Origin of the sequence: Pedobacter hiemivivus (assembly GCF_004331685.1) — a bacterium.
GTDB lineage: Bacteria > Bacteroidota > Bacteroidia > Sphingobacteriales > Sphingobacteriaceae > Pedobacter > Pedobacter hiemivivus.
Genome location: NZ_SJSM01000012.1, coordinates 115,344 through 164,891 on the forward strand (window position 1 = coordinate 115,344; position 49,548 = coordinate 164,891).

The following is a 49,548-nucleotide window of genomic DNA, read 5'->3' on the forward strand; positions in this document are numbered from 1 at the left end:
ACCTTTACAGGGTTTAACGATCATAAAGTGACCAAATTGAGTGGGTCGCTTGCTTATTACACTGTTTTTTCGATGGCACCGCTGCTGGTGGTGGTCATATCTTTATGCGGATTGTTCCTGGGTAAGGAAGCCGCACAAGGAGAAATTTATGGCCAGTTAGCAGGATTTATGGGGAAAGAAACGGCATTGCAGCTCCAGGAGATTGTTTCAAAAGCAGCGGTCGGCGACAAGGACATGGTCGCTTTTATCATAGGAATTGTCACCTTACTCATTGGAGCAACGACTGTATTCGCAGATATCCAGGATTCTATCAATCATATTTGGGGGCTGAAGCCAAAACCGAAACGGGGTTGGTTAAAAATCCTGCTGGACAGGTTTCTTTCTTTTTCGGTAATTATTAGTCTAGGTTTCATTTTATTGGTTTCATTGGCCATCACAGCTGTCCTGGATGCTTTCAGCAGTAGGCTTCAAGCCAGATATTCTGATGTCTCGGTAATCTTGTTCTATATACTGAACCAGTTGCTGACCCTGGCGGTGATATCGCTCATTTTTGGGGTGATCTTTAAAGTACTGCCAGATGCAATCATCAAGTGGCGAGATGTTTTATTTGGCGCTGTAGTTACTGCTATTTTGTTTATGCTGGGTAAATTTGGGATTTCCATTTACATCGGGCAAAGTGATGTTGGCAGTACCTATGGAGCTACGGGGTCGCTAGTGATTTTATTGTTATGGACTTATTATTCGTCGATTATTTTGTATGTGGGCGCAGAGTTTACTAAAGCCTATGCTGTTGCTTATGGTTCGGAGATTAGACCTGCTCATTATGCGGTAACGACTAAAGAAATTGAAGTGGAAACGGGTAATGCTACTATTCAACAGAATGCTTTCTGAGCAGATTTAGGTGCTGTCACTTTATTCCAACTCATCGTCATCTATATTCAAACTGAGATCATCATCCTGATCATGATTGAGGTCGTAATCATCATCTTCCAAGCCTTCTTCTTCCGGGAAGTCATTCTCCTCATCTTCCTCCTCAGGATCTACAGGAGGATCTTGCTGCCGAAAGGCAAGATCCAGTTCATCGGTCTCTGCGGTAATGGCAGGATCTATCAGAACAATCTGGTCTTCTCCGTCAACTTGAGGCTGGTGGTAATTTCCTGTTTTAATATTTTTTTTGGTTTTCATGGTCGTGTTTCTTAGTACGTATGCAAGTCAATTCATTGGTTTATCTCTTTTTTTCTTTTCGCGGTTTGTCAGCGGTCATTTTTTTATTGCCGATTTGTTTAGAAAGAAAATTAGCTTCTTCCAGGTTCCTTCTGAATACCACAAGCTGTTTGTTTGCAAAAGATACAATGGGGGTATCGCCGAACATGGCTCCCTTTTCTAAAAGAGAAATTGTCTGGTTATGATCTTCAATGGTAATGGATAGATATTGCCTGTCGAAGTTATTGTGGTTAGCCTTTTTTAAATCGGAAATGAGCTGGTCGGGGACGAAGGTTGTTGAATCGGCAAGCGTAATATTCCTGGGTTCTGCAAAGGGTTTCAGATCTGAATAAACAATAATGTTGGCGTCCATTGCTTTTACAGCATACTCCCTTACTTTCGAATTTTTTGATTTCTTTTTGGCCAGTTTTGACAGATTGATTTCTTTGGCACTGTAAGTCGATAATTGTTTGATGAATTGCTCGGTGCTGAGCGTATCCCTTTGTTGGCTGACAAGGATGTTTAAATCCTTTTCTACGGTTTGAGCATTGTTGCCGGTACTGTTTACTGCTATTGCGTAGGCTGCTAACGTTGCGATAGTATAGTTTCTAAAATTTTCCATAACATTTTATAATTCATTACTACTTTATAGAGCGACTAAAACACCTCTGGGTTTATTTTGTTTATTTTTTCTGAACCAATCTGAATTTGGATTGTTTTTTAGACATCTGGTTAAGCTCCTGAATTGACAGCATAAAAATAAAGGAGAAAATCATGGAAACATTTTCTGTAAACAAAACGCCTACGATAAACGAAATGTTGGTACTCACTGATTTTTCTAAGGAGGCAGCAAATGCTGCCGCGTATGCCACTGCACTTGCCCATCAGCTGAACACAAGACGTTTGATTTTGTACCATTCTTATGAATCTATTGCAATACCGCCTACAGCGTTTGCTCCTTATACAGGAGGGTTTGCCGAATCTCATAAGCTCAGTCTGCAAAAAATCACAGAATTGAAGGACGAACTTAAGGATTGGCTTCCCGAAAAAGCCGAAATTGATATCCGATGTGATGAAAGGAACTTGGTGAATGCTGTAATTTCTATTGCTGGAGAAGAACATATTGACCTTGTTGTTATGGGGATTTCCGGTAAAAGTGGGTTTGAAAGGACACTTATGGGCAGTAATACGATTAATATGGCTCATGATACTCCGGCGCCTTTACTCATTGTACCGCCCGGTGCTTCCTTTCAACCCATAAAGACTGTTGTTTTTGCTTGTGATTTAAAGCGGGTAACGGAATCTACGCCAGTGCATGCCATGAAGAATTTTATAGCTGCGCTAGGGGCGCGGTTAATTATTTTAAATGTTGATCATGATGGTGCCCATTTTAATCCTGATACGATTAAGGAAATGAAATACCTTCACCAGCTTTGGGATGAGCAGCAGCCCGAATATCATTATATTGATCACGAAGATATGGCCAAAGGGATTATGGAATTTGCCGGACAAGAACGCGCCGAGCTGGTCATTACAGTTCCGAAACAATATGGTTTTTTTGAAAGTATCTTTCATCGTAGCATGACAAAAAAACTGGCTTATCATACACATCTACCTTTATTACTTTTTAAAGAGGATGTTTAGCACTGGAAAATACAAACTTTTCGAAGACAGAAGAGATGCTGGGGAGCGCCTCGGTGAGCAGCTGAAAGCAAAATACGAGGGACAAAATCCATTGATTATTGGTATACCTCGAGGAGGCGTGGAGGTTGGCTATTATGTTGCTGCGGCACTGAAAGCTGAGTTTTCGCTGGTTGTTTCCAGGAAATTGCCTTTCCCAGGAAATCAGGAACTGGGTTTTGGGGCGGTCACAGAACAATCAGGAGTTTATGTTTCTGGATTTGGGCGGGAAATGCTGGATGAGGGGACTATTGAGGATATTATTGAAGAGCAATTTGTTGAAGTGAAACGCAGAGTTGATCTGTATCGAAATGGCCTGCCATTGCCCGAGATGAAAGGTCGGATAGTGATTCTTGTAGACGACGGCATTGCCATGGGAGTAACATTGGTTCCGGTAATTGCCCTCTGCCGCAACAATGGGGCATCAGAAGTGATTATTGCTGTACCTGTATCAGGTCTGAGCTATGACATTCATCTCAGTCGGGCTGATGCCATAGAGGTATTGTTTCAGCCGGAGGACTTTCAAGGGGTGGGACAGGCATATCGCCATTTTGGAGAGTTTACTGATAACCAGGTATTAAGTTTATTAAGGCCGGGCTTCAAATAATGATTTGTCATAAATAAGTTTATGACAAATCGTTTGGATTAAAGACTGTTAATTGATTTCGGTTACTAAAAGAATGAAAATTATAAAGCATAAACATATGAGTACTTCTAATCAAACCCATAATCATCAGACCATCAAGGAATGGGCTGAAAAACGTGGTGGTGTGCCTGCAAGGGTCATTGGGACAGAAATAAATGGTGATGAAGGGGTTCTTCGAATCCATTTCCCAGAATTTAGTAAAAGCGAAGACCCGGAAGAGATCAGTTGGGAAGATTTTTTCAATGATTTTGAAAAGGATCGGCTGGATTTGCTCTACCAGGATCACAAAGTAAATGGCGAGCAGAGTACTTTTTATAAAGTTGTAACTAGACTTGGGTAATTGTTTTTAGAGTTGACTTTTCCATTTTTCATGTAGCTGAATTTCGTCCCTGATGGCATTAAGTAGGGGTATGTCCAATTCGCAACCGACGCTTTCGCAATGTGCGTGGTTTTTCTCATCCAGTTGGATCGTTCCTATAGTTTCATCTTCGATGTAGATTTGGTAGCGGGCATTACCTAAGGGTTTGATGTTGAAAAATCTGCCCTGTCCGTTATCTTCCACTGTTATTCCGAATTGTTCCATGTTTTAGGTACTTATGGGTTTTAACAAGAGTCCCCTTAGCGCTTAGCTAAGGGGGCCAGAATTATGAACCTTGTTATTCGGCTGCTGCCAGCTCGTTGATAGAATTAACTGCAATTTCGGTCAGGGCCACGTCAGTTGCTTTTTCATTATCCAGCGTAAATTTTAGTAGTTCGGCTACATCGTTATGGCCCATATTCTGTGCAAATACAACTAGCGTACCATAGGTTGCAATTTCGTAATGTTCAACTTTTTGGGCAGCGAGGATTAGTCCCGCATCGCGAATCATAGTATCCGCCTCAGTATCCTCAATCACGCCTTCGGCTTCTTTTACCAGCCCTTCCATAGCATCGCATTTTTTGGCCTGGGCTTTTTCTTCCAATAGCTGAAATACCTGTTCAAGGGTAGCAATGTGTTCATTCGTTTCTTCTGTATGTTTTTCGAAAGCTGCAGCCAATTCTGGACTGGTCGCTGCTTTTTTCATTTTAGGTAGGGCCTTTGAAAGGTGTTTTTCTGCCCAATAGATGTCTTTGAGTTCATCTACAAAGAATTCATGAAATTCTGAATTTTCCATTTTTCCGGTTTTTCTTGTAGTTGCCATAATTTTAGTTTTTCGTTAGATAATTGTTCTTAACTTCCCAAGTTTTCATTTAACATTGGTAAAATGCGATTGTTTTATTTTTTTTTCTCAAGCTTTTTTTCCTCAAGATTTTTTTTAGTAGGATTTAAAACTTTTTGATACCAAGGGTGTTAAAATTATCTATCTACAAAAGGTCTATTATGAAAACAAGAAATTATGGGAAAAATAGAGGAAGAATGGGAGCCTTTTGAGATACAGGTAACCATTGAAGGTGAGACTAAGTCATTATTGGTGGTTCCTGATAGGGAAGACCCTAAATATGAAATTTTTGACGAGTACACTTCCTTAGGAACGATCTGGCAGGATACTGATAAAACCGGGAAAATCTGGTGTGGCGAAGGTCTGGTTGTTAATGAGCTATTGACACAACTAGGTACGCAGGTGGAAGATTATTTAAACAATAAACCAGTATAAACAATATGGATCCTTTTAATATTATTATCCGGGTTGACGGACAGCAAATTGACCTCAATATTCATCCGCAAGAAGCAGGTACTTACAAAATTATATATCACGGTGCTTTGTTGGGTGAAATTTTCATGGGTAAGGGTGCTGGAAATTGGGAAGCTATGACTGCCGATGATTTGGAACCAGGCGGATTTCCTGTATATGAATATGATGAAACTTCTGGCCATCAGGATATCCTGCTTGATTATAACCTAGTACAAGAAATAGGCAGGGAAATTGCCGCGGATACTGGTTTCCGCTAAGCTCTTCGGATGACACCAAGAATGACCGCTATAATGGCGATAATAATCAGGATGTGAATGATTCCGCCGGTATAAAAACCGCCTAAAAAACTAATGGCCCAAATGATGACTAAAAGGACTGCGATGGTATAAAGTAGATTGTTCATGATATTTTATTTTATTGGTTAAGATGTTTTTATAACTGAATTGGGAGGCTTTTGTTTTATTTGTTTCTCAACTTGGTGTATTTGAAGTGGCCTTTAATGAAGTGATTAAAATATCTTCCCTTTGATTCCGCTGCGTTTAACTTATTGGCAATATCAATTGGAACGGATTTGTAGGCATAAGTTATGCCTGATACAAAAGTAATGTACAGGATACGTTTTGTAGATTCGTAACTATAATGCTGGATGACAGAGGAAGGCATTTTAGTAGGGGTTTATAATCAATTATGATCCGTAATAATAAGGTTACCTATTTGCACTTTTCCATTCTTTGTATTGTTCTTTTCTACAACGGCCGCAAGGACGATACCCGTTTTGAAGTGCTTCTTTTTCAGAAATGAAGAAAACCCTGTTTTCTTTTTTTATTTTTTTGCCGGAGGCACATGATAAGGTTCCATAAATTTTTAGTTTACAGTTTCCTCCAAAGCGTATGGTTTGATTTTTGATTCTATTTCGCAAATCTCGGCTCGATATTTCGTTGTGCCGTATCATTCTAGCTTAAAGCATCATGGAATATAATGCCCAGTGTGTAACGCTCTCCCGCCTGTATTTCACTTACACCGTGTTTCATATTTACCCGATAATATCCCTTTGTGCCTTTTACAGGTTTAAAGTTAGTGGTAAAGATCAGCATATCTCCTTTGCCAGGTTTCAATACTATGGCTTTGGATTGCGCCCTGGGAGTTTGTTGGGTTAATATAAATTCTCCGCCTGAAAAGTCTTTGTCGGCTTCGCTTAAAAACAATACGGTTTGGATCGGAAAATAAATATCTCCATATAAATCCTGATGCAGCGTATTGTATCCACCTTTCCCATATTTCAATATCAAAACCGTGGCTTTTCGCTGATCATTTTCATAGCATTGCTGCAATAGGTCTGTATGATGTAATGGAAATTGTTTGTTAATATTTAATGCTTTAAACCATAAATTGGCAATTGGCACCAGCTTAGGATAGATGTTTGTTCGGATTTGCTGAATAATGTCCGGCAGCGGGTAGTTGAAATATTTATATTCGCCAATGCCAAAACGATAGCGTTCCATTACTACTGTTTTTCTGAAAGCTTGCGGGTTGTCATAGTCTTTAATTAACTCATTGCATTGCTTATCCATTAAGAATTTAGGGATGATTGCAAAACCCTTTTCGTGCATTTCATCACTAATGAGACTCCAATCGACTTGCTGAGTCAAGGCAATACCTATTTCATGTGTTTCGTCCATTTTTTTTAAAATTTCTATAGCAAAGGTGGAAATGTTTGAAGCGACAGAAAACCCGAAACTTGCTTAAAAACTTCTGCCTTTATGGGAATTAGCCTTTTGTAAATGTTAATCAAGGCAGTCTATGAAAAGGAAGGATTGTGTACTCTTGATTTTTAAGATGTAGAGGTTTCCCGAAATATAGCCAGCCTTTGCTGAAGAGTCCTCTGCATCCTGGTTCTGTTCATGGGTTTTAGGCAGGTTACGGCCCCCATGGAGTTGTTCTCTGTTGGTGAATTCTTCTGCTGGTAACTGCTTCTTGTTTTTCATAGTCTTATATTTTAGGTAGTTATAACATAATGTTTGGTGTTATGTTTCATGAATTTTGCAGTGGGGGCCTTTTATTGTTAACATAGTTCTTTGGAACAATTTGAACTGCTAGTTGTTAAAGTTTTTAAGATTTGAGGTTATGAAAGGAAAAAAAAATGTACAGGAAAAAGTAAAGCAGGTAATTAAAACTGGTGTCATTCCAAATGAGCAGCTCAAAGGAAGTGATGCGGATAAAGCATATGACGCTGAAGGGAACTTTTCTCCAAAGCAAAAACCTGAAAATGACAGTCCTCAGAGACTTGATTGTCAGGAAGGATCAGATGCAGATACGGATAATGCTTGATAGAGAGAGGGAGACAATTTTAATATGAATTTTTTATTTGGTAAAATATTTTTATCATTGCTTAAAACCAAAGCTATTGAATGTCTAATCAAAATCAGGAGAAATGCGAAAATGATGTTGAATTATTACACTTGTTAAAACAAGGAGATAATGTAGCTTTTGATAAGATATATAACCTTTATAGTCAGAAAATTTATCACAATATTTTACGAGTTGTTAAACAAAGTGATTTAGCTGAAGAAATTTTGCAGGAAGTTTTTTTAAAAATATGGGACAAGAGATTAAGCATTAATATAGAATCTTCTTTCAAATCTTATATTTTTAAAATAGCGCACAACCTGGTTATGGATTTATTTAGAAGAGCGGCCTTCGATCGGAATTTAATTAATCGGCTGGCCATAGAATCGAACTCGTCATTTGACAACAGTACCGAAGATATTATTGATTTTAAGGATACCCAGAAATTAATAGATGAGGCCATTGAGCTGCTTCCTCCTCAAAGAAAGAATGTGTATTTATTGTGCAAAATAGAGGGTAAAACCTATCAAGAGGTGAGTGAGTTGTTAAACATATCCACCTCAACAGTTAGCGATCATATTGTAAAAGCTACTAAATTAATAAAGCATCATATTAAGGATATCCATTATTCAATCTTCATCGCCGCTATCATTTCTAAAATTAATTAGAAAAATATTTTCATACCGAGCAGAGGAAAGTATTTTCCCATGCGTCTTAGATGAAAAACCAATATAAATTGAGCAGGCTACCGTATAAAGAAATACTTCAAAAATATTTGAATAATTCTTCCTCCGCCCAGGAATTAGAATTGTTGATGCTTTATTTTCAGATCGATGATCAAAAGGAATTAGAAAATCTGGTTTTTGACGAAATAAATAAAGAGGTTTCAGTTGATCAGATTACTGAACAAGAAATCATATCGGTTAAAAAAGTTCATCAGAATTTAAAACAGATTTTATCGAATGATCATTTAAATAAAACCGCAATTGTTAAAAGGCTTTGGTTTAAAGCAATTGCAGCAGCCGTAGTTTTAATTGTTTGTTTTATTGGCCTCCGTCACTATTTAAATAAAGCGGATAAGGAAAGCAAATTTGCTACGCATAAAACAATTCCTCCAGGAACAAGATCGGCAACATTAACATTGTCGAACGGACAGCGTATAACTCTTTCTGATGCGATTAATGGCAAGATTGCCCAGGATAACGGGGTCGAAATTATTAAGGACAGTGAAGGGAAATTGATTTATAAAATAAATGATCATAATGCCGATAGTAAAGGCTTTAATATTTTATCAACCCAAAGAGGTGAAACTTACGATGTGATTCTCCCGGATGGTTCTAAAGTATTCCTAAATGCGGAAAGTTCAATAAAATACGCAGCCAATTTTAATCATAAACAGAAACGTACCGTAGAACTGACTGGTGAAGCTTATTTTGAAGTTTATAAGAATATTCAAAAGCCTTTTGTTTTGAAATCTAAAACTCAGGAAATAGAGGTTTTGGGAACACATTTTAATGTAAGTGCTTATAACAATGAAGCTGTAAAAACGACACTACTGGAAGGTTCGGTTAAAGTATCGACAGCTTATACCGGTACAGCAAATAAAACAGCGATTTTAAAACCTGGACAACTACTCTTCAACCACAAGAACGATTTTACAATTAAACAGTTGACAAACCCTGATGATGAAATAGCATGGAAGCTTGGGTACTTTGCCTTTGACCATAAAAGTATTCAGGAAGCCATGAATGAAATTGCAAGATGGTATGATGTGGAAATCGAATACGTTGGCGACTTTGACGATGTAGAATTTGGCGGCACAATGTTAAGAGCCAGCAGCATCAGGAAACTATTGAATAAAATAGAATTAACCGGTACCGTGAAATTTAAAGTTGAGGGAAGGAGGGTAATGGTGATCAGATAATTTTACGCTTACAAAGTTATTAACCCAGGAGCGTTCGTACCGCCCCTAGGTATCAGCTAATTGCTGAGTCAGATAACTAAAATTAATTGTTACAACAACCAAATATTTATTAACCTAACGAACCAAATGTATAAAAAAAATACTGTAATCAAATGCAGCGCATATTACTTTATTCCATCTAGTTTTTTTCTAAAAATGAAGTTACTTATTGCTATTTGGATGGTTGCTTTAATGCAAGTTTCAGCGGCGAGCATCGCACAAAATGTGAGTTTAAATGTGAAAAATGCGCATATAGAACATGTCTTTCATGAATTAACCAGGCAAACTGGCTTTCACTTTTTTTATGATGTAAAGATCATAAAAGAGGCAAAGCTTTTAACTTTAAAAGCCCGTGATTTACCACTGACTGATGTGCTGTCTATCTGTTTTTTAAATCAACCTTTCACTTATCATTTTGATGGAAAGGATATTATTATCAAATCAAAAATTAAGAATCCATCGACGAATGCCGAGATTAAAATTACGGGAAAAGTAAGCGATGAAACTTCCAAACCATTAATTGGAGCTATAGTTCGGGTAAAGGATTCAAAAATTACAACTATAACGGATAAGAATGGAAATTATAGCATAGCTGTCCCCAACGAAGATGCCGTATTAGAATTCGTTTTTATTGGGTACATTAAACAGGAACTAAAAGTTGGAAACAGGAAAACGCTAAATGTAAATTTAAAGCTTAGCGATACCGGTTTAGATGAAGTAGTGGTAATTGGATATGGCACACAAAACAAATCTGATTTAACAGGTTCCATCGCCTCTATAAAAGCCAAAGATCTGGAAAAATCAAAAGCCGTTTCTTTTGCCGAAGCACTGCAGGGACGGGTTTCTGGAATTCAGATTACTTCAAACTCTGGTGAACCTGGAGCCGGTGTTGATATGAACATCCGAGGGGCAAACTCTTTCTCATCCGGAGTACAACCGCTATATGTTATTGATGGGGTGCAAATAGATATCAATAATGGGGAGGTGTCGGGATCAGGCTATGGAAATACCTCTTCACTTAATCCCTTAGCGAATATAAACCCTGCTGACATTGCATCTATAGAGGTTTTAAAGGACGCTTCGGCTACTGCAATTTTTGGTTCCCGTGGCGCCAATGGAGTCATTATTGTAACCACTAAAGAAGGGGTAGCAAATACTTCCGTTTTAGAGTTGAATACCTATTGGCTGTCCTCAAAGGCCACAAAGAAAATAGATTTATTGGGCGCTGCAGATTATACCGCTTACAGGTATGCCATTACACCTCAGGATCCTTTGTGGGCTGATGATATAGATGGGGATGGTATCTATGATAAGATGAAAGACAATACAGGTCTAAAATCATACGATTGGCAGGATTTACTTTTAAGAAGCGGCTTGTCTCAGAATTATAATTTAAACTATAGTGGGGGAACTCAAAAGACAACTTTTTCTAGCTCATTCGGTTACTTAAACCAGCAGGGTTTAGTTAAAAATAACTCCTATGACCGATATAGCTTAAATCTAAAAGTCAATCATAATGCGACACCTAGATTAAAGATTGGTACAACGATAAATGCATCCTATTCAGAAAGCGAAGGTACGGCTACTAATGGTGGCGATGGCCCTAGGAATTACAATGGTTTAATACAGAATTTATTACTTTATAAACCCGTAAATGTACCTGAAGAGGGCGATGTTAGTTCTGATCCGGATAACAGTGGACTGGGAAGTCCAGCTGATTTTGTCAACTATTCTGTTAAAAATGTTCCGACCTTAAGGTTGATCGCGAGTGTAAATGCGACGTATAAAATATTTGATAATTTAAGTTTAAACTCAAATACCGGAACTGTACTGACGGACTCAAAAAATAAGGAATGGTATCCTTCTACCACATCATGGGGCTACAATACAAACGGACTGGGGATGTTAAATACAAGTAGTTCTGCAAATTGGTACCATACCAGCACCTTAACTTTCAAACATAAATTCAGTAAAGATCTCAATTTAACGGTTTTGGGTGGTTTTGAACTTAATTCCTATACCTACGAGAGTTTTAGAATGCGTGGAGAGAATTTCGATATTCAGACTATAAATGCGGTGGACAATATTGGTACAGCAAAAATACTAGCTTTCCCGCCTACCACAGATAAGTACAAATACAATCGTTTATCACAATTTGGGAGGCTGAATTTTAATATAGCCAACAAATACTTGTTTACCGCAACATTAAGGAATGATGGCTCTTCAAAATTTGGAGCGGAGAATAAGTATGCATTATTTCCATCGGGTGCTTTCGCCTGGAAATTGTCTAATGAGAACTTTCTTAAGAACGTAAAAGAAATATCAGAAATAAAAATCAGGACCAGTTACGGTATAACCGGTAACGATCGGATTGCGGCTTACCAATCTTTGTCTGGTACTGTGAATGCTTATTATTCAGGAAACGATGGGAATGCGGTTTTAGGAATTGCACCCGCTGTATTGGCCAATAAGAATTTAAGATGGGAGGCTACGCATCAGTATGATTTGGGTTTGGATTTAGGGCTATTTAACAACAGAATTGCTTTAACGGTTGACGCTTACTATAAGCAAACTAAAGACTTATTAATCAATACTGATATTGCTGGTCATTCTGGCTTTATTAAGCAATGGCAAAATATAGGTCGGGTCGATAATAAAGGGCTGGAATTTGCCTTAAATACCGTTAATGTAAAAACTAAAAACTTTAACTGGTCGAGTAATTTTAATATATCTTTTAATAGAAACAAGGTTGTTTCCTTAGGCGACGTAGAATACCTTCCTGTAACGGTAAGTGGTAGTTTGATTCGGAATGTGGGTAGAGTGATTGTTGGCCAGCCAATAGGGGCGGCTTATGGCTATGTATTTGACGGTATTTATCAAACTGAGGATTTTATACAATCGGGTTCTACATTAACCTTAAAACCTGGTGTTGCAGCGATGAGCAGCAGAGCGGCTAAGCCAGGCGATTTTAAGTATAAGGATTTAAATGGAGATGGTGTTGTTGATGATGTAAACGACAGGACGATTATCAGTAATAGCAATGCTAAGCATTTTGGAGGCTTTACAAATTCATTTACGTATAAGAATTTCGATTTATCGGTACTGTTTCAATGGTCATACGGGAATGATATTTTAAATTCAGGGAAATACAGATATGAGGCTGGCCAGAATTATTATGCAAATGTAACTACCGAGTACTGGAACAATCGCTGGACAAGTACTAATCCCAGTAATACTTATGCCGCATTAACAGGCCTGGGAAAAATAGAAACCTCAAGTTATTATGTTGAAGATGGATCTTATTTAAGATTAAAAAACATCAATCTGGGTTACAATTTTGAGGAGAGCAAGTTAAAGAATTACAAAATAAGAGGGATCCGGTTTTATGTTACAGCGGAGAATTTAGTTACCTGGACCAAATACACGGGTTTTGACCCTGAAATAGCCTCTTATACTTCGTTACTGCCGGGTATTGATAACATATCCTATCCACGCGCCAGAACATTCACATTTGGTCTTAATTTAAAATTTTAAGCATATGAAATTAAAATATTTACTATCGTGCAGCATTATTTTGTTGTCAATATTTAATGTAGGTTGCAAAAAGTTTTTAGAAGAAACCCCTTATTCATTTGTAGCTACTGATAACTTTTATAAAACGGCAACCGATGCTGAATTGGCTTTAACGGGTGTATACGATGTGCTGAATGCAAGTACGATACAAGGTGAAGGTGGTTCGAGTACCTGGGGAAGAGGTATGCAATTTTTAACTTCGATGGGTTGCGATGAATTAATTACGGACGCTACAAAAATTACCAGTGATAATAATTTTGTAACGATTGCAAATTATACCTACACCTCCGAAAATACCATACTAAGAAGCAGCTGGTTCTTCCTTTATGCTGGGATTACCCGGGCAAATTTCATCATTGAAAGAGTGCCTGATATAGCCATGAATGAAACCCGGAAGAAGCAGATCTTAGCTGAAGCCCATTTTTTAAGAGGAATGTATTATGCTTATTTGGGTTGGTTGTTTGGTGGGGTACCTGTTGTAAATTCGACTAATGTGAACTTGAATCAGGAAAGGTCTACGCTTAAAGAGGTGATGTTACAAGCGGAATCTGATTTTAAAGTAGCTTATCAGGATTTACCAAATCGCAATCCTAAATTAGGAAGGGTAAACAAATATACTGCAGCAGGTTTTTTGGTTAAATTGTATGTCTATTTAGCCAGCTGTAAAGAAAATAATGTCGGCGAAGCATTAAACTTTCCATTAAATAGTTTTAGCTGGGTGGATAAAGATAAATTTTATGCTGAGGCCTTAACCATTTGCCAGGATATTTATACCCAAAGTGGTTATTCGCTGATTCCTTCATTTAATTATTTGTTCTTATCTGCCACAGAAGAAACCGCTAGAAACGAACAAATGATGTTGGTGCAGGCTGGTGCTGGTGGGAACAACGAATATATTTATTATTTCAATTTAGCCGGACCTACAGGGAACTATTTGACTGTAGGCGGCACAGCAGGATGGATGCGTCCAATGCGTGAAGCTTATACGCGTTTTAATGTTAATGACAGTCGAAGAAACCTTAGTTTTAGCGGTAATATAGCTGCAGCAGCGACTTCCCAGGTCATCAATGGACGTAAATATTTTACCCCCACTACTGTATCTGCCAGCTTATCTAATATTTGCTTAAACAAATGGAGAGAGGATGATCCTGTAGATAGAGCTGCAAGAGGTATTCCTGCAAATTCTGGTGAAACCGATTATGGTATATTACGTTATGGAGATGTTTTGCTCATGTATGCAGAATGCAAATATAAAACAGGTGATGAACCTGGAGCAAGAGCGCTTTTAAAAGAAGTTCGAACCAGAGGGAATACCCCGGCAAATTTGAATACGATTACTACCGCCTATTTCAAAGCAAATTTTATGGATGAATTAATTGATGAAAGATCCAGAGAACTTTTGGGAGAGGGTTGGCGAAGATTTGATTTAATCCGCTTTGGTAAACTAAAAGATGTGGTTGCCGCTTTAAATACAAGTATAACTTTTCCAACGGTCAACGTAGCGGCGGTAAAAGATAATTTTAAGGATTATAAAATTTGGTATCCCATACCAAGAAGAGAGTTAGACACCAATAAAGAACTAATCCCGAACCCAGGATACACGAATTAACATTATAAAATTATGAGATTAAATAAAAGTATACTGCTTTTAATGGCTCTGTTTTGTCTGACAAAAAGCTATTCAAATGAATATAATATATTGAAATACAATGCGGTAGGCGATGGAAGGACGAATAATACTAAGGCAATACAAAATGCATTGGATGATTGTTCAGCACAAGGTGGTGGAACAGTGATTGTACCCGCAGGAACATTTGTAACCGGGATGATCGTATTGAAAAAGAATACAGATTTACACCTGAAAATGGGTGCTGAGCTTAAGGCGGATGCTGCTGTTCCTACGTTTAAAAGTTTGGTTTTAGTACAGAATACCGAAAACGTAAGTATAACTGGATTTGGTGTTTTAAATGGTAACGGGAAAAATTTTGTGATCGAAGAATCAAATCCCAATCGACCTTACATTGTATTTGTAAACAACAGTCGCAACGTCAACATTAGTCAGGTTACCTTGTTAAATTCTCCTTCCTGGTCGTTACGACTGTTTAATAGTGAGCAGATAAAAATACAGCGGGTTACGATATATTCTCATGCGAATTACAATAATGATGGGATTGATATTGATAGCAAGGATGTCGTCATCTCAGATTGTATTGTAGACAGTGGTGACGATGCTTTATGTTTAAAGAGCGATAACCCCAAACGCTTCAGCGAAAATATTACAGTGACAAATTGCATATTTTCTTCCAACTGCAATTTTATAAAAATGGGCACGAGCTCTTTTGGAGGGTTTAAAAATGTAACCATCTCTAATTGTGTGCTTAAAAAGGCTTCGGAATCACCATTACATGATTGGAGAAAAAAGTCGAATAACTCGATTCTGGATTCTATAACAGGAATTGCCGGGATAGCATTAGAGATTGTTGATGGTGGGACAATGGATCAAATAAATATTTCTAATATAACGATGACTGGTGTTCAAACGCCAATATTTATTCGTTTGGGAAGTAGAAAGAATCCAACGGGAACTTTAAAAAATGTAATTATCAGTCAGGTTGTAGCTACTGCTGAAAGCAAAATTACAAGCTCTATTACAGCTGTCCCTGGGTTTTATGTAGAAAATGTCATATTAAAAGACATGATTTTCAATCTGCCTGGTGGAGGAACAAGTAAAGATGCCACTCGAATTATTCCAGAGATGGAAAAGGGCTATCCGGAAAATAGAATGTTTGGCTGGAGTTTACCTTCTTATGGTTTTTATATCAGGCATGCTAAGAACATTCAGCTCAATAACATTCGGTTTAATTTGAAAAATGAAGACCAAAGGCCAGCTGTTTGGTTGGAGGATGTACACGATTCTTTCATAAATATTAGCGAGAAGGACGCAGGCAATGTGAAGCAAATCAATACCAGCAATGTTAAAATCAATAAACTTTAGTTGCTGCAGCCGTATGAATAAAATACATTTCATCAGTTTGTTGTTGTTAATTTTTAATGCTGAATTATTGCTTGCCCAATCGCTTAACAATGCGAAATACATTAAGCCATTAATCGGTACTGATGGCACAGGGCATACTTTTCCAGGTGTAACTGTTCCATTTGGTTTTGTGCAACTGAGTCCGGATACTGATTTTCAGGGCTGGGATCATTGTGCCGGTTATCATTATGCGGATACAAGCATTTTGGGGTTTTCTCACACCCATCTTAGTGGGACGGGCGGGAAGGATTTAGGTGATATTTTATTAATGCCTTTTACAGGTAAGACAGTAAAGGATAGTTATCGAAGTCGCTTCTCTCATCAAGCTGAAGCTGCTGCTGCGGGTTATTATTTTGTAAAGTTAAAGGACTATGATGTGGAGGTAGCTTTAACCGCTACACAACGTACAGCTTTCCATCAATATAAATTTAACTCGGGCGGACAGGAGAAAATACTATTGGATTTAAGGCATGGCCTTGTGCAGAATGAAAAGCGATTGGAGTCTCATGTGATCAGTTCGGCCCTTAATTTGGAGGATGCCCATACGATTTCAGGTTATACGATATCGAGCGGTTGGGCAGGTAAACAACATGTTTATTTCAGTATTAAGTTTCAAAAACCAATAATGGCTGTTAAATGGCTTTCTGATTCATTGGCAAAGCAGAATCAAAGAGTGGTTTTAATCTTTAATGAAAAGGAATCCGTACAACAAATAAAGGTCGGAATATCTACCGTTAGCATAGCTAATGCAAAGGATAATCTACTTAGAGAAAGTCCCAGTTGGAATTTTGAGGATGTGAGAAATAATGCTTTAAAACTGTGGGATAATTACCTGGATAAAGTAAATATTGAAGGTTCAAAAAAGCAAAAGGAAATATTTTATACAGCAATGTATCATGCCTTAATTGCACCAAATAATATAGCCGATTTAAATGGCGATTACAGGGGTGCAGATAATCAGGTTTACAATGCTAAAAGTAAATCCTATTATTCTACACTTTCGCTTTGGGATACTTATAGGGCATTGCATCCATTGTATACCATTTTGTATCCTAAGATAACCAATGAAATTGTTGAAACGATGCTTGCTCATTTTGATGTGCAGGGATACTTGTCAATTTGGACACTCTGGGGACATGAGAACTATTGTATGATTGGAAATCACGCTATCCCCGTAATTACAGATGCCTATTTGAAAGGCATTCGAAATTACAATGTTGATAAAGCTTTCGAAGCTTTAAAAATAAGCGCAACGGTAAACCATCAAAATTCAAGATGGGACTTGTATCAGCAGTACGGCTACTTACCAGCTGATAGCATAAAGAAAGAGTCTGTTTCTATAACATTAGAAAACGTTTACGATGATTGGTGTATTGCTCAAATGGCTAAAAAAATGGGTAAGTCAAGCGATTATACCTATTTCAATAACCGATCAAATTTCTACAAGAATTTATTCGATAAAAAGACAGGTTTTATGCGGGCAAAAAATGCAGATGGGAGCTGGGTTGGTGATTTTAATCCATACAAAATATCGCATGCTAGTTCTTCAGGCGGACCTTATACCGAGGCTAATGCATGGCAATATACCTGGCATGTACAGCATGATGTGAATGGCCTTATAGATCTAATGGGCGGTAAAAGGAAATTTGCCGCAAAATTAGATTCCTTGTTTACAATCAGTTCCAATATTGACGCTGAGGGCTCAACAGCGGATATCACTGGTTTAATAGGGCAATATGTTCATGGTAATGAGCCGAGTCATCACGTCGCTTATTTATACAGTTATGTTGATGAAGCCTGGAAAACGCAAAAGCGTGTCAGTCAAATTGTGAAAACGCTGTATAGCAATACGCCTGATGGAATAAGTGGAAATGATGATTGTGGACAGATGAGTGCCTGGTATATATTTAGTACCCTTGGTTTTTATCCTGTAAATCCAGCAAATTCTGAATATGTATTTGGAACGCCAGCGTTTAAATCTGCTGAGTTACAGTTGGGTAGCAAGAAGTTCAAAATTACAGCTGATAACTTATCAGAAACCAATATTTATATACAAAGAATAGAATTAGATGGGAGACCATACGCTAAAAAATATATCCATCACAACGATATCATGAAGGGCGGACATTTAAGATTCTATATGACCAATAAACCTAAAAAATAAGATGAAATATAAATCTATATCAGCAATATGTCTTTTGGTAGTGATGTTACTCGCTTTTAAGGCACCCGTAAAGTTTAAACTATTTGTTTTAGGCGATAGCATATCTCTCCAGTATGGACCATTTTTAGAACAGAATTTAAAAGAGAAATTCATTTATCAGCGAAAAATTGGCGGTCCAGAAGCTTTTAAAAATTTAGACATTCCAAATGGTGCAAATGGTGGTGATTCTAAAATGGTATTGAATTATTTGAGACTAAAAGAAAATGATAAATCATTTAATCCGGATGTTATGTTGTTAAACTGCGGTTTGCATGATATCAAACGTGATAAAGACACAAAAGTCATTGCCGTTGATTCCGTTACCTATCGAAAAAACCTGATTGAAATTTATAAAATCCTGAATAAGAAGAAAATCAACTTAATATGGGTTAGCAGTACAGATGTTGTGGATGCTATTCATGCTAAGAACAAGAATTTTTATCGCTTTGAAACAGATCTGCTCCAATATAATGAGATTGCGAGACAGGTATTTGAAAGTTTTAAAGTTCCCATCATTGATTTATACAGTTACACTAAAAATTTGGGCGGAAATAGGTTTGTTGATCATGTTCATTACAATGTAGAAACCCAATCACTACAAGCAGGTTACATCGCAGGTTTTCTGTCTTCTTATGTTCAATTCAAAAAATAATCAATTAAAATAAAAGAAATGAAGAAAATAATATTCAGCTGTATGTTTATGGTTTTATTGGCCATAAATGATCTGTCAGCGCAAATCAAAAAATATGATTTAGTGGTTTATGGTGGGACGGCATCGGGGGTAATGGCGGGGTATGCTGCGGCCAAAGAAGGATTGAAAGTCGCTATTTTAACCCAAAATAAACATGTGGGTGGCTTAACTACCAGTGGTTTGGGAAATGTAGATAAAGGGATGGACCAAACCATAGGCGGATATACCCTTGATTTTTTTAAACGAGTTGGGAAAAAATATGGCTCTGATAAGCCAGCCTATAGCTTAACGCCACTAGTTGCAGAACAAACATTTTTAGAGATGATCAAGGAATCTGGAGCAGAAGTGTTTTATGATGCTAGATTAGTCGAAAAAACGGGTGTAGTCTTAAAAGGTAAAAAGATTGAAAAACTAATGCTGGAAAATGGACAGATTTTTTCGGCTAAAGTTTTTGTTGACGCGACTTATGAAGGTGATTTAATGGCCTGGGCAAAAGTGCCCTATATTGTCGGTAGAGAGAGTAAAGCGAAATATAATGAACCGCAAGCTGGACGGGGCCTGCGTGGTTATAAGCCTATTAAATTGAATAGTGCAGATTTAAATGACATTAAGAACATTGCCAAAGAATTTCCATTAGACTATATTTTTGCAGCTGTAATACCACAGGGTGAGGGAGATAATAAGACTCAGGCTTATACTTTTCGTTTAACCTTAACCGCTAAGGAAGGGAATAAAGTGCCATTTAAAAAGCCTTCAAGTTATAACCCGCTGAGGTATAAAAGCCTATTAAAAAAGATATTACGTGAAAAGATTGTTTCTTTTGATAAGGTTTGTACAATTTATCCGCTTCCAGATGAAAAAACAGATATTAACCATTTGGACCTGGATAATGCCAGTCACCAATATCCTGATGGTTCGTATTTGCAGCGGGACTACATTTGGCAATACCATAAGGATTACACGGAAGGTTACTTATATTTTGTAGCGAATGATCCGGAAGTACCAGAAGCTTTAAGAAAAGATGCACAACGCTATGGTCTTGCAAAGGATGAGTTTGTAGATAACGAAAATTGGCCTTATTTACTTTATACACGTGAGGGCAGAAGAATGTTAGGTTCATATGTAATGGTGCAACAGGATGCCTGGGAAAATGCCAAAAAAGATGATGTAATTGGAATGGGTTCATACTTTTTAGATAGTCATGAAGTGCAAAAAACGGTTACCCCTGATAACTATTTAATAAGTGAAGGTGGTATGTTTTATACTTCATATAAGCCATATCAAATTCCCTACAGAAGTTTAACATCCAAAATAGAAGATTGTGAGAATTTATATGTGACCATTTGTATGTCTGCCTCGCATGTGATTTATGGCTCTTTAAGGATGGAACCTGTTTTTATGATTAATGGGCATGCAGTTGGTGTGGCTGCGGCATTGACTGTAAAAAATAATGTGCCTGTTCAAAAAATAAATGTAAAACAGTTGCAAAGCAAGTTGGTGGAGCAAAAACAGATTTTTGATGTCCCTTTAGATCCTGATACTTATATTTTGAAAGATAGGTTTACAGGGCTTATTGTAGATGATTTTGAAGCAGAAAAAATAGGTAAATGGACATGGGCCAGAAACCAGCGATTGGTGCCTTTTATGCTAGGTGGTTTCCAATTGGCAGAACAAAGCCCAACTGAAACGGCTGCTCATCTCTATCAAACTACATTGCCCAAAACGGGCTCTTATGAGGTTTTTACCATGTATGTAGCATCGAAAGATAGAGCTAAAAAAGCAAAAATAATTTTGGGGACTGAGGAGGGTGACAAGGTTGTGTATGTTGATATGACTAAAAAACCGGCAGATGGGTATTGGGAATCTTTAGGCGTTTTCAACTTTAAACAAGGAACATCTTATCGCTTTAAAATATCCAATGAAGGAGAAGGAGGGTTGGTTGCTGCGGATGCTTTAAGGTTTGTTATGAAATAAAAAAAGGGCAAACAAAATAGATCGCTGTTCTGGTATTTTATTGCTAATTTTGTTAGTAATGAAAAGATCCGGAACAGCTGATTTACCTTTACATTATGGTTTGGTTCCCAAGTGGCTTGCCGAGCGAATGTCGCGTTTGGGCCTAGCCATTACAGAAGCCATCATTGCAGAGTATGGGACTGCGGAGGTTTTGCGTCGTTTAAGCGACCCTTTCTGGTTTCAAAGTCTGGGTGCTGTAATGGGAATGGACTGGCATTCTTCAGGTATTACCACTTCGGTGATGGGCTCTTTAAAAGCAGCGATCAATCCTTTGTATAAAGAACTGGGCATTTATATCTGTGGGGGCAAGGGGCAGAAATCCCGGAACACTCCTGATGAATTGCTGCGCTTTGGGGAACGAACCGGGCTAGATGGGATGGAATTGGTGCGCTGCAGCAGATTGAGTGCTAAGGTAGATAATACGGCCATACAAGATGGATTTCAGTTATATACCCACAGTTTTGTCGTAAATACTGAAGGTCTTTGGACTGTTGTTCAGCAAGGTATGCAAAATGGTGGTTCAACAGCAAGGAGGTATCATTGGCATTCTGCGGGAATCACTTCTTTTGTAGAAGAACCGCATACTGGGATTTGTGGCAATAACATGGGACAGATTCTAAACCTGACGGCTAGAGCCGCTCAACCTTCCAAAACCGCGATGTTGGCTATGACCAGCGAACATCCGGATCGGATGATTGCGGAAGCACGCAGACTGATCATGCCGAATCATCATGAGGTTAAAGCGAAAGACGTGGATCTGAAAAGACTAGGGGCTATGCTTTGGTTAACTCAGGAGAAACAGCCTGCGGACTTTGAAGAATTGCTATTGTTAGAAGGCATGGGGCCAAGGACCTTGCAGTCTATGGCTTTGGTGAGCGAGGTGATTTACGGTACTCCATCTCGTTTTGATGATCCTGCACGCTTTTCCTTTGCTCATGGCGGTAAAGATGGCCATCCTTTTCCCGTACCTATCAAAGTATACGATGAAACCATTAGTGTATTGAGTAAGGCGGTGCAGCAGGCAAAAATAGGGCAGAGCGATAAATTACAAGCCATACAACAATTAGGTATCATATCCCGCAGGGCAGAAAAAGACTTCATTCCGAATGATAATTTTGATGCCTTAATTGAAAAAGAACGTCGTGATTCCTGGAAGTACGGTGGTAAAACTGTTTTTGGCGATGCTAAGCGGCCTGATGAAGGGCAGCTTCAGCTACAGTTTTAGATTCCTTAGGGAGTGCTAGTATAAAACAAGGAGTTCGAAAGGAATCTCAGAGGATCATGAAATCAGCGTATTAGACCTAGTGTATAGCTTTTTTAGGAATCGACATTGGATATTCCTAAAAGGATACGGCGTTTCCGAAACGGAGAATTAATAGGGAGTCAGCATGGAATTGAAAAGGAAAAGTACCGGAGAGACCATCTATCGCCAAACATTCAACATCAACGACAAGCAAAATATTGTTCCTAAATTCTACTTTGACGGAAAACAGTTCAGTAAAAGCTACACTTACCCGAATCCGGAGGGAGATGAGTATATCGCAAATTTTTATGTGGAGCCTTCGGGTGGTTCTACGTACGTAGATATCAACATTGATGTACTAGAGTATTATTACGATAGTACCAAGGCCGATCCTCTTGTCGTAGTAAACACTACTACCACCCCAATAGCTGAGCATGTTAAGCCGGGGGAATGGACATCTTATCTGAAGGTTCAAGTAACAATGGTGAGCCCGCAACAAAGTGGTACCGAACTTTATCCGATTGTGGTGGTTAGGGATGCAAAGACCAAAGACTATTATGTCAATAAAAACAGGGACGAAAGTACAATTAACATGGAAGTTCCATATGATGGGGTTTCTCCGGGTAAGGTACAGAGCGTGTATCTAAATAGGAAATGGAGTGGAGAAAATAAATTTTATCTGGAGGCATTTGATCTTGTCCAACTGTTCCCACGTTAAATTTTCATCTTCTTTCTTCCATATCATTTAATCCCCAGATCGCCATCGCATTTAATACTGGCTGGAGTTTTGCTCCAGCTGGTGTTAATGAATAGGTTACAAAAGGAGGAACAATAGGTTCTGCAGTTCTAAGGACCAGGTCATCTTCCTGTAATTGCTTCAAATGTTGGATCAGCATCTTTTCTGTGATTTGAGGAATTGCCCGCTTTAACTCACTATAGCGCTTGCTGCCATTTGAAAGGTGATATAAAATAATAGGCTTCCAGTGCCCACCGATCTTGTTCATTACATAGGTAACTGGACAGGAAGTAGCAGAAACCTGTTTATTATAATTACGTGTAGAGTTTTCTTTAATCGCTGTCATAGTTACATACTTTGGGGTAAGTACTTGTATAAAAGTAAGTACAAATATACCTTTGTAATCAACAATTTAAAATATAATATTATGAATTTTACAATCACAGGATCACTCGGACATATCAGTAAACCACTTGCAGAAATTTTAATTGCAGCCGGACATCAAGTTACTATTATTAGTAGTGATGCAGCTAAAGTTAAAGCTATTGAAGAACTTGGCGCAACAGCCGCTATTGGCTCTGTAGAAGATGTAACTTTTTTAACCGAAACTTTTTCAGGTAAAGATGCTATCTATACCATGGTTCCACCAAATTTTGGCGCTTCAAATGTCAGGGAATTTATTTCGAGTACTGGTAAAAAGTATGCTGAAGCGATAAAGGCTTCGGGTGTAAAACATGTTGTTAACCTAAGCAGTATTGGTGCACATTTAGCTAGTGGCACAGGACCCATTGCTGGTTTACACGATGTAGAGGAAATTTATAGTGAGCTGGACGGTGTAGCTGTTAAACACCTGCGCCCTGCATATTTCTACATCAATTTCCTGGCAAATATTGATATGATTAAACATGTAGGTATTTTGGGTTCTAATTATGATGGCGAAACGCCATTCGTATTGGTACATCCTAATGATATTGCAGCCGTAGCTGCTGAAGAATTGCAGCAAACATTTGAAGGCAAAAGTATACGATATATCGCTAGCGATGAAAGTACTGCAGCAAATGTGGCAAGCGTATTGGGAGCTGCGATTGGTAAGCCAGAACTTCCATGGGTTGAATTTACCGATGAAGATGCTTTACAGGGAATGGTACAGGCTGGCTTGCCTGAGCCGATGGCTAAAAGTTATGTAGAAATGGGGGATGCGATAAGGAGTCGTAAATTATTTGTAGACTATTTTAACCATAAACCTTCATCGTTAGGCACAATAAAGCTCGAGGATTTTGCAAAGGAATTTGCGAAGGCATTTTAAAAGAGCTTTGGATTTGATAGCTTAAGAGTCTTCATAAATGACCAGTGATATATAGAATTTGAAATTAAATTCTTGTATATTACTGGTCATTTTGCGTTGTAGCTATATGCTTCGAATAGAATGTGACCAAACCATATATAAATGAACGAATTCCAAATCAAAAAATCGGGCATCGAATATGATGCTATTGTAGTAGGCTCTGGTGCAGGTGGTGGGATGGCTGGATATGTGCTTGCTAATGCGGGTCTAAAGGTTTTAATGCTCGAAGCAGGTGCTTATTTTGATCCCCGTATTGATTCTCAACAATTAAAGTGGCCCTGGGAATCGCCCAGAAGAGGTGCCAAAACAACACGTCCATTTGGTGATTTTGATGCATCTTATGGGGGCTGGGAATTGGAAGGCGAGCCCTATACCCAAAAGAATGATTCTGAATTTGCATGGTTTCGGTCGAGAATGCTAGGTGGCCGTACCAATCATTGGGGACGTATTTCTTTAAGGATGGGACCGGATGATTTTAAACCGAAAGACGGACTTACGGCTGATTGGCCACTTACTTATCAGGAGTTGAAGCCATTTTATGATAAGGTAGACCGAATGATCGGTCTGTATGGCACTGTTGAAGGAATAGAAAGTGAACCTGACGGTATTTTTATGCCCCCGCCGAAACCAAGGCTTACCGAGCTTTTTATAAAAAAGGCAGCGCAAAAGGTTGGGGTGAAAGTGATACCTGGCAGGGGCTCTGTATTGACTGAGGCTTTACCTAATAATAAAGATCGTGCGCCTTGTTTTTATTGCGGACAATGTGGCCGCTCGTGTAAGGTATATGGCGATTTTTCTTCTTCTTCGTGTCTGGTAATACCGGCAGTTAATACGGGAAATCTGACTGTAATTACCAATGCAATGGTCAGAGAAGTTTTAACGGATAAAAGCGGCTTAGCTACGGGGGTGTCTTATGTAGATACGAAGGATCTACAGGAGCATCAAGTGCGTGGTAAAATTGTTATCCTTGGTGCGAGTGCTTGTGAATCTGCACGTTTATTACTTAATTCTAAGTCAACCGCTCATCCTGACGGTTTGGCTAATAACAGCGGCGTGGTGGGCAAGTACCTGCATGATTCAACTGGTGCTAGTATGAGTGGGTATTTGCCACAATTGGTAGATCGAAAGAGATATAATGAAGATGGTGCAGGCAGTGTACACATCTATTCGCCCTGGTGGCTGGATAATAAGAAACTTGATTTTCCACGTGGTTATCATATAGAATATGGTGGTGGGTTTCGCGTACCTGGTTATGCTTTTGGCTGGGGGATGGAAGAGAAAAATGGAACCGTGCCTGGCAAGGATGGAAAGATGAAAGCTGCAGGTGGATACGGTGCTGGTTTGAAAGATGATTACCGTCGTTTTTTTGGAACCAGTGTTTGGATGGCAGGTAGGGGGACAGCTATTGCAAGAGAAAGTAATTATTGTGAAATAGACCCGGAAGTGGTAGATAAATATGGTATCCCGGTACTTCGGTTCAATTATAAATGGGCACCGGAGGAAGTGAAGCAGGCCAGACATATGCAGGAAACTTTTAAAGAAATTATGCATGCAATGGGGGCTGTGGCCAGTGAAACTCATGATGCGGATACCAATTATGGTTTAGAGGCTCCAGGCAAGATTATTCATGAGGTAGGTACGGTAAGGATGGGGGATGACCCCAAGAAATCTGCTTTAAACCAGTGGTGTCAGGCGCACGATTGTAAAAATCTTTTTGTAGTGGATGCGGCTCCTTTTGTCCAACAGGGTGATAAAAACGCAACCTGGACTATTTTAGCGCTGTCTATGCGTACCGCTGAATATATTTTGCAACAAAAAGAAAAATTAAACATTAGCTGATCAAATTAATAGATAATGAACAGACGTGATTCTTTAAAAGCTATAGGCTTAACTGCAATAAGTGCTGGATTGGTTTTAGAAGCCTGTAAACCGGGCAAGGAGAAAATAGTAAAAGTTGAGGAAGAAGCTCAGCCAGGTAGGCAGGACTTTGAAATAGCGCGGGATAAGAAATTAAATAGCTATAAGTTCTTTAATGACCATGAAATGGCTACAATAACGGTATTGGCCGATATTATTATCCCTAAGGATGATAAATCTGGTAGCGCTTCGGAAGCTAAGGTTCCTGATTTTATCGAGTTTATTGTAAAAGATATGCCTGAGCATCAAACACCTATGCGTGGTGGTTTGAAATGGTTGGACCTGCAGTGTTTAAATAGGTTCGAGAAAACATTTAAAGATGCTTCCCTGAACCAGCAAATTGAGATGGTGGATGACATTGCTTATCCGGAAAAGGTTAAACCAGGGTTAGCACAAGGGGTTGCATTTTTTAATCTGATGCGTAATCTTACGGCTTCTGGGTTTTATACCACAGAAATTGGTGTAAACGACCTTGGTTATATAGGCAATGTACCAAATCGTTGGGAAGGGGTACCAGCTGATGTTTTGAAACAGTATGGCATGGAGGGGGTGTAATTATCATGTCGCAATGCACCCTGTTTAATGTCGCTTTTGGACATCATTTATTTAAGATATAACGGCTAACTTTATTCTAAAAGCTAATCTTAAAATAAATCATCATGAAAAAATTAGAATACAGTATTGCTATTAACGCAAGTCCGGAAAGAGTTTGGGAGATCATCGTTGGTAAAGATACTTACGGGCAATGGACAGCACCATTTAGCGAAGATTCAAGTGTGGAAACGGACTGGAAAAAAGGAAGTAAGGCATTGTTCTTGGATGGTAAAGGAAACGGAATGGTTTCTGAGATTGTAGAGAGTATTCCTGGGAAGTTTCTTTCTATTCACCATCTGGGGGAAGTGAAAGACGGGGTAGAAGATCCTACAACTTATCAGGGGGAACAATGGGGGGATGCATTGGAGAATTATACGCTAAAAGAAGTTGACGGTAAAACGCTTTGGTTGGTCAATATGGATATGAATGAGGAGTATGTGCAATATATGGATGATGCCTGGCCACTGGCTTTAGCCAAGGTAAAGGAGTTGGCTGAAAAGAACTAATTGCTTATTAATGCTTAAGGCAAACAGGTACCTGTTTGCCTTAAGCATTTTATAAATAATCCTGTCTGATTGGTGTAAATACATCAACAAATTCACCGGGTTCGATGATTTCACAAAATTTTTACTACATTTTTCATAAAATAATTAATTCCATTTGAATATTGCAACGATCATAAGGTGTGGATCTGCCCACTACTTTTTTGAACCCTAGCTTTTGATAAAGGTTAATTGCGGGTTTTAAGGCCGTATTGCTTTCGAGATAAATTTTGGACGCGCCTAAATCCTTTGCTGCATTTACAACAGCCTGACCAAGTAACCAGCCTATGCTTTTACCTTGGATTTTAGGCGAAACGGCCATTTTTGCCAATTCAAAATCGTAATCAGGATCGTTCATTTTGATCAGCGCACAAACACCCACAGGTTCATTATTGTATAGTGCTACAAAGACTTTTCCGCCTTTATCCAAAATATAGGATTTAGGGTTGTCCAAAGCCTTGTAATCTGCTTCTTCCATTTGAAAATAGGTAGAGATCCATTCCTCATTCAATGCCCTAAAAGCGTTTTGATATTGATCTTCATAGGGGACAATTTGTACGTCTTTACTTTCTCGCAATTTCTTTTGTTCCTGTACTCTTCTAAGCAAGGACTTCTGATCCAATAGGTATTCCCATTCTTCAATCGCTTCCCATAGGTTGTGCCTGGCTTCGGAAATAATACTTTCAATCGCTGCATCCACATCTGCACACTGGACCTTGATTCGCTTTGAAATTGCCATTCCTTTTTTTGTCAATGCAACAACGTTCCGTCGTTTATCCATTGATTCCCGATTTTCCTGAACTAAACCTGCTGTGGTGAGTTCCTGAATAATCTTACTAACCGATGGCTGCGAGTGTCCAATTTCGTTGGCGATTTCTGTAATGGTCTTTTCACCATCTTCTGCAAGCACAAAAAACACCGGGAACCATTTTGGCGAAAATTCTACGTCATACAACTCGTATATCTTCGCTGCGTCATCCGTTATTTTAGCAGTCATTAATCGCAGACGACTGCCTAATGCCATTTTTCCTGTTTTCTCAAAAAAGCTCATAAGTATAATCAATTACATAACTGATTATATAAATGTAAGGATTATATTGTTAATTCGAAAAAAAATGGACGAAAACAATCGAAAGTACCAGATGTTAATATGATTAGAGAAATGAAAACTACTTAATCATTGATGATATTTTCGGAACAATATATTCAGGTTAGAAAACATTCAGAGCAGATTTGTGAACCCTTACAGACTGAAGATTATGTGGTGCAACCTATTGTGGATGTTAGTCCACCAAAATGGCACCTTGGACACACCACCTGGTTTTTCGAAACCTTTATTTTAAAGCCATTTCATAAGGAATACCGGGTTTACAATTCTGAATACAATTATGTTTTTAACAGCTATTATGAAACTATTGGCAGTCGTGTAATCCGTACGGATAGAGGAAACCTTAGTCGCCCTAGTGTTAGTGATGTTTATGCTTATCGGTCGTATGTAGATATGGCTATGGGCGAGTTTTTAAAAAACACACTAACTGAGGAGATGAAAGAATTGTTCTTTTTGGGGCTTAACCACGAACAGCAGCATCAGGAACTACTGTTGACCGATATCAAATATATCTTGGGAAATAATCCACTGTTTCCTGCTTATCGTAAAGATGAAACAATGAGCCTTGACTTTGAAACCGCTACTTCTGAGATGATTTCCTTTAAAGAAGGTATTTATGAAATCGGTTATTCTGGGACAGGTTTTTGTTTTGATAATGAATTGGGGAGACATAAGGTTTACTTACATGACTTTTCTATGAGCTCAAATTTGATTAGTAATGCGGCATATTTGGAGTTTATTGATGATGGTGGATATACTAATTTTACGCATTGGCATGCTGATGGATGGGATTGGGTTAATAATAACAAAATTATCGCCCCGATGTATTGGCATTTGGTAGAGGGATCATGGTATACTTACACATTTGAAGGTCTTAAACCGCTTGATATGAAAGCTGCTGTAACGCATATCAGTTATTACGAAGCTTATGCATTTGCAAGTTGGTGTAAAATGCGTTTGCCTACTGAATTTGAGTGGGAAGTTGCAGCTAAGCAGTTTAAATGGGGGCTTAGGTGGGAGTGGACAGAGAGCGCATATCTTCCTTATCCGGGCTTTAATAAAGCACCGGGAGCAATAGGCGAATATAATGGCAAGTTTATGGTGAACCAAAAAGTACTCCGTGGAGCGTCTGAAGCTACGCCATCAGGTCATAGCAGAATAACCTATAGGAATTTTTTTCATCCGGATTTGAGATGGCAATTTACCGGAATACGATTAGCTCAATAATATCATATATGTACCCTATTACTACTGGAAATTTAACCACTGTTGAGTCACTGTTTCTTACTGAAACACTAGCTGGACTTCAGGCATGTCCAAAGTTTATGCATGCCAAATATTTTTATGATGAACGTGGAGATTATATATTTCAACAGATCATGGAAATGGATGAGTATTACCTGACCAATGCAGAGATGAATATATTTTCGAATCAGGCTGAGCAGATCGCTGAACTGATTAAGGGGGATACTCCTTTTGATCTGATTGAACTGGGGGCAGGGGATGCCACGAAATCTATTCATTTGTTAAGAGTGCTGGGTAAGCATAATCTGGAATTTAGTTATTTGCCGATTGACATTTCTGCGCATGTAATTAGCGATTTGGAGGATAATTTACCAAAAGAGTTACCAGAATTGGATATAAAGGGACTAAATGGAGATTATTTGCATATGCTGCAGAAAGGAATTACACTTTCTAATCGGAGAAAAGTTGTGTTGTTTATGGGGGCTAATATCGGAAATATGGATCAGGCTGAAGTACAAACTTTTTTAGGCTCAGTAAGAAAACTATTAGCTAAAGGAGATATGTTGATCATTGGTTTCGACTTAAAAAAGAATCCGAAACAAATATTGGCGGCTTATAATGATAGTAAGGGGATTACAAGTGCATTTAATTTGAATTTGCTGGAACGAATTAACAAAGAGCTGGGCGGAGATTTTGAACTTGAAAATTTCGAGCATTATGTTAGCTATGACCCGGAATCTGGAGCTTGTAAAAGCTACCTGATCAGTTTAAAAGATCATATTGTTCATATAGGAGCAGTAACGATTCCTTTTGTTAAGGATGAGTATATTTATATGGAAATCTCACAAAAATATTCGCTGGAAGACATTGAAAGACTTGCATCCAGATCTGGATTTCAATATGAGCATAATTTTTTTGATGTTAACAGATATTTTGTTGATGCGGTATGGACGGTGAGCTGAGGCTAGACTAGTCTAGCCATCATAATCTATATCCAGGTTGTATTGATATAGTAAGCCGGCAAGATTTAGTGAAGAGAATTTGGCTTGTCTTACTTTATTGACCGCTGGATCCAGACTGAAATTTTTTGCAGTACGGAAATCTGTTTTTTCTAAAACAGACCTGACAAAGGTTGCTCCTGTAAGGTCACAGTTATGGAATACGCTGGAAGTTAAATCTGCTTCTTCAAAATCAGTTTCTTTAAGAGAGCAGTCTGTGAATTTAGTTTTCTTGAGTTTTGTGCCGTAAAAGGTTGAATAATCAAGATGACTCTGTTCGAAACTAAAAGAAAATAAGAATTTGTTGCACTTTGAAAAATCAATGCCAAGGATCTTACAACCCGTAAAAGTAGCATCTTTAAATCCGGTACCTGTAACTATAGTGAGCGAGAAATTACATTGTTTAAAATGACAATCCATGAAATCATTGTGGCTCAAATTACTCTTAGAGAAATCACAATTGATGAATTCACAGCTGATAAATTCCCGGTTTTCTAATCGCTTTTCTGCATAATTGATACCGGTAAATGTTTTGCCTTCGTGGATGGTGGTTTCGTTGTTATTCATGGATTACAGACTTAATAGTTTGTTGAGGATTTGCTGTTTCTTTTGTGTAGTGATGTTGTAAACGCCAAGGTTATCTGCGTACCATAATCCATCTGCAACCAGCATAATGATTAGGGTGTTGGTATCCAGATCTGCTAGAGATCCACCAGCGATATGCTGTGTGAACCAATTGTCCCACATCTTCTTGTAATGTTCATTGATTAGTGCCGCCTGTAAAATGACTTTCATTGTTCTTCTGTAATGTAGGTCGTCACTTTTTTTGATGACGAAACGAAGAAAGGCGATAGGGGCAATGTCATTGCCTGAGGTTCTTTTTTCTTCATCAATCCATTCGGTCAGTTCAACAAGGCTTTGAAGCACGAGTTCTTCCAGCAGTTCTTCTTTATTACGGAAATGATGGATGATACCACCTTTACTCAAACCTGTTTTGTCTGCTATAGCTTGAAAAGTAACCTGATGCCAGTCTGCGGTGGCACCGATTTCCGCCGCTGTATTAAGAATCAGCTGCTTACTGGCTTCTGGATCTTTTTTTCTCTTATATGGATTCTCCATTCCTCAAAGATACCGAACGATTGGTTTGTTTGCAAATTTTTTATACATTTGTCACCCTCATTAGATAATTTTTATGTCGAGATATATCATCATCATGTCAACTGTAATCCATACACCGAGTGATTTACACCTTGCTTCACTGGTAATAGCGGCTTTCCCTGGTGTCTTGGAATGGTCTGTTGATCTTGAGGATTGTGATCAGATATTAAGGGGGGTGTACAATGATTGTATTGGCTTAGAATTGTTAAAAAGCCTGGACGAACAGGGGGTAAATGCTAAAGTTTTGGAGGTTTTTGACAAGGAGGGAATCCCTTTGAATAATAAAAGATAAATTTATCTTTTATTATTCAAAGGGATGTTTTACATTTGCCCAACGAATGGGAATTTTTTCAAAAACATGTGAATACGCAATGCGCTCGGTTTTTTTTATCGCGCATAGAACTGCTTCTGGCAGCAGGGTAGGGATCAAAGAAATTTCTACTGGAATTGATTCTCCTGAACATTTCTTGGCTAAGATTTTACAGGATCTCAGTAAAAGAGGAATAGTGCAATCGGCAAAAGGGCCAAATGGTGGGTTTTACATGGACTCAGCATCTTTGAAAAGACCATTGTCGGATGTGGTAGAAGCGGTTGATGGGAAGAGTTTATTTACTGGATGTGGTTTAGGTTTGGAATACTGTTCAGAGCGTAATCCTTGTCCCTTGCATCATGAATTTAAAGAAATCCGTAATAAAATCCAGCAAATGCTTCAGGATACTTCAATTGCTGATTTTAATGAAGATTTGAATTTAGGGATTACCAAATTGAAGAAATAAAAGATTTGATTAAATAAAAGACAAAAAGGTATTTATATATTTATTATGACTAGTGAACAAAAACAATTGATCAGTGCTACTGTACCTGTGTTAAAAGAAAACGGTGTTTTGTTAACCAAACATTTCTACAACAGGATGTTTACCCACCATCCTGAACTTAAGAATCTGTTTAATATGGGCAATCAGCAAAGTGGGAAGCAGCAAACTGCACTTGCTATGACTGTTTTGGCTTATGCAGAAAATATCGCAAATCCTGGAGTATTGATGCCTACTGTAGACAGGATAGGGAATAAGCACGTTAGCCTGGATGTCAGACCTGAGCAATATCAAATTGTAGGACGCCATTTAATTGCTTCCATTCAAGAGGTTTTGGGTGATGCGGCAACGCCAGAAATCATAGATGCCTGGACTGCGGCCTATCAACAGCTTGCTGATCTGATGTCGGGACATGAGGCAACAATTTATCAGGCTAAGACTGTCGCGCAATATGGATGGATAGGTTGGCGTCCATTTAAAGTGAAGGAAAAAGTTAAAGAATCTGAAGAGATTACCTCGTTTTATATTGTTCCGGCAGATGGCGGCCAGGTAATGGCACATATACCGGGACAATACATTAGCTTACGTGTGTTTTTACCGGAACTGAACTTATACCAGGCACGTCAGTACAGTATTTCTAGTGTTCCTAGTCAAGCATATTATCGGATTTCTGTTAAGGCCGAAAAGGGAGCTAGTATAGATACCAATGGTTTAATTAGTAATCATCTTCATGAGTGTATAAAGGTGGGGGATATAATTGATTTAACTGCCCCGGCTGGTGATTTCAGATTGGCGGAAGATTTGACTGCTCCAGTTGTATTTATTAGTGGCGGTGTGGGGTTAACACCGATGATAAGTATGCTTCAGAATTTGGTAGAAAAGAATTTCGACTATCCAATAACTTGGCTACATGGCTGTCGCAATCGATCAGTGCATGCTTTTAAGAACCAGCTGGATGAGATTGTAAATGGGAACGATAGGATTGAACAGTATGTTTTTTATGATATTCCTACAGAAATGGATAAACTGGAAGGGGTGATGGAAGGGTTTTTAGATCTGAGTAAAATAGCTGCTTTGCCACAATTTCCAGGAACTAAATATTATGTTTGTGGACCAGCAGTTTTTATTCGTAAACAGTATCAGGATCTGATTGCAAGGGGGATTGAAAAGGAGTCTATTTTGTTTGAGGAATTTGGCCCTGCATTGATTCAATTAAATTAATCACAACTCAAATGGAAGCAGAACACGATATTATTGATCTAAATGATATCATTGAATTAGTTAACGGCTTTTATGCTAAGGTGCAGCACGATGAACTTATTGGCCCCATATTTAATGATGTGATTAAAGAATGGGAGCCGCATCTACAAAAAATGTATGCCTTTTGGAACGCGGTACTGTTTGGTGTACCAGGTTTCACAGGGAATCCTTTTGCCAGACATGCGCCCTTACCTATTGAACAGGCACATTTTGACCGTTGGCTGGTGTTGTTTAATGAAACGGTAGATGCCTTATTTGCAGGAGAAATGGCCGATCAAGCCAAGAAAAAGGCAGAGACCATGGCATTGATGTTTTTAAGTAAACTACAACATATGAGGGGATGCCCAGCCAAGGTTATTGTATAAAAAAGTAGGTCCATTCCTCTTAAAGTATAAAAAAGTAGGTCCATTCCTCTTAAATTTACGAGGAATGGACCTATATGATAAAAGTAATATTGGAGCTTAGTCTGCCAACACACCAAATTTTCCCATATTGAAATCCGCAATTGCTTGATGGATTTCTGCTTCGGTATTCATTACAAAAGGGCCATAACTTACAATCGGCTCATTGATTGGCTCACCGCTCAATAATAAGATTACGCTTTTCTGGTTTGCTTTAATATGAATTTCTTCGCCTTCATTTGCAAACAAGACAAAACTATGTTCAGTTGCCATTTCTCCATTTACCTCCACACTACCATTAACTACTAATAAAGCCGTATTATGTCCAGCCTGAATTGATGTGTTTATTTCTGCACCTTCGTTCAATTTAATGTCAAACAAGTTTACAGGGCTATAAGTCTTAGCGGGACCTGTAGTTCCGTTAAAGTCTCCAGCGATCACATTTACCACTCCGGCGTCATTCGGTATGGTTATTTTTCCCATTCCGGCAGCTGTTAATTCCTGGTAATGCGGTGTAACGGATTTATCTTTTTTAGGAAGATTTACCCATAACTGTACCATTTCAAACGGACCACCTTTTTTAGAAAATGCCTCTTCATGGTATTCTTTGTGTAATATCCCATTACCAGCAGTCATCCATTGTACATCGCCAGTACTGATAATTCCATGGCTGCCACTACTGTCATGGTGTGCTACAGATCCTTTGTAAGCAATGGTTACAGTTTCAAAGCCTTTATGTGGGTGAACGCCTACACCACGAAGGTGGTCTGAAGGACCAAAATCATATTCAGGGTTAAAGTCCAATAGTAAAAATGGACTTATTCTCTCTTGAGGAATACCAGCTCCAGGAATGTAGTTAAACACCCTGAAACCATCACCAACCATATGCGGTTTGCCGGAATTTGTCACGATTTTTTCAATTAACTTTTTCATTTTGTTTCTCCTTTTTATAAGATCAATGCGATTCGTTTTGATCGTTTTAATTATTGAATACAAAGATATCTGCGTCTTCTTTGCTTAGCATTGATGTAGGATAAGAAGTATCGAACGTTCGATTTCTATTTGCTTCAAAAAGTACTCGTCGTGGCACACGACTAATAATGTCCCTTTGTATTGGTTAATCGCGGCAGTTAAAATTTCTACATTCATAATGTCAAGGTTATTGGTTGGCTCGTCCAGTACGATGATGTCGGGCGCTTGATTACTTATGGTTAGTGAACAAAGCATCAATCGCATCTTTTCTCCACCACTAAGTGCAGTACATGGTTTTTCCCAATATTCTTTTGTAAATAAAAAGCGGCTTAAACGGATCTTTATTTCATGTTCCTGTAAAGCCCCTGAATTATATCGTTGCACTTGTTCATAAACATTTAAGGTGTTGTCAATTAATGAATAATCCTGATCAATGTAAACAGTTTTTATTTCAGCGCGATCAAGATTTCCTGATAAGGGGGCTAGTTCGCCCAAAATCATTTTTATAAGGGTCGTTTTACCAGAGCCATTTAGCCCCTTTATGGCTATACGTTCGCCGCTCTTGATTTGAAAGTTTAGTCCTTCCTTCCAAAGTAATCGATCTTCATATCCAAAATTCGCATCTCTGGCTGTCATCAATATCTTTCCCTTATGGAGCGTAGAATTATCAAAGTCCATCTTCATTTTATCAATATCAGGTATTGCTTCCCGCAATTGATGAAGTTGCTGAGATATTGCACTTACTTTCTCCGAATGAATGCCCTTCATGCGCGATGTACTGTTCTCTGCATTGTTTCTGAGCGTATTCATGACAATGGTAGGCAGCCCCGCTTTTTCTTGCTTTTTCTTTCCACGCGCATCCAGTTTTTGCTGTCGTTCTAAAGATTCCTTTTCTGTTTCTTTAGCTTTGCGGAGTGTCTTTTCTTTGATTTTAAGGTCATGAGCCAAAGCATTGCCCTCAATTGCTTTCTGGCTGGTATAGAAATCGTAATTTCCACCATAAGTAGTTATGCCACGCTTGCTGAGCTCATAAACGGTATTAAGGAGGTTTAGTAAAGTCCTGTCATGACTTACTACAACTAGCGTTTGTTTAGTAGATTTTATATAATCATAGAGTATGCTTCTACTGTGAGCATCTAAATGATTACTGGGCTCATCTAGTAAAACGATGTCGGGACGGTGAATTGCGATGCCGGCTAGAAAAACTCTTGTTTTTTGTCCACCGCTTAATGTTCCCATTTTTTGAGTTAAATCTAGTTCATCAAGATGCCAATAGGACAAAGCTTCTTTGTATCGTTCTTCAATTCCCCAGTCATCCTCAAGCAATGCCAAATTTGTATCTGTTAAATGGCCGTCTAAAATTTCTGTTAGAGCCTTTAGTTTATGATCAATACGCAGTGCTTGAGCGACATTGTAATCGTTAAACTGACCAAATAGTTGGGGTATATAATATGGATTCGACTTAGCATTTACTGCTCCGGCCGAAGGGGTTAAATTTCCTGATAAAATGTTTAGAAGTGTAGATTTTCCTACACCATTATTGCCTATTAAAGCAATTTTCTCTTGTTTGTTAATAACGAGATTAAGATCCGAAAACAGTAAATCTCTGTTGGGATGAGTATAAGTAACACCTTGAAGTATAAGCATGTTTCTTTCTTTAAAGCGTAAAAAAATAAAGCCTGGTATACTGGCTCTGTTAATTTTTTCTAAAAGAAAGGAAATCCTACATTATGGTGTCTTTTGATTGTTGTCAACAAAAGTATAAAAAAATACTTGATAACCTTTAATTATGACCTATTAATGAAAAACATTACTATTCAGCGATTGTTGTGATTTTGGTGATGCTATTGCAGCACAAATTTAGACCTCTACCAATATGTTTAGAACCGGTAGCGTTGGGCGTTTTTTATTCCTATGTGGGCTTGTGACGATCAATTTATGGTCGTTAGCATCCGTTTATGGTATTAGTCGACAAAGTGTCCCCGCAGATACCATAGCGATATTTAAAGAAGAATTAAGCGATACCATGTCAACTTTGGAGTATCACGATGAGTTCCTATCATTTTATGAGAAAAATAATTATCAAACTGTACTGTTGAATAGGTTTTTGAGAAATGGTCAGTTAGCATATTTGCTTAGTGATTTGGAAAGTGTAGCTGATCATGGCTTAGATCCCGAAATTTTTAGGGCTAGCGAGTTTCGGTTAATAATGGAGGAAATAAATCGTGAGAAGTGGTTTAGGGACATTGAAACTTATCGTAAAAAGGTGAAATTGGAGTTGCTAACAGCCTATGCAGTGTTGAAATATAGTACGATCATGGAGTTCGGATTGGTAGAGCCTCAGTCTGTAGATTCTAATTATTTTAGTACTACAGTTACTGCCGATAGTACCTTTGTGACACGGGTTCTTGAGCGCAGGGAAGTGAAAAATTATTTGGATAGTATACAACCCAGGGATAGAGTATATAAGGCTTTCCAGTTTGCGCTCAAATCGGATGAATTAGCGCCTGGTAAAACACTGGAAGAGACTAAGTCTGTTTTGTCGGTAAATATGGAACGGTTAAGGTGGAAAAACAGGCAGACCGAGCCTAAATATGTAATGGTAAATCTTGCGAATTTTAGTCTGGATGTAATCGACCAGGAGGAATCTGTTCTGAATATGAAGGTTTGTGTAGGGGAATCTGGTAGATGGGCAAGTCCTCAATTGAATAGTAAAATTTATAGCGTGCAGGTAAACCCCGTTTGGAATATTCCGGTTAGTATCGCTAAGTCGGAGACTGTGAGGAACGCAAAGAGAGATCGGTATTATTTGGCCAATAACAATATTGCAGTTTATAAAGACGGAAAGCGCATTGGTAATCCTTCAGCTATTGACTGGACCATTAACAATGCAGAAGATTATGTTTTTAAACAGATGCCCGGAGAATTGAACGCGCTTGGTAAGATTAAGTTCCTTTTTAACAACGATTGTGGCGTTTATTTGCATGATACGCCTTTAAAATCAGCATTTAAAAAGAAGAATAGGGCAATTAGTCATGGATGTATTCGCTTAGAAAAGCCAATGGAACTGGCATTGTTTCTTTTTGGTGAAGGAGCCAAATACGAACAAATAAAAAAGGCAATGTTGAATGGCTACCCACAGGCTAAGTATATTGGTTTACCTCAGTCAGTTCCAATAACACTTACTTATTTTACGGCGTTTACTGATGATAAGGGGGATGTGGTGTATTGTGATGATATTTATGGACTTGATGAGGTTTTGTCAGCTAGACTAATTGCTGGTAGGTGATAAATCTGTTTTCCATCTAATGGGATGATTATTTCTTTAAAGCATAGAAAAAGCTATAGTTTGTTTTAAAAATAATTGAAAGTATTTGATTTTTTTACAGGTATATAGGGGAAATTTTCTGTGCAGGATATTTATATAATTTGTATATTTAAAATATGAAAACAAACGCTACTCAACCCCGATTTTCTGTACTGCTTTTGATGTTTTTGCTTGGCTCCTTTGGAATGGTAAAGGGGCAGGAGTTGTTTCCTGTACGAGGATTTTGTATTGCAGCACCTGGCACAGCTCAATTAAGCACTTTTATCAGGTTTATTGACGAAGAGTTAGCCTCACGTAAAGTAAATACTTTGGTGTTGAGGGTCGACTTTAATTATCAGTTTAAAAGTAGATCTGAATTGAGTGAAATAGGCGCTTTGTCTAAAAAAGATGTTCAAAAAATAGTGGAAGTATGTAAAAAGCATGGCATTCGTGTGATACCACAAATCAACTTATTGGGACATCAATCCTGGGCCAATAAAACGGGGAATTTGCTAAAAATTTATCCTGAGTTTGATGAAACGCCCCATGTAAAAATACCCGAAAAATACGAATGGCCAAATGCAGATGGTCTGTATTGCAAAAGTTATTGCCCATTGCATCCAGATGTTCATAAAGTTGTATTTGCTATGGTGGATGAGATTTGTGACGTTTTTGAAGCGGATGCGTTTCACGCGGGAATGGATGAGGTTTTTTATATTGGTGATGATAAATGTCCCCGTTGTTCGGGTCGGGATAAGGCCGAATTATTTGCAAATGAGGTTAACAAAATAAGCAACCACCTTTCTTTGAAGAAAAGGCAGCTTTGGATTTGGGGTGATCGTTTACTGGATGGTAAAGTTACTGGCTTAGGTGCTTGGGAAGCAAGTATGAACAATACACATCGCGCGGTCGATCTGATTGATAAAGGTGTAATGATTTGCGACTGGCATTATGAGCGACCAGATCAAACTGCTGTATATTTTGCAATGAAGGGTTTATCTGTGATTACTTGCCCTTGGAGGAAGCCGGATAATGCGGTAGCACAAGCTAAGGATTTAGTGAATTCCAGGAAACAGGCTACCCCGGAGTTAAAATCTCGTTTGCAGGGAATGATGCAGACCGTCTGGTCGGGGGCCGACTCATTCCTTGATGAGTTTTACGGAAAAAAAGTTGCAAGTGCAGAGAGCGAGTCTGCTTGTTTTAGAGCGCTTTTTGCTGAAATAAATAATAACCAAATGCCAAAGCCTTAGGTAATCCATTTATTCTCTTTTATTTCTTTTTAGTTTATTCATTATCTGTTCATATTTTATATTGGCTAGTTTTTATTGCATATCCCGGTGCTTTCTGTTCTTTTTGCGCATTTTTCTTGCCTTGTTCGTTAGTTGGCACAATAATTTTATGCATATTTCGATTAATTAGCTCTACATATTGGGTAATTAGTTCCTCAAAATTACACGTCTTTTTATTTTAGTTTTCTGCTTTTAAAAGAGTCTTAAAATTATTATATGCCTTTAACTGCTTATTTTAGCCATTTTTATTGGTTTTTATAATTTTTGGCCTAATTATTATTAAAAAGTGGACTTTTCTGTCAGTTATTTTTATAATTGATGGAAATTCTGATTACTTTGGTTGTGGTAAATTTAATTACACTTTAAGTTAATCTATTGTAAAATGACATACGCTCGTAATTTGCGAAATCTGTACGTTAATAAATTTTTATCCACAATTTCTTGTGCTAAACACCTAAAGTCTTAATGCCTATGCTGCTTTTTACATCGAACAGAATTTCTTTGTTTAAATTAATGCCATTCAGGTTATTACTTGTTTATTGCTTTGTCTTTTTTGGTTTAGGTATATTCTCAATCCCTGTTTTTGCGGAGGGGAGTAAGGATTTGATTGCGAATGGTGGCAACCGGGCAACATTGACTGCCGCCACAGCTTCTTTCGAAGGTAACTATTTCCCAACAGAAGGTTTAGTCAGGGTGTATGTTAATGCCGGAGAAACAATTTATCTGGGATCAAGTGATACTCATATCGTCCTTATTTCTCCAACGGGTAAATTCTATGAAACAGACGATAATAATATCGGAAGAATAGCAAACACTACTGAAGAAACTAACGGCCCGAGTTATCTTAATGATGGTAATAATGGTACTTACTACGCATATACTCGTACAGCTCCAGCTGGTGAGACTGGTGTCTGGTCGGTATTTTTTCTGGGTGACAATGATTATTTTGATGTTTCTGTATCTGCCTCAGCGACTGCTACAAACAGCGCAGCTTTTATCAAGGGAAGAGCTTATATGAATGTATTCGCCGGAGATTTGGGCGCTTATAATAGAACATTTAAAGGGATATTTTATGTATTAACGAATGATGGCTACACTTACAAGGTTGATCCCAATGAACTTGCAGGTTATCGCTTTACTTTTTTTTCCAACAATAAGGGCTATAAGAACGTGGATGGAACGGCGAGCTATAAAAGTAAAAACAGTACATCAACGGCAGACCTGTACGATCCTCGTTTGTCGGATAATGCTGCTACAAATGATGTAACGCATAAATTATTCTTCAATCAGCCAAATGTTCCGGTAAATGCTGTGGCTCCAATCTGGTTGCTCAATGATTTTACGGATGGTATTGACGATAATGGAATTAATGGAGGTAATGCCTCCGGGGGTACTTTAAGTACAACCTGGTTACAGGTTACTCCAACACTTCCGATAATCAATAATTTTACATTTACCGGTAATGAAGGGACAAGTAATCAGGCGGGAACCATTCCTTTGGGAGGTGTTATTGCCTTTAACTCAAATCAGGGTGGAACATACACGATTAAAATCGATGTACCGGGTACAAATGATGTAACAATTACCGGTAACGCCGTTGCCGGAACTAATACCGTTCCATGGGATGGCAAAGATGCTTTGGGTAATAAGGTACAGGGAACGATTGGTACCTCGGCAATTACCATTGAACTAAAAGCAGGGGAAGTACACTTTCCGTACATTGATGTGGAAAATAACTGGAGGGGCATTAAAATTACCCGTTTAGGTGCAGGCGTTGGTACTACAACAGTCTATTGGGACGATACTTCAGCAGCGGGTGGGGCTGATCTTGTTGGAGCCGATAGTCAAAACGGGGCTCATACATGGGGATCATCTGGATATGCCAGCAATGCCTTCGGTGATGGAAAAGGACTGGATACTTGGGCTTATTTATTTAGTAGTGTGCTAAGTCCTGCTGTGCCAATTTCACTACGTGAAGCGGACCTTGAGGTGGTAAGCCTGACTTCAAATAAAACAACCTATTGTATAGGAGAAACAATTACCTATACATTAGCGATTAAAAATAATGGGCCTGATGCGGTAACCGGGGCAAAGCTTGCGTTTACCTTTCCACCTGAGTTGACCATAACCGGCATTACTGCTCCCCCTACTGCGGGGATCACCTTCACCGGACTTACCAATCATACAGCCCCATTCACTGACGCTCCCATTACAGCTTCAATTAATATTGCGAATCAAGCCGTACTTCTGGTAACTGTAACCGCCACAATAGATAGTAAGCCAACAGGTACCCTGGATGCAAAAGCAAGCATTATGCGCCCGGCAGATGTTACCGATCCGGATGCAACGAATCCGGATAATCTTCCGCCGACGGATCCTGATGCAGAGTGTAATTCAGGTACTGTCGGTTGTAATAATATCAAAACTCATTCTGCCGCTGTTCAAGTCAGTGATATCTCAATAGTGGCTACTTCAGCATCAAAGAGCGAAGGCAATAGTGTTGGTAGTCTCACTGATATGAGCTTCACAGTGTCCCTATCAGCAGCCAATACAGGTTGTCCTGTTACTGTAAATTATGCAATCCAGCATGGTACAAGTAATGCAGGCGATTTTGATTTTACATCGAACCCAGCCAGTGGTACGCTGACCTTTTTAACAGGGGAGACCAGCAAAGTCCTTAGCTTTAAGGTTAAGCATGATTTGATGGTTGAAGGCGATGAAACGTTTTCGGTTGTCCTTTCAAATCCAAGCTCCGGCGGACAGATTACTACGAATTCTGCCCCAGGAACAATAGATAACGATGATACGATTACGCAAATTGGGATCACGAAAGTCGATGGAGCGGAAGGGGGAGCAACTGGCAGCTTTATATTTACCTTCCCTGGCGGCGCAAGTTTTGATGTGGATACTCCTGTTCCATATGTGCTTTCGGGGACTGCGACAGGTAGCGGAACTGATTATACTGCCGCTGGAACTATTACCATTCCTGCCGGATCCAATAGCGTTACACTGAACCTGTCTGTAAATAACGATGGGCTGACAGAGGGCACCGAAACAGTAATCATCACTCCTGGTACAATCGGCAACAAATATAATGCTTCGGTTACGGTTATTACTCCGGTTCCTGTAGTTAATATAACAGATAATGATCCTGCAACCCTAACCATTAGTAATGCGTCGATCACTGAAGGTGACACTGGCACGCAGGACATTACTTTTAATGTAACCTTGAGTAATGCTACAGGCAGCAGTTTTGATATAAATTACGCTACCGCAAATGGAACGGCTTTAGCGGGAGAGGACTATGTAGCAAAATCTGGTACGCTAAACTTTACCGGTATAGCCGAAACCCAGACGATCACCATTCAGGTGAACGGAGATCAAAAGATTGAACAAAATGAAGCATTTACAATAGCATTATCGGGCCTGACCAAAAATTTCGGGGGACAATTGACCGTTGTTAGTTCACCTGCAACCGGAACCATTATCGATAATGATAATACACCAGCAAATAGGTTAATTACGATCACTCCAACCAATGGTCAGGAACTGGGCCCGGTGGCAGGTATTTTCACTTTCAGTTTTCCGCCAGGGGTAACTGCGGATCAGCCGACAACAATTGATTTCGGATTGACAGGCACCGCCGGAGCAGCAGATTATACAGGGGGTGTCACATCTGTCACTATCGCTGCTGGTGCCCCCAGCGCTACAGTAAGTCTTCCTGTGCTTGGGGACGATATTTTAGAAGGCCCGGAGTCAGTCGTATTGACTACAACTACGGTAACCAATAGCAGGTACACCATCACTGTTGATAATTCGCCTCAGTCGCTAAACATCATAGACGATGATTTTGCCAATATCATAACCGGAAATGTTAACGTACCAGAAGGTAATAACGGTCAGACCGATATGGTCTTTAATGTGCAGCTGGATAAAGCCACAGGGAGCGGTTTTACGATAGGGTATACAATTACCAATGGAACTGCAATAGCTCCGGAAGATTATATTGCCCAAACTGGTACCCTTACTTTCTCAGGAGTCGTAGAAACCCAGCAGATCATAGTTAAGGTTAATGGAGATCAGAAAATTGAGGGCAATGAAACGCTGATCCTAACACTTGGCACTCCTTCTAATACATTCGGCAATTTTTTAGCGGTTCAGAATTCTCCGGCCACCGGAACTATTACCGATGACGATAATATACCGGCTAATAAAATAATCACCATTACAAAGGCAAATGGTTACGAACTGGTGGGGCCGGATGCGAGCTTCACGTTTAGCCTTCCTAATGGGGTAAGTGTTGAATCCGATACAGAAATCTCCTATACGCTTACGGGTAATGCCATCGGTGGTGCCGTTGACTATATAGGAGCTACTTCGGGAACGATCAGAATCCTTGCAGGTCAGAACAGCGCTACGCTGAATCTGCCTGTAGTAGATGATGTTTTGCTCGAAGGTGATGAAACTGTGATTGTAACAGTTAATGGGGTAAGCAATCCTATGTATGATCCTTTTACTGTGAGTAATTCAGGACTTTCACTTGATATTATCGAAAATGACAATACTGTATTGCTTAGCAGTCCTTCAAGCGTTCTTGAAGGTAATAGTGGTACAAAAACGATAGAATTCAAGGTGACGGTTGCCTTGGCCACAAGCCTTCCTTTTACTGTTGATTTTCATACCTCAAACGGAACAGCTATCGCGGGAGAGGACTATGACGCCAAATCCGGGACTATTTCTTTTGAGGCGAATACACCGAACCAGGTCAAATCTATTTTTGTAACGATTAACGGTGACCTGAAGATTGAGAACAATGAAACATTTACGGTAACCCTCGATGGGTTAAGTAATAATTTCGGTAATACTTTATTTTTAAGTCCTCCGGTTACCATGACCATTACTGATGATGACAATATCCCTGCCAACAAGATCATCAGCATTTCCAAAACAGATGGAGCTGAACCGGGAACAACAGATGGTACCTTCACATTAAGCTTGCCAAGTGGAATAACAGTCGATGCAGCTACCACGGTAAACTATATCCTGTCCGGTACTGCTCAGGGTGGAGGAATAGATTATACCGACACACAGCTTACACCGATTACCATTCCTGCGGATCAGAATTCAGTTATCATAAGCATGGTAGATGTTGTTGATGATTACATTATAGAAGCTACCGAATCAGTACTTATGACGATTACTTCTGTAAGCAATCCTAAGTATACCGGATTTGCAGGTAACAGTCCTGTTGCACTGGATATTATAGATAATGATAATACTGCAGCTAATAACATCATAACACTAAGCAAAGAATCTAATGGTGCGGAACCGGGAACAAAAGCCCAGTTTAAGGTTAGTTTCCCAACAACTCCAAATATGATTACTGCCGCTGTACCCACAACTGTAAATTATACCATTTCCGGTACTGCGGTTAACGGTGTTGACTATAATGCTTTGACCGGATCAGTAGTAATTCCGGCGGGCAGTAACGCTGCGGTAATTGATGTATTGGTGATCGATGACCAGATTATCGAAGCACTGGAGAAAGTAGAATTAACGTTAACTAGCGCTACCAATACAATTTCAACCCTCACTGTAGGACCGGGTATGGTAAGTGCGGATATTGCAGATAACGATAACAATCCTGCGAATAACGTCATCACATTAAGCAAAGTAAAGGATGGTTTAGAACCAGGTACCGATGCACAGTTCAAAGTAAGCTTCCCGGGTGGAATTACCAGTGCTGTGGATACTGAAGTGTCTTATTCGGTTAGTCCTTCAGGAACCGCATCTTCAGGAACGGATTATACAGTGCTTAGTGGAACGGTGACCATCCCGGCGGGAGATAATTCGGCAGTAATTGATGTTAAAGTGATTGATGACAAAATTATTGAAAATACTGAGACTATCCTGCTTTCACTTAATTCCGCAACTAATTCGATTTCAACGCTGACTGTGCAGCCGGCTAATCTCGTGGGGGTCAATATAGGGGATGACGATAATACAGTCGGAAATAATATCATTTCCATAAACAGCACTACAAACGCATCAGAACCAGGTACGAACGGGCTGTTTACTGTTAGTTATCCAACAGGCATCACCAGTTCTGAAGCCACTCTGGTAACTTATACCATCAGCGGTACCGCAGTTAACGGTACTGATTACACCACTATACCAGTTACAGTCACCATTCCTGCCTACGCTAATTCTGCTAATATTAACATTCCTGTGATTAACGATCAGATCATCGAGCCAACTGAAACCGTTGGCCTGACTTTAACACTTGCAGATAACACAAGTTTTAATCCTACTGTGAATGGCACCCTTGCGGCTATTGATATAGCCGATGATGATAATAATCCTGCCAATAACCGTATTATATTAAATGCTGGAACAAATGGAGCCGAACCGGTTAGTCCGGGGCAGTTTACAGTTGGTTTCCCTACCGGTTATACCAGTTCGGAAGAAACTATTGTAAATTATTTAGTCACTGGTACGGCAACTTCAGGAGCGGATTACACGGCAATAAGCGGGACAGTAATCATTCCTGCAAACTCTGGTCCTGTACCTATTAATATTGCAGTTCTGGATGACAATATTATAGAAGGGACAGAAACGGTAGCCATTACTCTGAATAATGCTACAAACAACATTATTGCCAGTTTGGCAACGCTTCCGAGCGCTGCTGTAAGCATCAATATTGAAGATGATGAAGATGACGATCCCGCCGACAATATTATTACCCTGACAAAGACCGATGGTTCGGAGCCCGGGAGTAATCCGACTTTTATTGTAAGCTATCCAAGCGGCATCACCAGTTCTAAGAATACGCTAATAAGTTATACAATAGGAGCGGGTGGGACAGCCACCTCCGGAACGGATTATACCGCATTGAGCGGTACAGCAACAATTCTTGCAGGCAGCAATTTTGCTACCATCTCAGTGCCTGTGATTGATGATAAGATCATAGAACTCACAGAAACCGTCGAACTGACCATAAACAGCGCAAATAATGGTGTTTCTATGCTGACATGGTCGCCTTTAACGGCGCTGAGTACGAATATTGCGGATGATGACAATATTCCAGCCGCCAACACGATTACGTTGAGCAAGGTAACAGACGGATCAGAACCAGGTACCCCAGCGCAGTTTAAGGTGAGCTTCCCTTCAGGCTATACGAGTTCGGCAGCAACCACGGTTACCTATACAGTAGGTGGTACTGCTGTTGTCGGAACCGATTACACGGCCCTTCCTGGTACAGTGACCATCCCGGCAAACACTAATTCCGTCTTGATAGACGTGCCAGTATTAGACGACCAGGTGATCGAGCCGACAGAAACTGTTAGTCTAACTTTAACAGGCGCTACCAACACGAACGCTACGATGGCGATATTGCCGAATGGTTCCTCGGTGACTGCGAATATTACGGATAATGATAATAATAGTTTGAATAACAATATTTATCTCAGTCTGGTAAGGAATGGCACAGAGGGCGGAGATAATCCGCAGTTTAAGGTCAGTTTCCCTGCTGGTTATAGCAGCGCTGAACCAACAGTAGTTACTTATGCACCAACCGGTATAAATACAGCTATTTTAAATGTGGATTATACTGTGCCGCTCTCGACAGTAACTATTCCTGCTTATGCGAATTCAGCACTCATTGAGATTCCTCTGACTAATGATCTGATATTAGAGCCTACTGAATCATTCGAGCTGGTTTTAACTGGCGCCACTAACAGTGTAGCTGCCGGCTTAATATACCAGACCTCTCCAGAGCGTGCGGATATCGTGGATGATGATAACATTGTGGCTAACAATGTTATTTATTTAACTAAAGTTAGTGATGGTATAGAGGCAGGTACTCCTGCCGTGTTCAAAGTGAGCTTCCCATCCGGGTACACCAATTCAGTGCCTACTACTGTGAATTATACTGTTACAGGTGGAACAGCAATAAATGGAACAGATTTTACAGTAAGTGGGCAGGTAATAATTCCGGCTGGCAGTGGCTCGGCCAATTTTGATGTGACTGTGCTTGAAGACCAGATCCTGGAAGCTACAGAAACGGTTCAGTTAACGCTAGCAGATGCCACAAACAGCATATTTACGCCCATAACATTGAACCTTGCACCAGCAACTGCTAATATTTTAGATGACGACAGTACGATTGCCACAAACAAACTGATTACGATTACCCCTGATGACGGGGCAGAAGTTACGGTTCCGGGAGTTCAGAACCCAGCCAATTTTTCGTTCCAGTTTCCTTCCGGTATCACCTCATCCGCTCCGACAGTAATTAGCTATGTATTAACAGGCGCTGCGGGAAGTAACGGAATAGATTACACTGGTCCCGTTAGCGGAACGATAACTATTCCGGCAAATCAGAATAGCGCGACGCTTATGCTACCGGTTATCGATGATGATATTGTAGAAAATAACGAAACCGTCATACTAACCACTGGCCTTGTGAGCAATATCCACGTCACCGGAATTAGCATTGACAATTCGCCAGCAGTATTAAATATTACCGATAACGATGCAGCAGTATTAACGGTAAACAATAAGACGGTAACGGAAGGCAACAGTGGCGATACTGAAGTTGAATTTACCGTAACGCTGGATAAAGCCACGGGTGGCAGTTTCTCTTTAGGTTATGCCACGGGAGACCTTAGTGCTAAAGTAGCAGATAACGATTATATCGCTCAGTCGGCAAGCCTTAGTTTCGCCGGTAATGCCGGAGAAAGCGTTTCCTTTAAAATACATGTTAACGGGGATAAGAAAATTGAGGCGGATGAAATTTTTAACATTATTTTTTCAGCTCCTATTAATACGTTCGGTGGTCGTTTAACCATGCCGGCACCAACGACAACAGGAACAATATTGAATGATGATTCTGGGACGATTACGATCAGCTCAAGTTCTGGTTCTGAGGGGAATCCTAATCCGAATGGACCTGGCTTTACGTTCAGTTTTCCTCCTGGGGTAACCTCAGATCAGCCAACCACGATTTACTTCGGCTTAAGTGTTGGCAGTACTGCGACTATTACAGATGATTATATTTTTCCTGACTTAACAGGTTCAGGTTCGGTGATTATTCCGGCAGGTGTTAACAGCCAAACGGTTATTCTTCCGGTTGTTGACGATGCAGTAGTAGAGAACACAGAAACGATTACGCTCACTGTTGGTTCAGTAGTGAATGGTACTGTCGCTACAACTACTGCTACAACCACTATTACGGATAATGACGCAGCGAGTGTATCGCTTTCGACCCCGTTAACAGTCAATGAAGCAGCGGGTACAGCGACCTTTAGAGTGACTTTAATGGGTAATGTACAGGAAGCCTTTACGGTAGATTATGCAACCGCAAATGGTACAGCCCAGTCGCCGGGTGACTATACAGCCATTACTGCCGGAACGGTAAGTTTCCCGGCAGGTTCTGCAAGTGGGGCATTCCAAACCTTTACCGTAGCTATTAATGACGATAACCTGGTAGAGCCGGGCGAAACATTCAGCGCTTCCTTAACCGGTATTACGGGGCTTGCAACGATCGGTATTGCTACGGCAACGACCACCATTAATGATAACGATGTAGCGAGTGT

45 protein-coding genes (1 of these 45 cut by a window edge) are annotated in these 49,548 nt (G+C 39.3%); 30 read left to right on the forward strand and 15 right to left on the reverse strand.

All coding sequences use genetic code 11. From position 1 onward, the window contains the following. A protein-coding gene (locus EZ444_RS17945) for a YihY/virulence factor BrkB family protein (protein WP_131610517.1) crosses the window boundary here: on the forward strand, nucleotides 1–891 show its 3' portion. 51 nt of this gene lie to the left of the window's left edge; only the last 891 of its 942 coding nucleotides appear in the window; its start codon lies beyond the left edge, outside the window; the stop codon is at nucleotides 889–891. A 21-nt stretch (nucleotides 892–912) separates the two neighbouring features. Here the strand turns inward: EZ444_RS17945 and EZ444_RS27270 are convergent, their stop codons facing one another. Both EZ444_RS27270 and EZ444_RS17950 read right to left on the reverse strand, forming a co-directional pair. Further along, nucleotides 913–1,185 (reverse strand): hypothetical protein, encoded by a 273-nt coding sequence (locus EZ444_RS27270; RefSeq protein WP_165503651.1) that lies wholly within the window; start codon nucleotides 1,183–1,185, stop codon nucleotides 913–915. Nucleotides 1,186–1,225: 40 nt separating this feature from the next. Beyond that, nucleotides 1,226–1,825, reverse strand: a complete 600-nt coding sequence (locus tag EZ444_RS17950) for a DUF4142 domain-containing protein (RefSeq protein ID WP_131610518.1) — start codon at nucleotides 1,823–1,825, stop codon at nucleotides 1,226–1,228. Between the two features lie 152 nt (nucleotides 1,826–1,977). Here EZ444_RS17950 and EZ444_RS17955 point away from each other — a divergent pair, with 152 nt between their 5' ends. The 3 genes from EZ444_RS17955 (at nucleotide 1,978) to EZ444_RS17965 (ending at nucleotide 3,869) form a co-directional block, all read left to right on the forward strand. Further along, on the forward strand, nucleotides 1,978–2,847 hold the full coding sequence (locus EZ444_RS17955) for a universal stress protein (RefSeq protein WP_131610519.1): 870 nt from the start codon (nucleotides 1,978–1,980) through the stop codon (nucleotides 2,845–2,847). Next, nucleotides 2,840–3,490: a phosphoribosyltransferase gene (locus EZ444_RS17960; RefSeq protein ID WP_131610520.1), complete on the forward strand. Its 651-nt coding sequence runs from the start codon at nucleotides 2,840–2,842 to the stop codon at nucleotides 3,488–3,490. The genes EZ444_RS17955 and EZ444_RS17960 overlap by 8 nt, the downstream gene beginning before the upstream one ends. Nucleotides 3,491–3,587: 97 nt before the next feature. Further along, a complete protein-coding gene (locus EZ444_RS17965) occupies nucleotides 3,588–3,869 on the forward strand; it encodes a hypothetical protein (protein WP_131610569.1) in 282 nt (93 codons plus the stop codon). A gap of 6 nt (nucleotides 3,870–3,875) precedes the next feature. Here the strand turns inward: EZ444_RS17965 and EZ444_RS17970 are convergent, their stop codons facing one another. Further along, the gene (locus EZ444_RS17970; protein WP_131610521.1) at nucleotides 3,876–4,112 is read right to left on the reverse strand and encodes a hypothetical protein; all 237 of its coding nucleotides are present in this window, start codon (nucleotides 4,110–4,112) and stop codon (nucleotides 3,876–3,878) included. Nucleotides 4,113–4,185: 73 nt separating this feature from the next. Further along, nucleotides 4,186–4,710 carry a YciE/YciF ferroxidase family protein gene (locus EZ444_RS17975; protein WP_131610522.1) on the reverse strand — a complete coding sequence of 175 codons (525 nt, stop codon included), beginning with the start codon at nucleotides 4,708–4,710 and terminating at the stop codon, nucleotides 4,186–4,188. Between the two features lie 195 nt (nucleotides 4,711–4,905). On the opposite strand from EZ444_RS17975, the gene EZ444_RS17980 reads away from it, so the two are divergent. Continuing rightward, the gene (locus EZ444_RS17980; protein WP_131610523.1) at nucleotides 4,906–5,163 is read left to right on the forward strand and encodes a hypothetical protein; all 258 of its coding nucleotides are present in this window, start codon (nucleotides 4,906–4,908) and stop codon (nucleotides 5,161–5,163) included. Between the two features lie 5 nt (nucleotides 5,164–5,168). Then, entirely contained in the window at nucleotides 5,169–5,459 is a 291-nt protein-coding gene (locus EZ444_RS17985) for a hypothetical protein (RefSeq protein ID WP_131610524.1), read from the forward strand. On the opposite strand, the gene EZ444_RS17990 is transcribed toward EZ444_RS17985, so the two are convergent. From EZ444_RS17990 to EZ444_RS18010, 5 genes are all read right to left on the reverse strand, one after another. Further along, the gene (locus EZ444_RS17990) at nucleotides 5,456–5,605 is read right to left on the reverse strand and encodes a lmo0937 family membrane protein (RefSeq protein WP_131610525.1); all 150 of its coding nucleotides are present in this window, start codon (nucleotides 5,603–5,605) and stop codon (nucleotides 5,456–5,458) included. The two genes, EZ444_RS17985 and EZ444_RS17990, sit on opposite strands and share 4 nt — an antisense overlap. Nucleotides 5,606–5,661: 56 nt before the next feature. Then, nucleotides 5,662–5,865: a KTSC domain-containing protein gene (locus tag EZ444_RS17995; protein WP_131610526.1), complete on the reverse strand. Its 204-nt coding sequence runs from the start codon at nucleotides 5,863–5,865 to the stop codon at nucleotides 5,662–5,664. A gap of 43 nt (nucleotides 5,866–5,908) precedes the next feature. Further along, on the reverse strand, nucleotides 5,909–6,154 hold the full coding sequence (locus EZ444_RS18000) for an Ada metal-binding domain-containing protein (RefSeq protein ID WP_131610527.1): 246 nt from the start codon (nucleotides 6,152–6,154) through the stop codon (nucleotides 5,909–5,911). A gap of 1 nt (nucleotide 6,155) precedes the next feature. Then, nucleotides 6,156–6,881: a 2OG-Fe(II) oxygenase gene (locus EZ444_RS18005; protein WP_131610528.1), complete on the reverse strand. Its 726-nt coding sequence runs from the start codon at nucleotides 6,879–6,881 to the stop codon at nucleotides 6,156–6,158. Between the two features lie 105 nt (nucleotides 6,882–6,986). After that, a complete protein-coding gene (locus EZ444_RS18010) occupies nucleotides 6,987–7,187 on the reverse strand; it encodes a hypothetical protein (RefSeq protein ID WP_131610529.1) in 201 nt (66 codons plus the stop codon). A gap of 139 nt (nucleotides 7,188–7,326) precedes the next feature. Here EZ444_RS18010 and EZ444_RS18015 point away from each other — a divergent pair, with 139 nt between their 5' ends. The 11 genes from EZ444_RS18015 to EZ444_RS18065 all read left to right on the forward strand — a co-directional run bounded on the left by EZ444_RS18015 (nucleotide 7,327) and on the right by EZ444_RS18065 (nucleotide 22,986). Continuing rightward, the gene (locus EZ444_RS18015; protein WP_131610530.1) at nucleotides 7,327–7,530 is read left to right on the forward strand and encodes a hypothetical protein; all 204 of its coding nucleotides are present in this window, start codon (nucleotides 7,327–7,329) and stop codon (nucleotides 7,528–7,530) included. Nucleotides 7,531–7,610: 80 nt separating this feature from the next. Further along, nucleotides 7,611–8,216, forward strand: a complete 606-nt coding sequence (locus tag EZ444_RS18020) for an RNA polymerase sigma factor (RefSeq protein WP_131610531.1) — start codon at nucleotides 7,611–7,613, stop codon at nucleotides 8,214–8,216. A 50-nt stretch (nucleotides 8,217–8,266) separates the two neighbouring features. Next, entirely contained in the window at nucleotides 8,267–9,472 is a 1,206-nt protein-coding gene (locus EZ444_RS18025) for a FecR family protein (protein ID WP_131610532.1), read from the forward strand. A gap of 195 nt (nucleotides 9,473–9,667) precedes the next feature. After that, complete coding sequence (locus EZ444_RS18030; protein ID WP_165503652.1) at nucleotides 9,668–13,045, forward strand: SusC/RagA family TonB-linked outer membrane protein; 3,378 nt, start codon at nucleotides 9,668–9,670, stop codon at nucleotides 13,043–13,045. A gap of 4 nt (nucleotides 13,046–13,049) precedes the next feature. Beyond that, a complete protein-coding gene (locus EZ444_RS18035; protein WP_131610534.1) occupies nucleotides 13,050–14,693 on the forward strand; it encodes a RagB/SusD family nutrient uptake outer membrane protein in 1,644 nt (547 codons plus the stop codon). Nucleotides 14,694–14,705: 12 nt separating this feature from the next. Then, nucleotides 14,706–16,079, forward strand: a complete 1,374-nt coding sequence (locus EZ444_RS18040; protein WP_131610535.1) for a glycoside hydrolase family 28 protein — start codon at nucleotides 14,706–14,708, stop codon at nucleotides 16,077–16,079. 13 nt (nucleotides 16,080–16,092) lie between these two features. Further along, the gene (locus EZ444_RS18045) at nucleotides 16,093–18,282 is read left to right on the forward strand and encodes a GH92 family glycosyl hydrolase (RefSeq protein WP_165503653.1); all 2,190 of its coding nucleotides are present in this window, start codon (nucleotides 16,093–16,095) and stop codon (nucleotides 18,280–18,282) included. A gap of 1 nt (nucleotide 18,283) precedes the next feature. Next, a complete protein-coding gene (locus EZ444_RS18050) occupies nucleotides 18,284–18,973 on the forward strand; it encodes an SGNH/GDSL hydrolase family protein (RefSeq protein WP_131610537.1) in 690 nt (229 codons plus the stop codon). Between the two features lie 18 nt (nucleotides 18,974–18,991). Further along, entirely contained in the window at nucleotides 18,992–20,986 is a 1,995-nt protein-coding gene (locus tag EZ444_RS18055) for an FAD-dependent oxidoreductase (protein WP_131610538.1), read from the forward strand. Between the two features lie 58 nt (nucleotides 20,987–21,044). Further along, complete coding sequence (locus EZ444_RS18060) at nucleotides 21,045–22,250, forward strand: DUF763 domain-containing protein (protein WP_131610539.1); 1,206 nt, start codon at nucleotides 21,045–21,047, stop codon at nucleotides 22,248–22,250. 163 nt (nucleotides 22,251–22,413) lie between these two features. Beyond that, a complete protein-coding gene (locus tag EZ444_RS18065; RefSeq protein ID WP_131610540.1) occupies nucleotides 22,414–22,986 on the forward strand; it encodes a hypothetical protein in 573 nt (190 codons plus the stop codon). 4 nt (nucleotides 22,987–22,990) lie between these two features. On the opposite strand, the gene EZ444_RS18070 is transcribed toward EZ444_RS18065, so the two are convergent. Continuing rightward, nucleotides 22,991–23,350, reverse strand: coding sequence for a winged helix-turn-helix transcriptional regulator (locus tag EZ444_RS18070; protein WP_131610541.1), 360 nt, complete (start codon nucleotides 23,348–23,350; stop codon nucleotides 22,991–22,993). Between the two features lie 81 nt (nucleotides 23,351–23,431). Here EZ444_RS18070 and EZ444_RS18075 point away from each other — a divergent pair, with 81 nt between their 5' ends. The 4 genes from EZ444_RS18075 to EZ444_RS18090 all read left to right on the forward strand — a co-directional run bounded on the left by EZ444_RS18075 (nucleotide 23,432) and on the right by EZ444_RS18090 (nucleotide 27,366). Beyond that, nucleotides 23,432–24,310, forward strand: a complete 879-nt coding sequence (locus tag EZ444_RS18075; protein ID WP_131610542.1) for an NAD(P)H-binding protein — start codon at nucleotides 23,432–23,434, stop codon at nucleotides 24,308–24,310. Nucleotides 24,311–24,451: 141 nt separating this feature from the next. Beyond that, entirely contained in the window at nucleotides 24,452–26,188 is a 1,737-nt protein-coding gene (locus EZ444_RS18080; RefSeq protein WP_131610543.1) for a GMC family oxidoreductase, read from the forward strand. A gap of 15 nt (nucleotides 26,189–26,203) precedes the next feature. After that, nucleotides 26,204–26,821 carry a gluconate 2-dehydrogenase subunit 3 family protein gene (locus EZ444_RS18085; protein ID WP_131610544.1) on the forward strand — a complete coding sequence of 206 codons (618 nt, stop codon included), beginning with the start codon at nucleotides 26,204–26,206 and terminating at the stop codon, nucleotides 26,819–26,821. Between the two features lie 104 nt (nucleotides 26,822–26,925). Continuing rightward, the gene (locus tag EZ444_RS18090; protein ID WP_131610545.1) at nucleotides 26,926–27,366 is read left to right on the forward strand and encodes an SRPBCC family protein; all 441 of its coding nucleotides are present in this window, start codon (nucleotides 26,926–26,928) and stop codon (nucleotides 27,364–27,366) included. Between the two features lie 133 nt (nucleotides 27,367–27,499). Here EZ444_RS18090 and EZ444_RS18095 read toward each other — a convergent pair whose 3' ends face one another. Beyond that, nucleotides 27,500–28,453: a bifunctional helix-turn-helix transcriptional regulator/GNAT family N-acetyltransferase gene (locus EZ444_RS18095; protein WP_131610546.1), complete on the reverse strand. Its 954-nt coding sequence runs from the start codon at nucleotides 28,451–28,453 to the stop codon at nucleotides 27,500–27,502. 132 nt (nucleotides 28,454–28,585) lie between these two features. Between EZ444_RS18095 and egtB the strand changes: the two genes are divergently transcribed. Further along, a complete protein-coding gene (gene egtB, locus EZ444_RS18100) occupies nucleotides 28,586–29,737 on the forward strand; it encodes an ergothioneine biosynthesis protein EgtB (RefSeq protein WP_131610547.1) in 1,152 nt (383 codons plus the stop codon). A gap of 8 nt (nucleotides 29,738–29,745) precedes the next feature. Beyond that, a complete protein-coding gene (locus EZ444_RS18105; RefSeq protein ID WP_131610548.1) occupies nucleotides 29,746–30,717 on the forward strand; it encodes an L-histidine N(alpha)-methyltransferase in 972 nt (323 codons plus the stop codon). A 12-nt stretch (nucleotides 30,718–30,729) separates the two neighbouring features. On the opposite strand, the gene EZ444_RS18110 is transcribed toward EZ444_RS18105, so the two are convergent. Together EZ444_RS18110 and EZ444_RS18115 are read right to left on the reverse strand one after the other, a co-directional pair. After that, entirely contained in the window at nucleotides 30,730–31,320 is a 591-nt protein-coding gene (locus EZ444_RS18110; RefSeq protein WP_131610549.1) for a pentapeptide repeat-containing protein, read from the reverse strand. Nucleotides 31,321–31,323: 3 nt separating this feature from the next. Next, complete coding sequence (locus tag EZ444_RS18115) at nucleotides 31,324–31,872, reverse strand: TetR/AcrR family transcriptional regulator (RefSeq protein WP_131610550.1); 549 nt, start codon at nucleotides 31,870–31,872, stop codon at nucleotides 31,324–31,326. Nucleotides 31,873–31,945: 73 nt separating this feature from the next. On the opposite strand from EZ444_RS18115, the gene EZ444_RS18120 reads away from it, so the two are divergent. Genes EZ444_RS18120 through EZ444_RS18135 form a run of 4 tightly spaced genes read left to right on the forward strand, consistent with a single transcriptional unit; the run spans nucleotide 31,946 to nucleotide 34,348 of the window. After that, on the forward strand, nucleotides 31,946–32,203 hold the full coding sequence (locus EZ444_RS18120; RefSeq protein WP_131610551.1) for a hypothetical protein: 258 nt from the start codon (nucleotides 31,946–31,948) through the stop codon (nucleotides 32,201–32,203). A gap of 46 nt (nucleotides 32,204–32,249) precedes the next feature. Next, nucleotides 32,250–32,687, forward strand: coding sequence for an RrF2 family transcriptional regulator (locus tag EZ444_RS18125; RefSeq protein WP_131610552.1), 438 nt, complete (start codon nucleotides 32,250–32,252; stop codon nucleotides 32,685–32,687). A 45-nt stretch (nucleotides 32,688–32,732) separates the two neighbouring features. Continuing rightward, the gene (gene hmpA, locus EZ444_RS18130) at nucleotides 32,733–33,944 is read left to right on the forward strand and encodes an NO-inducible flavohemoprotein (RefSeq protein WP_131610553.1); all 1,212 of its coding nucleotides are present in this window, start codon (nucleotides 32,733–32,735) and stop codon (nucleotides 33,942–33,944) included. A gap of 11 nt (nucleotides 33,945–33,955) precedes the next feature. Continuing rightward, nucleotides 33,956–34,348 carry a group III truncated hemoglobin gene (locus EZ444_RS18135; protein WP_131610554.1) on the forward strand — a complete coding sequence of 131 codons (393 nt, stop codon included), beginning with the start codon at nucleotides 33,956–33,958 and terminating at the stop codon, nucleotides 34,346–34,348. 96 nt (nucleotides 34,349–34,444) lie between these two features. Here the strand turns inward: EZ444_RS18135 and EZ444_RS18140 are convergent, their stop codons facing one another. Together EZ444_RS18140 and abc-f are read right to left on the reverse strand one after the other, a co-directional pair. Then, nucleotides 34,445–35,317, reverse strand: a complete 873-nt coding sequence (locus EZ444_RS18140; protein WP_131610555.1) for a pirin family protein — start codon at nucleotides 35,315–35,317, stop codon at nucleotides 34,445–34,447. 84 nt (nucleotides 35,318–35,401) lie between these two features. Then, nucleotides 35,402–37,003, reverse strand: coding sequence for a ribosomal protection-like ABC-F family protein (gene abc-f, locus EZ444_RS18145; RefSeq protein ID WP_131610556.1), 1,602 nt, complete (start codon nucleotides 37,001–37,003; stop codon nucleotides 35,402–35,404). A 229-nt stretch (nucleotides 37,004–37,232) separates the two neighbouring features. On the opposite strand from abc-f, the gene EZ444_RS18150 reads away from it, so the two are divergent. From EZ444_RS18150 to EZ444_RS18160, 3 genes are all read left to right on the forward strand, one after another. After that, nucleotides 37,233–38,645: a L,D-transpeptidase family protein gene (locus EZ444_RS18150; protein ID WP_131610557.1), complete on the forward strand. Its 1,413-nt coding sequence runs from the start codon at nucleotides 37,233–37,235 to the stop codon at nucleotides 38,643–38,645. A 155-nt stretch (nucleotides 38,646–38,800) separates the two neighbouring features. Then, complete coding sequence (locus tag EZ444_RS18155; RefSeq protein ID WP_131610558.1) at nucleotides 38,801–39,913, forward strand: family 20 glycosylhydrolase; 1,113 nt, start codon at nucleotides 38,801–38,803, stop codon at nucleotides 39,911–39,913. 552 nt (nucleotides 39,914–40,465) lie between these two features. Continuing rightward, a partial coding sequence (locus EZ444_RS18160) for a Calx-beta domain-containing protein (protein WP_165503654.1) occupies nucleotides 40,466–49,548 on the forward strand: 9,083 nt, incomplete at its 3' end.

Excerpts from the sequence above, each read along its gene's own strand:
- EZ444_RS18055 (WP_131610538.1), top strand. The coding sequence starts at position 18,992 with ATGAAGAAAATAATATTCAGCTGTATGTTTATGGTTTTATTGGCCATA.
- EZ444_RS18140 (WP_131610555.1), bottom strand. The coding sequence starts at position 35,317 with ATGAAAAAGTTAATTGAAAAAATCGTGACAAATTCCGGCAAACCGCAT.
- EZ444_RS18000 (WP_131610527.1), bottom strand. The coding sequence starts at position 6,154 with ATGATACGGCACAACGAAATATCGAGCCGAGATTTGCGAAATAGAATC.
- EZ444_RS17985 (WP_131610524.1), top strand. The coding sequence starts at position 5,169 with ATGGATCCTTTTAATATTATTATCCGGGTTGACGGACAGCAAATTGAC.
- EZ444_RS17950 (WP_131610518.1), bottom strand. The coding sequence starts at position 1,825 with ATGGAAAATTTTAGAAACTATACTATCGCAACGTTAGCAGCCTACGCA.
- EZ444_RS17955 (WP_131610519.1), top strand. The coding sequence starts at position 1,978 with ATGGAAACATTTTCTGTAAACAAAACGCCTACGATAAACGAAATGTTG.
- EZ444_RS18005 (WP_131610528.1), bottom strand. The coding sequence starts at position 6,881 with ATGGACGAAACACATGAAATAGGTATTGCCTTGACTCAGCAAGTCGAT.
- egtB (WP_131610547.1), top strand. The coding sequence starts at position 28,586 with ATGATATTTTCGGAACAATATATTCAGGTTAGAAAACATTCAGAGCAG.
- EZ444_RS18025 (WP_131610532.1), top strand. The coding sequence starts at position 8,267 with ATGAAAAACCAATATAAATTGAGCAGGCTACCGTATAAAGAAATACTT.
- EZ444_RS17980 (WP_131610523.1), top strand. The coding sequence starts at position 4,906 with ATGGGAAAAATAGAGGAAGAATGGGAGCCTTTTGAGATACAGGTAACC.
- EZ444_RS18110 (WP_131610549.1), bottom strand. The coding sequence starts at position 31,320 with ATGAATAACAACGAAACCACCATCCACGAAGGCAAAACATTTACCGGT.
- EZ444_RS18120 (WP_131610551.1), top strand. The coding sequence starts at position 31,946 with ATGTCGAGATATATCATCATCATGTCAACTGTAATCCATACACCGAGT.
- EZ444_RS18085 (WP_131610544.1), top strand. The coding sequence starts at position 26,204 with ATGAACAGACGTGATTCTTTAAAAGCTATAGGCTTAACTGCAATAAGT.
- EZ444_RS18090 (WP_131610545.1), top strand. The coding sequence starts at position 26,926 with ATGAAAAAATTAGAATACAGTATTGCTATTAACGCAAGTCCGGAAAGA.
- EZ444_RS18050 (WP_131610537.1), top strand. The coding sequence starts at position 18,284 with ATGAAATATAAATCTATATCAGCAATATGTCTTTTGGTAGTGATGTTA.
- EZ444_RS18045 (WP_165503653.1), top strand. The coding sequence starts at position 16,093 with ATGAATAAAATACATTTCATCAGTTTGTTGTTGTTAATTTTTAATGCT.
- EZ444_RS18115 (WP_131610550.1), bottom strand. The coding sequence starts at position 31,872 with ATGGAGAATCCATATAAGAGAAAAAAAGATCCAGAAGCCAGTAAGCAG.
- EZ444_RS17970 (WP_131610521.1), bottom strand. The coding sequence starts at position 4,112 with ATGGAACAATTCGGAATAACAGTGGAAGATAACGGACAGGGCAGATTT.
- hmpA (WP_131610553.1), top strand. The coding sequence starts at position 32,733 with ATGACTAGTGAACAAAAACAATTGATCAGTGCTACTGTACCTGTGTTA.
- abc-f (WP_131610556.1), bottom strand. The coding sequence starts at position 37,003 with ATGCTTATACTTCAAGGTGTTACTTATACTCATCCCAACAGAGATTTA.
- EZ444_RS18155 (WP_131610558.1), top strand. The coding sequence starts at position 38,801 with ATGAAAACAAACGCTACTCAACCCCGATTTTCTGTACTGCTTTTGATG.
- EZ444_RS17995 (WP_131610526.1), bottom strand. The coding sequence starts at position 5,865 with ATGCCTTCCTCTGTCATCCAGCATTATAGTTACGAATCTACAAAACGT.
- EZ444_RS17975 (WP_131610522.1), bottom strand. The coding sequence starts at position 4,710 with ATGGCAACTACAAGAAAAACCGGAAAAATGGAAAATTCAGAATTTCAT.
- EZ444_RS18060 (WP_131610539.1), top strand. The coding sequence starts at position 21,045 with ATGAAAAGATCCGGAACAGCTGATTTACCTTTACATTATGGTTTGGTT.
- EZ444_RS18150 (WP_131610557.1), top strand. The coding sequence starts at position 37,233 with ATGTTTAGAACCGGTAGCGTTGGGCGTTTTTTATTCCTATGTGGGCTT.
- EZ444_RS18080 (WP_131610543.1), top strand. The coding sequence starts at position 24,452 with ATGAACGAATTCCAAATCAAAAAATCGGGCATCGAATATGATGCTATT.
- EZ444_RS18075 (WP_131610542.1), top strand. The coding sequence starts at position 23,432 with ATGAATTTTACAATCACAGGATCACTCGGACATATCAGTAAACCACTT.
- EZ444_RS18030 (WP_165503652.1), top strand. The coding sequence starts at position 9,668 with ATGAAGTTACTTATTGCTATTTGGATGGTTGCTTTAATGCAAGTTTCA.
- EZ444_RS18070 (WP_131610541.1), bottom strand. The coding sequence starts at position 23,350 with ATGACAGCGATTAAAGAAAACTCTACACGTAATTATAATAAACAGGTT.
- EZ444_RS18035 (WP_131610534.1), top strand. The coding sequence starts at position 13,050 with ATGAAATTAAAATATTTACTATCGTGCAGCATTATTTTGTTGTCAATA.
- EZ444_RS18105 (WP_131610548.1), top strand. The coding sequence starts at position 29,746 with ATGTACCCTATTACTACTGGAAATTTAACCACTGTTGAGTCACTGTTT.
- EZ444_RS18020 (WP_131610531.1), top strand. The coding sequence starts at position 7,611 with ATGTCTAATCAAAATCAGGAGAAATGCGAAAATGATGTTGAATTATTA.
- EZ444_RS18135 (WP_131610554.1), top strand. The coding sequence starts at position 33,956 with ATGGAAGCAGAACACGATATTATTGATCTAAATGATATCATTGAATTA.
- EZ444_RS27270 (WP_165503651.1), bottom strand. The coding sequence starts at position 1,185 with ATGAAAACCAAAAAAAATATTAAAACAGGAAATTACCACCAGCCTCAA.
- EZ444_RS18065 (WP_131610540.1), top strand. The coding sequence starts at position 22,414 with ATGGAATTGAAAAGGAAAAGTACCGGAGAGACCATCTATCGCCAAACA.
- EZ444_RS17990 (WP_131610525.1), bottom strand. The coding sequence starts at position 5,605 with ATGAACAATCTACTTTATACCATCGCAGTCCTTTTAGTCATCATTTGG.
- EZ444_RS18040 (WP_131610535.1), top strand. The coding sequence starts at position 14,706 with ATGAGATTAAATAAAAGTATACTGCTTTTAATGGCTCTGTTTTGTCTG.
- EZ444_RS18095 (WP_131610546.1), bottom strand. The coding sequence starts at position 28,453 with ATGAGCTTTTTTGAGAAAACAGGAAAAATGGCATTAGGCAGTCGTCTG.
- EZ444_RS18010 (WP_131610529.1), bottom strand. The coding sequence starts at position 7,187 with ATGAAAAACAAGAAGCAGTTACCAGCAGAAGAATTCACCAACAGAGAA.
- EZ444_RS17965 (WP_131610569.1), top strand. The coding sequence starts at position 3,588 with ATGAGTACTTCTAATCAAACCCATAATCATCAGACCATCAAGGAATGG.
- EZ444_RS17960 (WP_131610520.1), top strand. The coding sequence starts at position 2,840 with ATGTTTAGCACTGGAAAATACAAACTTTTCGAAGACAGAAGAGATGCT.
- EZ444_RS18125 (WP_131610552.1), top strand. The coding sequence starts at position 32,250 with ATGGGAATTTTTTCAAAAACATGTGAATACGCAATGCGCTCGGTTTTT.
- EZ444_RS18015 (WP_131610530.1), top strand. The coding sequence starts at position 7,327 with ATGAAAGGAAAAAAAAATGTACAGGAAAAAGTAAAGCAGGTAATTAAA.